Annotated in this window: 54 protein-coding genes and 2 pseudogenes; 30 read left to right on the top strand and 26 right to left on the bottom strand. The window is 65.6% G+C overall.

Annotation, left to right across the window (positions count from 1 at the left end):
* Window positions 1-259 precede the first annotated feature (259 nt).
* From ABZ293_RS24805 to ABZ293_RS24790, 4 genes are all read right to left on the bottom strand, one after another.
* A complete protein-coding gene (locus ABZ293_RS24805) occupies window positions 260-1,135 on the bottom strand; it encodes an MHYT domain-containing protein (RefSeq protein WP_355184264.1) in 876 nt (291 codons plus the stop codon).
* 588 nt (window positions 1,136-1,723) lie between these two features.
* Complete coding sequence (locus ABZ293_RS24800; RefSeq protein WP_355184262.1) at window positions 1,724-3,100, bottom strand: MFS transporter; 1,377 nt, start codon at window positions 3,098-3,100, stop codon at window positions 1,724-1,726.
* Entirely contained in the window at window positions 3,097-4,221 is a 1,125-nt protein-coding gene (locus ABZ293_RS24795; protein WP_355184260.1) for a PLP-dependent cysteine synthase family protein, read from the bottom strand. The genes ABZ293_RS24800 and ABZ293_RS24795 overlap by 4 nt, the downstream gene beginning before the upstream one ends.
* 101 nt (window positions 4,222-4,322) lie before the next feature.
* Window positions 4,323-4,745 carry a hypothetical protein gene (locus ABZ293_RS24790; protein WP_355184258.1) on the bottom strand — a complete coding sequence of 141 codons (423 nt, stop codon included), beginning with the start codon at window positions 4,743-4,745 and terminating at the stop codon, window positions 4,323-4,325.
* 405 nt (window positions 4,746-5,150) lie between these two features.
* Here ABZ293_RS24790 and ABZ293_RS24785 point away from each other — a divergent pair, with 405 nt between their 5' ends.
* Window positions 5,151-6,029, top strand: a complete 879-nt coding sequence (locus tag ABZ293_RS24785; protein ID WP_355184256.1) for a hypothetical protein — start codon at window positions 5,151-5,153, stop codon at window positions 6,027-6,029.
* A 132-nt stretch (window positions 6,030-6,161) separates the two neighbouring features.
* The gene (locus ABZ293_RS24780; protein WP_355184254.1) at window positions 6,162-7,559 is read left to right on the top strand and encodes an MFS transporter; all 1,398 of its coding nucleotides are present in this window, start codon (window positions 6,162-6,164) and stop codon (window positions 7,557-7,559) included.
* Window positions 7,560-7,658: 99 nt separating this feature from the next.
* Here ABZ293_RS24780 and ABZ293_RS24775 read toward each other — a convergent pair whose 3' ends face one another.
* The 3 genes from ABZ293_RS24775 to ABZ293_RS24765 are packed head-to-tail and all read right to left on the bottom strand — an operon-like array spanning window position 7,659 to window position 9,649.
* A complete protein-coding gene (locus ABZ293_RS24775; RefSeq protein WP_355184252.1) occupies window positions 7,659-8,354 on the bottom strand; it encodes an NAD(P)H-binding protein in 696 nt (231 codons plus the stop codon).
* A 19-nt stretch (window positions 8,355-8,373) separates the two neighbouring features.
* On the bottom strand, window positions 8,374-8,529 hold the full coding sequence (locus tag ABZ293_RS24770; protein ID WP_355184251.1) for a hypothetical protein: 156 nt from the start codon (window positions 8,527-8,529) through the stop codon (window positions 8,374-8,376).
* Window positions 8,530-8,569: 40 nt separating this feature from the next.
* Window positions 8,570-9,649, bottom strand: a complete 1,080-nt coding sequence (locus ABZ293_RS24765; RefSeq protein ID WP_355184249.1) for an FAD-dependent oxidoreductase — start codon at window positions 9,647-9,649, stop codon at window positions 8,570-8,572.
* A 171-nt stretch (window positions 9,650-9,820) separates the two neighbouring features.
* Between ABZ293_RS24765 and ABZ293_RS24760 the strand changes: the two genes are divergently transcribed.
* From ABZ293_RS24760 to ABZ293_RS24745, 4 genes are all read left to right on the top strand, one after another.
* Window positions 9,821-10,756: an RNA polymerase sigma-70 factor gene (locus tag ABZ293_RS24760; RefSeq protein WP_355184247.1), complete on the top strand. Its 936-nt coding sequence runs from the start codon at window positions 9,821-9,823 to the stop codon at window positions 10,754-10,756.
* Between the two features lie 158 nt (window positions 10,757-10,914).
* On the top strand, window positions 10,915-12,741 hold the full coding sequence (locus tag ABZ293_RS24755) for a S8 family peptidase (RefSeq protein ID WP_355184245.1): 1,827 nt from the start codon (window positions 10,915-10,917) through the stop codon (window positions 12,739-12,741).
* A 25-nt stretch (window positions 12,742-12,766) separates the two neighbouring features.
* Window positions 12,767-14,125, top strand: a complete 1,359-nt coding sequence (locus ABZ293_RS24750; RefSeq protein WP_355184243.1) for a serine-threonine protein kinase — start codon at window positions 12,767-12,769, stop codon at window positions 14,123-14,125.
* A 357-nt stretch (window positions 14,126-14,482) separates the two neighbouring features.
* The gene (locus ABZ293_RS24745; RefSeq protein ID WP_355184241.1) at window positions 14,483-14,845 is read left to right on the top strand and encodes an MmcQ/YjbR family DNA-binding protein; all 363 of its coding nucleotides are present in this window, start codon (window positions 14,483-14,485) and stop codon (window positions 14,843-14,845) included.
* Between the two features lie 34 nt (window positions 14,846-14,879).
* Here the strand turns inward: ABZ293_RS24745 and ABZ293_RS24740 are convergent, their stop codons facing one another.
* The 3 genes from ABZ293_RS24740 to ABZ293_RS24730 form a co-directional block, all read right to left on the bottom strand.
* Complete coding sequence (locus tag ABZ293_RS24740; RefSeq protein ID WP_355184239.1) at window positions 14,880-16,589, bottom strand: ABC transporter ATP-binding protein; 1,710 nt, start codon at window positions 16,587-16,589, stop codon at window positions 14,880-14,882.
* The gene (locus ABZ293_RS24735) at window positions 16,586-18,469 is read right to left on the bottom strand and encodes an ABC transporter ATP-binding protein (RefSeq protein ID WP_355184237.1); all 1,884 of its coding nucleotides are present in this window, start codon (window positions 18,467-18,469) and stop codon (window positions 16,586-16,588) included. Before ABZ293_RS24735 ends, ABZ293_RS24740 begins: the two co-directional genes overlap by 4 nt.
* 71 nt (window positions 18,470-18,540) lie before the next feature.
* Complete coding sequence (locus ABZ293_RS24730; protein ID WP_355184235.1) at window positions 18,541-19,521, bottom strand: alpha/beta hydrolase; 981 nt, start codon at window positions 19,519-19,521, stop codon at window positions 18,541-18,543.
* A gap of 81 nt (window positions 19,522-19,602) precedes the next feature.
* Here ABZ293_RS24730 and ABZ293_RS24725 point away from each other — a divergent pair, with 81 nt between their 5' ends.
* The 3 genes from ABZ293_RS24725 to ABZ293_RS24715 all read left to right on the top strand — a co-directional run bounded on the left by ABZ293_RS24725 (window position 19,603) and on the right by ABZ293_RS24715 (window position 22,866).
* Window positions 19,603-20,373 (top strand): AraC family transcriptional regulator, encoded by a 771-nt coding sequence (locus tag ABZ293_RS24725; RefSeq protein ID WP_355184233.1) that lies wholly within the window; start codon window positions 19,603-19,605, stop codon window positions 20,371-20,373.
* Between the two features lie 274 nt (window positions 20,374-20,647).
* Entirely contained in the window at window positions 20,648-22,288 is a 1,641-nt protein-coding gene (locus ABZ293_RS24720) for a GMC oxidoreductase (protein WP_355184231.1), read from the top strand.
* Between the two features lie 188 nt (window positions 22,289-22,476).
* A complete protein-coding gene (locus ABZ293_RS24715) occupies window positions 22,477-22,866 on the top strand; it encodes a hypothetical protein (RefSeq protein ID WP_355184230.1) in 390 nt (129 codons plus the stop codon).
* Between the two features lie 31 nt (window positions 22,867-22,897).
* On the opposite strand, the gene ABZ293_RS24710 is transcribed toward ABZ293_RS24715, so the two are convergent.
* Window positions 22,898-23,887 (bottom strand): sigma-70 family RNA polymerase sigma factor, encoded by a 990-nt coding sequence (locus ABZ293_RS24710; RefSeq protein WP_355184430.1) that lies wholly within the window; start codon window positions 23,885-23,887, stop codon window positions 22,898-22,900.
* A 214-nt stretch (window positions 23,888-24,101) separates the two neighbouring features.
* Here ABZ293_RS24710 and ABZ293_RS24705 point away from each other — a divergent pair, with 214 nt between their 5' ends.
* From ABZ293_RS24705 to ABZ293_RS24695, 3 genes are read left to right on the top strand one after another with little or no spacing between them, the layout of a single operon-like run.
* Window positions 24,102-24,407: a hypothetical protein gene (locus ABZ293_RS24705; RefSeq protein ID WP_355184228.1), complete on the top strand. Its 306-nt coding sequence runs from the start codon at window positions 24,102-24,104 to the stop codon at window positions 24,405-24,407.
* Between the two features lie 4 nt (window positions 24,408-24,411).
* Window positions 24,412-24,957: a dihydrofolate reductase family protein gene (locus ABZ293_RS24700; RefSeq protein WP_355184226.1), complete on the top strand. Its 546-nt coding sequence runs from the start codon at window positions 24,412-24,414 to the stop codon at window positions 24,955-24,957.
* A gap of 23 nt (window positions 24,958-24,980) precedes the next feature.
* On the top strand, window positions 24,981-25,718 hold the full coding sequence (locus ABZ293_RS24695; RefSeq protein WP_355184224.1) for an alpha/beta hydrolase: 738 nt from the start codon (window positions 24,981-24,983) through the stop codon (window positions 25,716-25,718).
* A 259-nt stretch (window positions 25,719-25,977) separates the two neighbouring features.
* Here the strand turns inward: ABZ293_RS24695 and ABZ293_RS24690 are convergent.
* Window positions 25,978-26,252: pseudogene (locus ABZ293_RS24690) on the bottom strand (hypothetical protein); the annotation flags it as partial.
* Window positions 26,253-26,356: 104 nt separating this feature from the next.
* Between ABZ293_RS24690 and ABZ293_RS24685 the strand changes: the two are divergent.
* Window positions 26,357-26,686 (top strand): metalloregulator ArsR/SmtB family transcription factor, encoded by a 330-nt coding sequence (locus tag ABZ293_RS24685; protein ID WP_355184222.1) that lies wholly within the window; start codon window positions 26,357-26,359, stop codon window positions 26,684-26,686.
* Window positions 26,686-27,399 (top strand): cation transporter, encoded by a 714-nt coding sequence (locus tag ABZ293_RS24680; protein ID WP_355184220.1) that lies wholly within the window; start codon window positions 26,686-26,688, stop codon window positions 27,397-27,399. Before ABZ293_RS24685 ends, ABZ293_RS24680 begins: the two co-directional genes overlap by 1 nt.
* Before the next feature lie 247 nt (window positions 27,400-27,646).
* Here ABZ293_RS24680 and ABZ293_RS24675 read toward each other — a convergent pair whose 3' ends face one another.
* A complete protein-coding gene (locus tag ABZ293_RS24675; protein ID WP_355184218.1) occupies window positions 27,647-28,384 on the bottom strand; it encodes a GntR family transcriptional regulator in 738 nt (245 codons plus the stop codon).
* Window positions 28,385-28,575: 191 nt separating this feature from the next.
* Here ABZ293_RS24675 and iolC point away from each other — a divergent pair, with 191 nt between their 5' ends.
* The 3 genes from iolC to iolB are packed head-to-tail and all read left to right on the top strand — an operon-like array spanning window position 28,576 to window position 31,300.
* The gene (gene iolC / locus ABZ293_RS24670; RefSeq protein ID WP_355184216.1) at window positions 28,576-29,541 is read left to right on the top strand and encodes a 5-dehydro-2-deoxygluconokinase; all 966 of its coding nucleotides are present in this window, start codon (window positions 28,576-28,578) and stop codon (window positions 29,539-29,541) included.
* Window positions 29,538-30,413, top strand: a complete 876-nt coding sequence (locus ABZ293_RS24665; protein ID WP_355184214.1) for an aldolase — start codon at window positions 29,538-29,540, stop codon at window positions 30,411-30,413. Before iolC ends, ABZ293_RS24665 begins: the two co-directional genes overlap by 4 nt.
* Window positions 30,414-30,418: 5 nt before the next feature.
* Complete coding sequence (gene iolB, locus ABZ293_RS24660; protein ID WP_355184213.1) at window positions 30,419-31,300, top strand: 5-deoxy-glucuronate isomerase; 882 nt, start codon at window positions 30,419-30,421, stop codon at window positions 31,298-31,300.
* 16 nt (window positions 31,301-31,316) lie between these two features.
* Here the strand turns inward: iolB and ABZ293_RS24655 are convergent, their stop codons facing one another.
* From ABZ293_RS24655 to ABZ293_RS24630, 6 genes are all read right to left on the bottom strand, one after another.
* Complete coding sequence (locus ABZ293_RS24655) at window positions 31,317-33,698, bottom strand: excinuclease ABC subunit UvrA (protein ID WP_355184211.1); 2,382 nt, start codon at window positions 33,696-33,698, stop codon at window positions 31,317-31,319.
* Window positions 33,699-33,962: 264 nt separating this feature from the next.
* Window positions 33,963-34,373, bottom strand: coding sequence for a VOC family protein (locus tag ABZ293_RS24650; protein ID WP_355184209.1), 411 nt, complete (start codon window positions 34,371-34,373; stop codon window positions 33,963-33,965).
* Window positions 34,374-34,378: 5 nt separating this feature from the next.
* The gene (locus ABZ293_RS24645; protein WP_355184208.1) at window positions 34,379-34,828 is read right to left on the bottom strand and encodes a helix-turn-helix transcriptional regulator; all 450 of its coding nucleotides are present in this window, start codon (window positions 34,826-34,828) and stop codon (window positions 34,379-34,381) included.
* 188 nt (window positions 34,829-35,016) lie between these two features.
* Window positions 35,017-35,847: a mycofactocin-coupled SDR family oxidoreductase gene (locus tag ABZ293_RS24640; protein WP_355184206.1), complete on the bottom strand. Its 831-nt coding sequence runs from the start codon at window positions 35,845-35,847 to the stop codon at window positions 35,017-35,019.
* Between the two features lie 87 nt (window positions 35,848-35,934).
* Window positions 35,935-36,312: a TIGR03668 family PPOX class F420-dependent oxidoreductase gene (locus ABZ293_RS24635; RefSeq protein ID WP_355184204.1), complete on the bottom strand. Its 378-nt coding sequence runs from the start codon at window positions 36,310-36,312 to the stop codon at window positions 35,935-35,937.
* A gap of 26 nt (window positions 36,313-36,338) precedes the next feature.
* Window positions 36,339-36,944, bottom strand: coding sequence for a TetR/AcrR family transcriptional regulator (locus tag ABZ293_RS24630; RefSeq protein ID WP_355184202.1), 606 nt, complete (start codon window positions 36,942-36,944; stop codon window positions 36,339-36,341).
* A gap of 206 nt (window positions 36,945-37,150) precedes the next feature.
* Between ABZ293_RS24630 and ABZ293_RS24625 the strand changes: the two genes are divergently transcribed.
* Window positions 37,151-37,810, top strand: coding sequence for an RraA family protein (locus ABZ293_RS24625; protein WP_355184200.1), 660 nt, complete (start codon window positions 37,151-37,153; stop codon window positions 37,808-37,810).
* Between the two features lie 21 nt (window positions 37,811-37,831).
* Window positions 37,832-38,125, top strand: a complete 294-nt coding sequence (locus ABZ293_RS24620) for a chorismate mutase (protein ID WP_355184199.1) — start codon at window positions 37,832-37,834, stop codon at window positions 38,123-38,125.
* 52 nt (window positions 38,126-38,177) lie between these two features.
* Here the strand turns inward: ABZ293_RS24620 and ABZ293_RS24615 are convergent, their stop codons facing one another.
* Entirely contained in the window at window positions 38,178-38,693 is a 516-nt protein-coding gene (locus tag ABZ293_RS24615) for a DUF1992 domain-containing protein (RefSeq protein WP_355184197.1), read from the bottom strand.
* A gap of 124 nt (window positions 38,694-38,817) precedes the next feature.
* Between ABZ293_RS24615 and ABZ293_RS24610 the strand changes: the two genes are divergently transcribed.
* The 5 genes from ABZ293_RS24610 to murQ all read left to right on the top strand — a co-directional run bounded on the left by ABZ293_RS24610 (window position 38,818) and on the right by murQ (window position 44,270).
* A complete protein-coding gene (locus ABZ293_RS24610; protein WP_355184195.1) occupies window positions 38,818-39,732 on the top strand; it encodes a BadF/BadG/BcrA/BcrD ATPase family protein in 915 nt (304 codons plus the stop codon).
* A gap of 73 nt (window positions 39,733-39,805) precedes the next feature.
* Complete coding sequence (locus ABZ293_RS24605; RefSeq protein ID WP_355184193.1) at window positions 39,806-41,335, top strand: sodium:solute symporter; 1,530 nt, start codon at window positions 39,806-39,808, stop codon at window positions 41,333-41,335.
* Window positions 41,335-42,504, top strand: a complete 1,170-nt coding sequence (locus ABZ293_RS24600; RefSeq protein ID WP_355184191.1) for an anhydro-N-acetylmuramic acid kinase — start codon at window positions 41,335-41,337, stop codon at window positions 42,502-42,504. Before ABZ293_RS24605 ends, ABZ293_RS24600 begins: the two co-directional genes overlap by 1 nt.
* The gene (locus ABZ293_RS24595; RefSeq protein ID WP_355184189.1) at window positions 42,491-43,354 is read left to right on the top strand and encodes a MurR/RpiR family transcriptional regulator; all 864 of its coding nucleotides are present in this window, start codon (window positions 42,491-42,493) and stop codon (window positions 43,352-43,354) included. Before ABZ293_RS24600 ends, ABZ293_RS24595 begins: the two co-directional genes overlap by 14 nt.
* Window positions 43,355-43,376: 22 nt before the next feature.
* Window positions 43,377-44,270, top strand: coding sequence for an N-acetylmuramic acid 6-phosphate etherase (gene murQ, locus ABZ293_RS24590; protein WP_355184187.1), 894 nt, complete (start codon window positions 43,377-43,379; stop codon window positions 44,268-44,270).
* A gap of 26 nt (window positions 44,271-44,296) precedes the next feature.
* On the opposite strand, the gene ABZ293_RS24585 is transcribed toward murQ, so the two are convergent.
* Window positions 44,297-44,956, bottom strand: a complete 660-nt coding sequence (locus ABZ293_RS24585) for an NAD(P)-binding domain-containing protein (RefSeq protein WP_355184185.1) — start codon at window positions 44,954-44,956, stop codon at window positions 44,297-44,299.
* A 129-nt stretch (window positions 44,957-45,085) separates the two neighbouring features.
* Between ABZ293_RS24585 and ABZ293_RS24580 the strand changes: the two genes are divergently transcribed.
* Window positions 45,086-45,523, top strand: coding sequence for a nuclear transport factor 2 family protein (locus ABZ293_RS24580; RefSeq protein ID WP_355184183.1), 438 nt, complete (start codon window positions 45,086-45,088; stop codon window positions 45,521-45,523).
* Window positions 45,524-45,835: 312 nt separating this feature from the next.
* Here the strand turns inward: ABZ293_RS24580 and ABZ293_RS24575 are convergent.
* Window positions 45,836-46,118: pseudogene (locus ABZ293_RS24575) on the bottom strand (hypothetical protein).
* A 140-nt stretch (window positions 46,119-46,258) separates the two neighbouring features.
* Here ABZ293_RS24575 and ABZ293_RS24570 point away from each other — a divergent pair.
* Window positions 46,259-46,669, top strand: coding sequence for a nitroreductase family deazaflavin-dependent oxidoreductase (locus ABZ293_RS24570; RefSeq protein ID WP_355184181.1), 411 nt, complete (start codon window positions 46,259-46,261; stop codon window positions 46,667-46,669).
* Window positions 46,670-46,744: 75 nt separating this feature from the next.
* On the opposite strand, the gene ABZ293_RS24565 is transcribed toward ABZ293_RS24570, so the two are convergent.
* Window positions 46,745-48,268 (bottom strand): FAD-dependent monooxygenase, encoded by a 1,524-nt coding sequence (locus ABZ293_RS24565; protein WP_355184179.1) that lies wholly within the window; start codon window positions 48,266-48,268, stop codon window positions 46,745-46,747.
* Window positions 48,269-48,470: 202 nt separating this feature from the next.
* On the opposite strand from ABZ293_RS24565, the gene ABZ293_RS24560 reads away from it, so the two are divergent.
* On the top strand, window positions 48,471-49,961 hold the full coding sequence (locus ABZ293_RS24560; protein ID WP_355184177.1) for a carboxylesterase family protein: 1,491 nt from the start codon (window positions 48,471-48,473) through the stop codon (window positions 49,959-49,961).
* Window positions 49,962-49,996: 35 nt separating this feature from the next.
* Here the strand turns inward: ABZ293_RS24560 and ABZ293_RS24555 are convergent, their stop codons facing one another.
* Window positions 49,997-51,334 carry a HEAT repeat domain-containing protein gene (locus ABZ293_RS24555; RefSeq protein ID WP_355184175.1) on the bottom strand — a complete coding sequence of 446 codons (1,338 nt, stop codon included), beginning with the start codon at window positions 51,332-51,334 and terminating at the stop codon, window positions 49,997-49,999.
* A gap of 62 nt (window positions 51,335-51,396) precedes the next feature.
* Window positions 51,397-51,699: a Tn3 family transposase gene (locus tag ABZ293_RS24550; protein ID WP_355184173.1), complete on the bottom strand. Its 303-nt coding sequence runs from the start codon at window positions 51,697-51,699 to the stop codon at window positions 51,397-51,399.
* A gap of 129 nt (window positions 51,700-51,828) precedes the next feature.
* Here ABZ293_RS24550 and ABZ293_RS24545 point away from each other — a divergent pair, with 129 nt between their 5' ends.
* Window positions 51,829-53,007: an FAD-dependent monooxygenase gene (locus ABZ293_RS24545; protein WP_355184171.1), complete on the top strand. Its 1,179-nt coding sequence runs from the start codon at window positions 51,829-51,831 to the stop codon at window positions 53,005-53,007.
* A gap of 97 nt (window positions 53,008-53,104) precedes the next feature.
* Here ABZ293_RS24545 and ABZ293_RS24540 read toward each other — a convergent pair whose 3' ends face one another.
* Entirely contained in the window at window positions 53,105-54,010 is a 906-nt protein-coding gene (locus ABZ293_RS24540) for a LysR substrate-binding domain-containing protein (protein WP_355184169.1), read from the bottom strand.
* A gap of 72 nt (window positions 54,011-54,082) precedes the next feature.
* Between ABZ293_RS24540 and dapA the strand changes: the two genes are divergently transcribed.
* Both dapA and ABZ293_RS24530 read left to right on the top strand, forming a co-directional pair.
* Window positions 54,083-54,976, top strand: coding sequence for a 4-hydroxy-tetrahydrodipicolinate synthase (gene dapA / locus ABZ293_RS24535; protein WP_355184167.1), 894 nt, complete (start codon window positions 54,083-54,085; stop codon window positions 54,974-54,976).
* Window positions 54,977-55,602: 626 nt separating this feature from the next.
* Window positions 55,603-56,454, top strand: coding sequence for an alpha/beta hydrolase (locus ABZ293_RS24530; RefSeq protein WP_355184165.1), 852 nt, complete (start codon window positions 55,603-55,605; stop codon window positions 56,452-56,454).
* The last annotated feature ends 101 nt before the right edge of the window (window positions 56,455-56,555 follow it).

Below are 56,555 nucleotides of genomic sequence, written 5' to 3'. Positions count from 1 at the left end.
TCGCCATGTCGGCCCTTTGTGGGACAGTTCGCCCATGGGCCGCTTCTCTGGAGTTAACAACTCCGACGAATTGCCGATCAAAGCACTGTCGTTCGGGTCCGTGCGCAGTCTGGCCAGGTGCGGCCGTAGCTGTCCGATTGCAGCAGCGCTGGCCGATCCTTGCGGACAGCCGGTCCCGCGGTGTCAGAAGAGGGTGCCGCGGCCCCAAACGTCACCGCCGCTATGCCGCCGACGGCACGTGGGATTCGCCAGACACAACCTAGTCGAGTATTTCTCGGCGCGGCCACTCTCGGCCGCTCTTGGGTAGGTCGGCGGGGCTGGTAGCCAGGGTGCCGGACTTGAAGCGCGCGGACCTGAGCCGAGCGGCTTCGGGTCGAGCGGGCTGCTCGGCCGCAGGCTGCACGTCGGACAAGTTGCGTTCGTCGAGTTCGGCCAGCCCGACCACGATGATCAGCACCATGACGACCGCGACGACGGTCATGATCAGTGGGGTCAGCAGTTGCGGCGGCTCGGCACCGTCCGGCATCGCATGGCCGCCAGCATGCTCGGCATGCATTGCCGCCATTCCGGTGTAATGCATGCCGCATACCGCGACCCCCATGATCAACGCCGCGCCCGCGGTCGCACGAAATCCGTGCACGTGCTGCATGAACCACAGCGCGGCGGTTGCCGCGACCACCGCGATCGCCAGCGACAGCGCGACGAGCTCGGGGCGGTACCCAATGGTCACGTTGGTGTGCATCGCATACATGCCCAGGTAGTGCATGGCGGCTACGCCGAGTCCGGTGACGGTGCCGCCGACCGGCAAAGCCAGCACTTCCCGCCGCCAGCGCACGACCACCGACAGTCCGATCCACACCACCACAATGGCCACGACGGCACTCAGCAGCGTCATCGGCACATCGAACCGAATGGTTCCCCCATCGATGGAGAAACCGAGCATCGCGGTGAAATGCATAACCCAGATGCCCGCACCGCCAAGGGATACGGCCGCGGCGAGGAGCCAGCCTCCTGGCCAGCGCGCCGTTCGGGCATGCACCGCACATCGCAGGCCGAGCAGCGATCCGATGACAGACATGACATAGGCCAGGACAGGGGTCACCCATCCGTAGGTGAAGTGGTCGAGTTCCAGCACGCACACGCTCCGTAGCTATCAACTGGCTTCTTACCGGCAAACCGTAACGCAAACGTAATGCACGGAGCGTGTGTTGCAAAGCTCATATTTCAGATCGGGTGTTGCGCAGGCGTATCCCCGCGATATCGACACTTCGAGCTCGTAGTGGTCACAACGGTGCACCTGGACGAGGCTCGGGTCCACGATGCCTCGCCAACCCTTACAGTCCCTTAGGTTGAAGCAGCAATCTGTGAGAAACCTGCAAGCAGCACAACAGCAGCCCGTGCGATACATCCCATCGAATCGGTCCTGGCTGAGGTTCGTCGCGGGAACCATGACCGCCGATGCGGCGAAGAGTTGCTCCGCGTCGAGCGATGCGGTGATGTCGCTGCGTTCGGTCTGCATGTCGGACTGCCGTTGGGCAGCGCGATCGGAAGTTCACGCAGCGGAATCCAGAGCCGGGTGCGGGATCTTCCTCGCCGCCGCGGCGCGGACGTGATTCCGGTGGCCCGAGCCGAGATTCCACTGCTGGGCAGCCGCGGCCTCGGCTCGGGCACGCTCGGTGTCACGACTTGGCCGACAGCATCCTCCGGCCATGGGCGGAGTCGATCAGCGACGGCCCGTTGGTGTCGGTCCGGGTGATGCTTGGCGTCCGGTGTCTTTCGATGCTCGGCCGGTCGGCGCTCGGCCCGCATTCTCCGGCTGCTCGGGCAGATGACGCCCGCCGGATTGCCGCGAGTACGCGGCGCTCGGCGCAACCGGGTGTGTGGGCTGGGCTCGGTCGAGCCGCTGCAATGCGAATGCGGCGATCAGGCCGATCATGATGAGCCCCAACCACACTGCCCAGTCGACTCCGGCGGCGCGGGCGGCGCCGACTACGGCGCCGGTTGCCAAGTTGCCCGCCAGAATGCCGACGCCGACCACCGTGTTGTAGAACCCGTAGTGGGTTGCCACGAGTTTCCCGTTGGCCAGGGATACGACGGTGTCCATCTCGAATGGGAATACCGCGGCGTTGCCGACCGCCAGCAATGCCGCCGACATGAGCAATGCCGCCACGGCCGCACCGACGCCGAAGCGCCAGGGCCCCGGGATGATCACCAAGGGTAGGAATGACACGGCGAGTATGCCCATCCCGACGACCAGGCTGCGTCCTGTCCCCCATCTTTCGCGGAACCAGGCGGTGACGCGTAGCTGACCGGCGACCGCTACTGCCCCGGACACCACGAACAGTGCCGATACCAGAATCTGTGCTCGCGCGCCCGCGATGAACTCCGCCTGTAGCGGCAGCGCCAGATAGACCTGGAACGACAGCACATACGAGCCGATCATCGCGACCGCGAAGGCGAGGAACCGACGGTTCGCGACCACGGTCCGCCAGTCGTCGAGAACCGATGACTTCTCGTCGGCGAGTTCCGCCCGTCGGGTCGGCAGCGCGCACAACTGCGCCACCGTCAGCGCCGCGAATACGAGCGCGGCGGTACCCGCGGTGACCCGGAAATCGACCGCCATCAGTGCGAGCCCGACCAGTGGTCCGGCCAGGATGCCCGCTTGATAGAAGATGTTGAACACGGCGAACGCCTCTACCCGCCGCTCCGCGGTATCGGCCGCGAGGTAGGCGCGCACCGCCGGGTTGAACAGGGCGCCCGCGAAACCTGTTGCCGCCGAAGCGATCAGCAGACCCGGCAGGGACGTCGCGAAGACCAGCAGCGCGAAACCGCCGGTGCGCAGCAGACATCCGGCCACGATCAGCGGTTTGTAGCCGAGCCGGTCGGCCAGCGTGCCACCGATCAGGAACATGCCCTGCTGCGAGAAGTTGCGCACACCCAGCACCAGGCCGACGGCCCACGCCGCCAAGCCGAGCGGACCCGCCAGATATCCGGCCAAGTACGGCATCAACATGTAGAAGCCGAGGTTGATACCGAACTGGTTGACCATCAACAAACGTGCCGGGAGGTCGAAGCTGCGAAAGTTTCTGAATACCGTCACTGGGTTGCCCCTTGATCCGAAGCCCGTTCGCGCGGGTCGACAACTGTGCTGCAACGGGTCCAAGCGGTCACGACTCGTTCGGCCGGATGCGTGATGGTGTCGGGGTAGGTCGGCGGCTCGGCATCGAGAAGTCCGTGCTCGGCGCAGTAGGTGTCGCTGTAGACGGTGTCGAAATAGCGTTGCGGGCCATCGGGAAATACGGCGGCGATCCGCGCATCGGCGTCGTGGGTGCGCGCCGCCCAGCCCGCAGCCAGCGCCACCGCGCCGACACTCCAGCCGCCGGTGGCATAGTGTGTCACGGCCAACGTGCGGCATGCCCACACCGCCTCCGACGGTGCGACCCAATGGATTTCGTCGAATGCGCGGTAGTCGACGTTGGTCGGGTAGATGCTCGACCCGAGACCTCGCATCAGCCGTGGTCCCCCCGGCTGGCCGAAGATTGTGGAGGCCACGGTATCCACGCCGATGAGCTTCAGGTCGGGGTTGAACCGCCGCAGCACCCGCGCGACCCCGGCCGAATGTCCGCCGGTGCCCACCGCGCACACCAGAACATCCACTGTCCCGAGCTGTTCCACCAGTTCGAGCGCCAACGATTCGTAGCCGTCGACGTTGTCGGGGTTGTTGTACTGATCCGGGCACCATGCTCCGGATTCCTCGGCCAGCAACTCGGCGACCCGATCCCGACGTGCCTGTTGCCAACCGCCGTTCGGGTGCGGCTGCGCGACGAGATCTACGCGCGCACCATAGGCGGCCAGCATCTGGGCGACGATGGGCTCCAAGCCCGGATCGGTCACCACGGTGACCGGATGGCGGTACACCATGCCGGCCAGTGCCAAACCCAAACCCAATGTGCCGCTAGATGATTCAATGATTCGAGCGCCAGCTGCCAGCGCACCGCGCGCTTCGGCCCGGCGCACCATGTGCAGCGCAGGGCGGTCCTTCATGCCGCCGGGATTGAATCCTTCGAGTTTGGCCCAGAACCCCCGACCGGCGGGTGCGAGCGGGGCGCCGACCCACAGCACCGGAGTGTTGCCGACCAGCGCGGGAGCCTGTCGGGCGGCGCCCGGCGCCGGGATCAGCGCCGGGGGTACCTCGGGCCGGTCGAGCGCGATCTTGTTCATGACTGTCGCTTCCTGTATCGAGACCGCCACGCGGCGGTGTGGACGTTGAACGGCAGCGAACACCGGCCGACGGCACACAACGTCGGCCTGGCGCTGACCGATCAGCGTCGGGCGATACAGATCCGTTCGAGAATGTCCCGACCAGTAGCGGAGGGTGGGGATACCGGCGGACCGCGGACGCCTCCAGCGAGCGTCGAGTAACTGGCTGCGGCAACGATGGCGACGACCCCGATCAAGGCGAGCAGGCGCAGTGCCGCGAAGTTCTCGGCCGCACCCGTCCGCACCGATTTCACGATGCAGTGGGCGAGATGCAGGCCGCAGGATTCGTGCGCGGCATTGATGACCGCGTGAGCGGAATCGTCGAGGGCGGCGGTGCGAAAGTTCCCAGGCGCCATCTGGCTATGCGCGCCGGAGTGCTCATGGTCGTCCGTCTGGGCGCAGTGGACCATCGGCGCCACGAGCAGCAGTGCGATGAGCACCGCCACTACGGTGCCACCGTGCCGCAACCGCCCGATGAGGTTCACAGTGAGCCGACTATAGCGCCGGTCGGGTAGCAAACGGCGGCGGCGCGGGTAGCGGCGGTGGGTGTGTGGGATCGGCGACCCGATAGCGGGCACCCGATGCCGCGAATCATCGACACCCGGGTGCCCGCCATCGAGATTCTTCCGATGGCGCGCGAGTCCGCGTACCGCGGTACTCCCCGGCGCGACTCGTCGACAACCTCTTTCAACTTCCAATCCCCTTGGCCGCGACAAACTTTCGGCTCACACGTTCGGCGAAGACAAACCTTTGACGCCCACTGCAAATAACCTACTACCTCCGTACGTACTTAGTCGCAGTGCGGCGCATCACATCTATCAGCCTTGCAGTATACCCCCAGGGGGTATAAATTTCTCGTGTCGAATGAACAAGATCGAGAGGCCGAGGCAATGACCACCCAGACTCACGCGGATCACTCTGGCGCGCACGGCGATCACACCGCTCATGCCGGGCACCACAACCACAGCGCCCACGCCGGGCACGCGGCGCCGGCCGCCCACGCCGGGCAGCACGACCGTGCCGGGCAGCACGACCATGCCGGACATGGCGGCGGACTCCCGGGCGGACTTCAGATCACCCAGGACGGCTACCAGTTACAACTCGCGGCCCCGATCATCGGGACGGGTGAAATCGACTTCCGGTTCCGGATCCTCGGACCAGATGGCAAGCCGGTCACCGACTACACCGCTATCCACGACCGCGACCTCCATCTGATCGTGGCTCGGCGCGAACTGACCGGGTTCTGGCACGTGCATCCCCAGCTCACCGCAGACGGGACCTGGGCCGTGCGCTTGAATCTCCCGGAGGCGGGCGCCTACCGCGTCTTCACCGATATCGCTCCGCGGGCCCTCGGCAAGACCATCACTCTTGGCGCGGACCTCGCCGTTGCGGGCGCATACGAACCGCGTCCCACCCCCGAGGCAACGCGCACCGCGCTCGTGGACGGATACGAGGTGACCCTCGACGGCGAACTGGTCCCGGGTGCGGGCCGACTGCTCACCCTCACCGTCCGCAAGGATGGCGAACCGGTCACCGACCTGCAGCCCTACCTGGCCGCCTTCGGTCACTTGGTGATCCTGCGCGCGGGCGATCTGGCCTACGTCCACGTGCATCCGAATGGTGAACCCGGTGACGGGGTGACCGCGCCCGGTCCGGACATCACGTTCCATACCGCCGTGCCCGGCCCCGGAACCTACCGGCTTTTCCTGGATTTCAAGCACGGTGATGTGGTCCGGACCGCCGCCTTCACGCTGCCCACCACTGCCTGATCGCCGAAGTCTGTTGAGTGGGTGGATCTTCCATCTGATCACCGCCTATTCCGGAGAGGAGTCCGACGTGTGCAAGTGCTGCTGTCGCAATATCCGCGATCCACCCAACTCATTTGCCAGGAAGGGTTTCCGATGCGTTCCATGCCCATGCTCACCGCCACACTGTTCGGCCACCGTGACTATCTGAAACTGTTCACCGCTCAGGTGTCGGCCCTGTTCGGCACCGGGCTGACCACCGTCGCACTCGGGCTGCTCGCCTACGAACTCGCCGGGGCGGACGCGGCGGCTGTCCTCGGCACCGCGCTGACCATCAAGATGCTCGTCTATGTGACAGTCGCGCCGATCGTGGCCGCCTACGCGGACCGATTCCCCCGCAGGATTTTCCTGGTGGCGCTCAACGTCATCCGAGCCGCCGTTGTGCTGGCTCTGCCGTTCATCGACCAGGTGTGGCAGATCTACGTGCTGATCGCGGTGCTGCAAACCGCCTCGGCCGCATTCACCCCCACATACCAGGCGGTCATCCCGGATATCCTGCCCGACGAACGCGAATACACCAGGGCGCTGTCGGCGGCGCAACTGGCCGCCACCATGGAAACCCTGCTGAGCCCGATGCTGGCCGCGGCCGCACTGGCCGTGATCAGCTTCCACTGGTTGTTCGTCGGCACCGCAATCGGATTCGTCATCTCGGCTGCCCTGGTGATCACCACCCGCATTCCGGACGCGACCGCCGCCGCGCAGGGCTCATTCCGGGAACGGATCACGGTGGGCATGCGCATCTTCGCCGCGACGCCACGGCTGCGCGGCCTGCTCGGATTGAACCTCGTTGTCGCCGCTGCCGGATCGGTGATCATGGTCAATACGGTCAACTACGTACGCGACACCCTCGGCGGCACCCAGTCCGGAGTAGCAATGCTATTGGCCGCCAATGGGTTCGGCACCATGATCGTCGCGCTCTCGCTGCCCCGCGTCCTCGATCGGATCGGCGCCCGGCCGGTGATGCTGGCGGGTGCGGCCACGCTGATCACCGGACTCGGCTCGGCCATCGCACTGTCGACCGCCGACGGCGGCGACTGGCGATGGGGCGCCGCGATCGGAGTGTGGGCGCTCATCGGTGCGGGCACCGCGGCGGTGCTGACGCCGACCGGGCAGGTCCTGCGGCGCTCCTCGCAACCCGGCGATCGCCCAGCGCTCTTCGCGGCACAGTTCTCGCTGTCGCATCTGGCCTGGTTGATCACCTATCCGATTGCGGGATGGTTGACCACCGCCGCCGGTTTCACTACCACCTGGACAACGCTGGCGGTATTCGCCGCCGCGGGAATCACTGTGGCGCTGCGGATGTGGCCACGCCACGACCCGCAGGAGCTGACTCACCTACATGAAGTCGGCACCATCGACCCGGCCCGGCTGGCCGATGCCGACCGCGTCGACGACCGCCACTACCGGCACACCCACGTGTTCGTCATCGACGCCGAACATCGCCGCTGGCCGACACGGGCGGAATGGGCGCTGGAAACTGCCGCTGCAACGTAGCGATCGACACTGCTCGAAGCGAGATGCCAAGCGGGCACCCGAAAACCGGGTGCCCGCTTCAGCATTGCGCACACTCGAAAGCAGTGCGTACCCGAACGCTCAGTTCGTGGCGAGCGCTTCGCCGCGGATCCACTGGAGCAAGGTGGGGTTGTCGACGGTGGTGATGACGCCGACGGTGGCGCGGACGTAGCGGTCATCGTCCAGCATGGCCAACATGCTCGCGGCCAGGTCCACACGAGCGGTGAACCTGCCGTCGGCGTGGCCCTCGACGACGGTGTAGTCGGTGACCGACGGCAGATGGTAGAGCCCGCTCGGGCGCACGATCGTCCAGTCGAGATCGCTGGCGCGGATCAGCGTTTCCATCCGCCGCATGTCGTCGTACAGCGTCTTACCCACCACGCCTGTCACGTATGGCAGCAAAACGCGATTGAACAGGAACCCGCTATCGGAATACGGCTGCGGGTCGACGCCGCTCGAGCTGACGACGGCGAGCCGACGCACCCGATGGCGTTCCATCGCGGCGACAATATTTGCCACGCCACGCGAATAGGTGCTGATCGGTTCCTTTCCGGCAGGCACCCCGAGCGTCGACAGCACCGCATCCCGCTCCGCGACCGCGGCGTCGACGGCCACCGGGTCGAATACGTCGGCGCCGACTACCTCCAGCCGATCATGGTGCAGCGGAAACGATTCCGGCTGCCGGGTGACCGCGCTGACCTGGTGTCCGGCGGCGAGCGCCTGGCCGGTGAGCAAGCGGCCGGTGGGACCATTGGCTCCGAAAACTGTGATACGCATGACGATTGTCCTTCTCTGATTACGACGTCTGCTGGGACACGGCCGGGGAAGCCACACGCAGCGCGCCGAACGCCCGCGCCCACACGAGCAGCTCGTCGACCAATCCGTGCACCTGCGCCACGTGCAGCTTCCGCGGTCGGAAATCGGTGAAATTCGCGAATTCCTTGCGCAGCATCAGCGCAACCTGCGGCCGGATCCTCCTTTGGTGCTGTTCATCAGAAGCTGGAAATGCCCGTGCGGGCGGTGGAGAACGCGCTGTGGGTGACCATTTTCTTGAGTGCGACCGCGGTCCGTCCGGCGACGTAGATGCGCCGGACCGTGTCGTCGGCGTGGGTGAACTGGGCTACCGCGTCCTTCCTGCCCAGCGAGAGGCCGCGGCTGAAATACGGTAGGGAGTGCGGCTTGGGCTTGCGGCCTTTGCGCAGGCGAGCGAAATTGTCGGCCGCGTGAATGGCCTGTGGCAGCGCGGTATAACAGGCGAAACGCGCTCCGGGCACCGCTGCGCAGTCGCCGACGGCGAAGATCCGCTCATCGCTGGTGCTGCGCAGGAACTCATCGACAACGGCACGACCGCGCGCATCGACCGCGAGACCACTGCGCGCCGCGAGGTCGGGGACGCCTGACACGATCGCCCACAGGGTCAGATCGGAGGCCAGATCCGAACCCGACCGCAGCCGCACAACACCGTCGAACTGCCCTGCGCCCGAACCGATTTCGGCGACTTCATCGTCGACGATCTCGACCGTGAGCCGTTCCAAGCCGGAACGTACCCGCCGATACGCACCGTCGGAAAGGCCGCCGCCCACTGAGGAACCGACGAGCCGCACCCGCACATCCGGTCTGGCCTCGGCGATTTCGGCCGCCGTCTCGATGCCCGTCGGACCACCCCCGATAACGGTGACCTGGCCGCCCGCGGGCAGGGCGGCCAGCGCCGCGCGAGCTTGTTGCGCGCCTTCCCATGTGCCCACCGGGACCGTTCCCGGCATCGGCACAACGGTGCTGCCGACGGCCAGGAAGGCGTAGTCGAAGTCGATTCGCTCACCGTTGGTGAGGACGACGGCGCCGTCGCCGATCTTGTCGACCGCGCCGACCCGTGCCCTGATGCCTTCCCGCAGTACCTCTGCCAGGGGCGTGGCCGCCGAGTATGTTCCCGCGATCTGCTGGTGCAGCCGTACCCGCTCCACGAAGTCCGGGCGCGGGTTGATCACCGTGATCTCGGCGTCCTTCACCTTCTTGGCTACCCGGTTCGCCACGAGCGTGCCCGAGTAGCCGCTGCCCACTATCAACACCTGCATGTCGGCCTCCTGTCTGCGTAACTGGACGAACATAAAGATGCCGACGACCGCGCCTATGTGACGTCGCTGCACCGTGACATCTGTCACCGATCAGAGGTGTCACAAAGCGGTCGGAACCGGCGTCTGGTGTGTGTGGCACAGTCGAGAACGGACAACAGGCGGGAGTCGGCAATGAGCGACGGCGGCGAGCGAACGGTTGAGCCGGCCGAGCCGTTGCCGCGCGGTCGACCGGACCCCGCCACCGATGCGTTCCTCGCGCACCGCAGACTGCTGTTCACCGTCGCCTACGAGATGCTCGGCTCGGCCGCCGACGCCGAAGACGTGCTGCAGGAAACCTGGCTCCGGTGGGCCGGAGTCGACCTCACCACCGTGCAGGATCAGCGCGCCTATCTGGTCCGCATCACCACCCGCCAGGCCCTGACCCGACTGCGCACGCTCGACCGGCGCAAGGAGTCCTATGTCGGCCCCTGGCTGCCCGAGCCGCTGCTCACCGCCCCCGATGTAGCCGAGGACATCGAGCTGGCCGACAGCGTTTCGATGGCGATGCTGCTCGTACTCGAGACACTCACCCCGACCGAGCGCGCGGTGTTCGTGCTGCGTGAAGTATTCGACCTGGCCTACGACGAGATCGCCGAAGCCATCGACAAGTCCCCGGTCACGGTCCGCCAGATCGCCCACCGCGCACGGGCACATGTCGCCGCCCGCCGACCGCGCGGAGTCGTTTCCTCCGCCGAGACCCGAGACGCACTCGCGGCATTCCAGCGAGCGGTCGAAACCGGCGACATCCAGAGCCTGCTGACGATCCTCGCGCCCGACGTGGTCGCGCTCAACGATGGTGGCGGCATCAAACAGGCCCTCCCACGCCCCATCGTCGGGGCCGACCAGGTGGCTCGACTGTTCGCCATCTACTGGAACACGATCGGCGCCACCGCGACGCTGCAACCGACCCAGGTCAATGGCTACCCGGCACTCATCATCCGACTGAACGGGGAACTCGACAGCGTGATGGCGGTGCGCATCGACGATGGACTCATCAGCGGCATCTACTCTGTGCGCAACCCGGAGAAGCTGTCGCATATGGAACGCGAAACCTCACTGCACCGTTGAGCCCGAAACGCTGACCCGCCTTCGCGCGATGAACACACATCCACAGCGCGGGCCGCATCGTGAAATCGAGTAGTGAACTACCCGTGACCAGCAGCGATAGCGGCTGGAAACTGATGATGCGGATCGCAATCCGAGCATGATGTGCGGGAGCCGGAGCCATGGGTGACATCGACGTCTGGAAAGACAGGGTGCTGTCGGTCCTCGACACCGTGCCCCCGGGCAAGACGGTGAACCAGAAGAAGTTGCTGACGATGGTCGCCGCGCGGTTCGCCGCCAAATTCGAGGCGGGCGAACGTGAGTCGATGGCCGGCGAGCCGATGTGGTGGGTGGCGGTTTCCGACGCTCTCAGCAAGCTGCGTGACGACGAGCTCGTCGTACCGGGGGCGATCGAACTCACTTCGCTCGGGCGGAGCGAGGCGCCCGACGCGGTCATCCGCGCAGCGTCCTATGTTCCAGCACAGGCGCCAGCAACCGGCACGCCGGGCAGGCTGCCGGTCGCGGGCGTGATCGCTCCACCGTTGCGCGCCCATCTCGAGACACGCCGATCCGAGCACGCCCGATCGGCCGCGATGGGTATCGCGATGCCAGCCGGGGCGGACGATCCGATATCCGTCATGGTCGAGCTCAACTCGCGCTACGGCCGCGGCCTCAATGCCGCGTTCAACCGGCTCAAGGAGCTCTGGAAGCTTGTCGCGGCTGCCGGTGCGCCGTATCGCCTCACCGACGAGTATGCAACCGGACGGTTGACCCCGGACCAGATCGAGGGGCTGGTATCCGCGGATGCCGTGGTGTCGGACATGCTGGCCCGGGCAATGCAACGCATCTGGCCGGACTTCGAGATCCACGGTCAGATCGACCAGTCCTTCGTGACGATCAAAGCCGAAGCCGCTCAACGATCCTTCAATGCCTACGGCGAGGGAATCGTCTGGGCCGTCGTGGATTCGGGCATCGACCAGAGCCATCCGCACTTCCTCGCCAATGCGACCCTCACCGATCGATCCGTGCGCGATCTGCATCGCACGTGCCCAGGGGACGGACCTCCTGTTCGTGACGGTGCTCTCGTCGACGAGGAGGGGCACGGTACCCATGTCGCCGGAATCATCGCGGGCGGACTCAGTGGATGGGCGAAAAAGGTTGTCGTCACTGAGAATCGGTACAACACCGCGGACGGCGCCGAGCTGCGCAGGCGCGCGGTGGCCGAGCCTGCGCGCCTTTCCGGTATTGCGCCGCGGGCGAGGCTGGTGAGTCTCAAGGTGCTCGGCGCGAAGGGCAACGAAACGGCACGCGTCGGGCGGGTGATCCAGGCGCTGACCTATGTGCGCAAGGTCAACGCGGCCAGCGACAACGCGCCCCGTATCCACGGCGTAAACCTCAGCCTCGGTTACGGATTCGATCCGGCCTGGTACGCGTGTGGGAGCAGCCCGCTGTGCATCGCGGTCGACAACCTCGTTCGCAGCGGCGTCATCGTCGTGGTCGCGGCCGGTAACTCGGCCTACGTCAGCCTCTTCGTCGAAGACCGGAACGCGCCCACCCGGTTCAGTACCGGAATGACGATCAACGATCCGGGAAATGCCAAGCGTGCGGTCACGGTCGGTTCGACGCACCGCGACGCGCCACATACCTATGGCATCTCCTACTTCTCCTCACGCGGGCCGACCGGCGACGGGCGGCTGAAGCCGGACCTGGTGGCTCCGGGCGAACGCATCACCTCCGCTGCCGCGGGCAAGCTCGGTGCGGACGCCTTTCGATCATTGGGCAGACGTGAGGAAGGCGCGGCCGTGTATATCGAGCAGAGCGGCACCAGCATGGCCGCTCCACATGTCTCAGGTGCCATCGCGGCGTTCCTGTCGGTCCGGCGCGAATTCATCGGCGACCCCGAATCGGTCAAGCGGATCTTCGTCGAGTCGGCGACGCCGCTGGGTCGCGATCGCTATCTCGAAGGCGGCGGACTCGTCGACCTGATGCGAGCCCTGCAATCCGTCTGAACCCGGCGACCAAGGAGTGATAGAAATGCCGGAATTTATTGGCGATAAGCCACTGTGGATCGTTTCGTTCGATAAGGACGGCGATGTCGATCGGGTCGGCGCGGACGAACTCGTCGCGGGCGTGCGCGAGCGGGCGGTCACCGACCTGATGGTGTTCTCGCACGGCTGGAACAACGACCGCAGTAAGGCGATCGATCTGTACCAGCGGTGGTTCGCAAAGCTGGACGCATTGCCGATCGTCGCGACGCGCCGGATCGGCTACGCGGGCGTGGTGTGGCCGTCGGAGCGCTGGACCGACGAACCGATCGGGGATTTCGCGCCCGCCGCGGCGCCCACCGGAGCCGCGGCGGCGGGCCGCCGGGAATCCGTTCCCGCTGGATCACCTGCGCTCGATGCCGACACCTTGCAGATGTTGAAGGCGACCTTTCCGGATGGTGCGCAACAGCTCGATCGGATTGCGGAACTGTTGGGATCCGAAGAGCCGGACAGTGGCACCATCGACGAGCTGTTCGGACAGATGCGCGAGTTCAGCGCCGCCACGTTCCCGGGAAATGCCGACAGCGAAGGCCCGGATGGCAACGCGGACAACGGATTTCCCCCGATGCTCAGTCCGGACAACGATGCGTCGACGGTGTTCCGGGACTTCGCGATGGAGCTGATGAGATCGGGCGTCGACCTCGATTCGGCACAGGGTGGCGCTGCCGGAATCGGTGACTTCTTCGGGAAGGTGTTACACGGTGCCAAAGAGGCGCTACGGACGCTGACGTACTGGCAGATGAAGAACCGCGCCGGTGTCGTCGGCGAGAAGGGCCTGGGACCGCTTCTGGGACAGTTGAATCGGGAATTCCCGAGTCTGCGCATCAATCTGATCGGCCACAGCTTCGGCGCGCGGGTCGTGTCGTATGCCCTGACCGGACTGCCCGACGGGCTGGTCCCGTCGCCGGTGAAATCTGTCACCCTGCTGCAGGGTGCGTTCTCGAGCTTCGCGTTCGCGGATCCGCTACCGTTCGATCGGAACCGCCGTGGCGGTCTGGCCGGACGATCCAGCCGGGTGGACGGGCCCGTTTCCGTCTGCTTCTCCAGCCACGACGGAGCATTGGGCAATTTCTACCCCCTTGCGTCGAAGGTCGCGGGAGACAACACCGCGGGCGCGCACGGTGACAATCCGTGGACGGCGCTGGGAGCGGTCGGAGCATTCGATGTGGCCCAGGTCGAGCTACACGGCGTGGGCGACGACTATCCGTTCGCCGCGGGTGAGCTGATCAATATCGATGCCTCCGACACCGTAATGAACGGCAAACCGCCGTTCGGCGCGCACAGTGACATCGTGCACGAAAACCTGGCCTGGGTTGCCGTGAAGGCAGGCAGGCTGGACGCGCCATAACCCCCCCTCATCCGGGGGCGACGTGATGGATACCAACCTTGCCGCTGTGATCGCGACACAGGACGCGGTCATTCTCGGCCGCCGTAGCTACACCGAGTGGGCGCAGTGCTGGCCGAGCAGCCAGATCCAGCCATTCGCGACGTTGGCGAGCATCGCCAAGCATGTGGCGTCTGTCCACACGATCGTGTGGACCTCGACGGTGACGTTGGTGAACCCTTACCAACACACCACCGGTAACGCCCGCCCCGCCGACCGTTGGATGTCGTGCGCGGCTGGGATCGAGGTCAGTACCAGACGCTATTTCGGTCAGCCCGCTCGGCGGGCATCGATGTCGGAGCCAGGTGGCATCATCGGCGTATGGTCACCGTCGACGATGTGCGCGAACTGGCGCTCACCTTGCCTCGCTCCTACGAGGCGGTCGTCGCGGACCGCATCAAGTTCCGCGTCGGGCGGATCGTCTACATCGCCTTCTCCCGCGACGAATCAGTCATGGGCTTCGCCTTTCCCAAGGCCGAGCGCGCGACGCTCATCGCCGCCGAACCGGACAAGTTCCGGCTGCCACGGCCATCGGATCAGCGCTACAACTGGGTCGACTGCTGGATGGCCGCGATCGACGAATACGAGATGCGCGAATTGATCGTCGACGCCTGGCGAATGGTCGTACCAAAATTCTTGCACGACCATCCCAGCACATCCATCGCGCTACGTCGCCAGGGCTGAGACAGCGGCGCCCGCGAACTTCGGGAGCGAACATTCACACCGCTGGTGTCAGGGAAAGATTCCAGAAGGCGGCGTAGCGGCCATTGTGCCGCAGCAGCTCGTCGTGACTGCCTTCTTCCACGATTCGGCCGTTGTCCAGAAAGATGATGCGATCGGCACGTTGGATGGTCCGCAGCCGATGCGCGACCAGCACCACCGTTCGGCCCGCCATGAGGCGTTCGATGCCGTCGTGGACGGCGGCTTCGTTCACCGGGTCCAGTGCCGAGGTCACCTCGTCCAGCAATACGATGGGCGCGTTCTTCAGCAGTGCGCGCGCGATCGAAATGCGTTGGCGCTCACCACCGGACAGTAGTGCGCCGCCCTCGCCGACATTGGTCGCCCATCCTCCGGGCAATCGCTCGATCACCTCGTCCAACCGCGCCGCGGTCGCCGCCGACCGCACCTCGGCAACGCTTGCGTCGGGCCGGCCGAGACGTACGTTCTCCTCGATCGTGCCGTCGAAGAGATAGACATCCTGGAAGACAATGGCGATCTGCGCCATCAATACCTTCGTCTCGATCGCGCGCACGTCGACTCCCCCTATGCGCACCGCGCCCGCGTTCACATCGTGGAACCGCGCGAGCAACTGCAGCACTGTGCTCTTACCCGCACCCGACGGTCCGACAACGGCGAGCCGCTGTCCCGCTGGCACGGATAGCGACAGATCGTCGATCACCGTGCGGCCGCCATGCTCGAATGCGACGGACTCGAACTCCAGGTCATTGCCGACCGGCTGGATCGGATCAGGAGCCTCCGGCAGCGGATCGGTGCGCAAGACCGTGTCGAGTCCGGCGAGCACGGAACGTGCGCCGCGCAGTTTGCCGCCGATAGCCGACAGTGACAGCAGCGGATCCGCACAGCGTGCCGCCAGCACCAGGATCGTCAAAATCTCTGCCGCGCCGATACTTCCGCTGAGTGCGAGGTAGGCGCCCAGGATCAGCAATACGGTGAACACCGTCTGCACCGTGAGCGTCAAACCCACTACGCCGGGCAGCGCCGACAGGGTGGAACGGCGGGACGCGCGCTGGAGGTCCCGCAGCGAGTCGTCGAGTAACCGGAAGCGTTCCACGGTCCGCCCGCCCGCCCGCAGCACCGGCTGGGCCTGGAGATATTCGACGACTCGCCCGGTGGCCTCATGGTCACGTTCGGCATGCTCCGCATCGGTGGTGGCTGTCGAGCGTCCCGTCCAGATCTGGATCACCGCCACGATCGGTGCGGCGAACAAGGCGGCCAGCCCCAGCTGCCAATTGAAGGCGAGCATCACGACAACGATCGTCAGCGGCGTAACACAGGCGGAGATGAACGGTGCGAGCAGATGCGCGATGACGCTCATCGCCTGCAGGACGCCGCGGCTGGCCAGCACGGATACCTCCCCTACGCGGCCCGCGCTGTACCAGCCGATGGGCAATCGAGCCAGATGATCGCCGAGACGGTGGTACATACCGCGCAACAGTGTTGTCCCGACGCGGAAACCGGACAGATCGCTGCGGTAGCGGAGTACCGCGTAGACCGCGACAGCGGCACCGAACGCGATCAGCCAGGGCCGCGCATCTCCGGGACTGCTCCCGAACAGTTCCCGCAGCACCGGAACCAGCAGTGCGTAGGACAAACCTTCGGCTATCGCGGTCGTGGTCATCAGGGCTACGGTGCGACGCACCGGCCTGGCGTACTCGTGTCCCAGCACGCGCAGCAACATTCGAATCATCGGGGCTCGTCTCCTTGCGCTGCGCCAACGTGGGTTTCGATCTCGTCGGCGACAGCCGATCGATGGGATTGCCAGAACGCGGCGAATCTTCCGTTCTGTGCGAGCAATTCGGCGGGCCCGCCGCGCTCGACAATCGACCCGTTCTCCAGCATCACGACGGTGTCGGCGTCGGCGACGGTCTCCAAGCGATGGGCGATGACCAGAATCGTCCGGTCCCGCGCCAGTGTCGAAAGGGTTTGGCGCACAGCCAGTTCGGTCTGCGGGTCGGCGAAGGCGGTCGCCTCGTCGAGTACCAGAATGGGCGTGTCGGCGAGCAGTGCGCGTGCGATGGAGATCCGCTGTGCCTCGCCACCCGAGAGTCCGGCCTCTTCACTGATCACCGTTTCGTACCCGCGCGGCAGCTCGAGAATTCGGTCATGAATATTCGCCAGCCGGGCGGCGCGAACCACGTCGTCGAGGTCGGCATGCGGTACCGCCAGCGCGATATTGTCCGCGACCGATGCGCGCAGCAAGCGAACGTCTTGGAAGACGAAGGAGACCATCCGGTACAGCTCGCGGCTGCCGAGCTCGCGCAGATCGACACCACCGAGCGCGACCGAACCGTGAGTCGGGTCGAAGAACCGCGGCAACAGCTGAACCAGCGTGGATTTTCCGCTTCCCGACGGTCCGACGATGGCGGTGACCGTCCCCGGTTCGAGGATCAGATCGATCCCGCGCAGCACTTCGTGATCGGCGCCGTAGCCGAATCGAACGTCACGCAGTTCCACTCGGTGACCGTGTGGCGCAACCGGTTTCGCAGGTTCGGGAAGCGACGGCACCTCGAGTACGTCCCGGATCCGGCCGACCGCGCGCCCGGCGGCCTGCATATCGTCGAGGCCGTGGCCCAGAGCCGCGACCGGAGCGGTCAGGCCCAGGCCGAGCAGTAGGAAGGGCAGCAGGTCGGCCGGAGCCAGCGAACCGTTCGTGATCAGCACCGCACCGCCGATCAGCAGCACCAGCAGTACGAACGGCGGTGACAGCGCCAGCTGCATTCCCGCGGCGATCCCGGAGACACCGTGCACCCACTGGTAAAAGCTGCTGACGAAATCATCTGCGGCCGTGCGGAATTTGCGATGGGCGCGCCCGGATCCGCCGAATGCCTTGACCACCGAGATACCCTGCACGAACTCGATGGCCGAATCCGAAATCCGCCCCATGGCCGCATCGAATTCCGTCTGCTCGCGCTGCCGAAGCGGGGTCATCATCAGGGGGACCAGCGCCACTGCCAGCACCACCGGTATCAGCGTGATCACCGTGAGTCGCCAGTCGACGGTGAACAAGTAGATCAGCGATACCAGCGGCACCACGAATGCGGAGACGAGTTCGCCGGGAGTGTGGGCGATGAACGGGTGCACGGCACCCACGTCCTCCCCCACCACCTTTGCCAGTTCGCCGGTCCGACGCTGGGAGAACCACCCGATCGGCACCCGCCCCAGCCGCTCGGCCAGTTTTCGGCGAAACGAGAGTTGGACTCTGCCGTCGAGAATGTGCCCGATTCCCGATGACGCGGCTGTGCAGACCAGTCGGACGAACAAGCCGACCGCGCCCGCGATCACAACGACGCGGACATGATCATGATTGATCTGGTTGGGCGACAACAGGGTTCGCCCCAATTCGACCACGGCCAGCAATGGCGCCAGACCCGCGATAGCGCCGATCACCTGCAGGATTACTACGGCCGCGAAACTCCGTACGTAGGGTCGCAGCAGCCCCGCCAGGCTCTGTCCCGCTGCGGAATCGGCATCCGGCGGTGATGTGGAATGGCCCCTCGCCTGGGCAAGGTGGGTGCTGGTCATCGCTATCCCGTCTTCGTAGGTGTCGTCGCGAACCGGAACGGTCACCGATCCGGATCGGGTTGTCGTAGGGGCGGGCATTCGACCCGCACCGCTGTGCTCAGCCGTACCGCCGAGCCCTATCGCGCCGCTGCGCCCGAGCGCTCCAGTAAGTGGCTTCGCAGGTGGGCAAGAATCTCGGCGCGTGCGGGCCGGGCCGCGGGCACCAGGCCCGGCATGCTCAGGAAGGCGTGCACCGCTTCCGGGTAGCGGGTCAACATCACCTCGACGACCGCCTGTCGCAGCCGCTCGGCGTAGGCCGGAGCCTGGTCCTCCAGCGTGTCGAGACCCGCGGACTGGATGAGGGCCGGAGCGAGTCCTGCGAGGTCGTCGCTTTCGATCGGTGAAATCACCCGGGCGTCGAACGATGCGGGCAGCGCGATACGTTGCACGGCACGGCAATTGGCCGGGGTGGCGGTCGGGCTGTCGGCGTTCTCGGTAAACGAGGGGTACTCGAAGACGCGGGCGGTCCAGTCGAGCTGCGGGTTGATCAGCACCTGGGCGCACACCGGCAGCCCGAGTTCCTTCGCCTTGATGGCGGTGAGCGCCGCGAGTGTGGCGCCCGCACTGGCACCCAGCAGGGCGAGCCGAGTGGGATCGGCTCCCCACACGGGAGCCAGCTCGAGGAGGTGGGACACGGACTCGTAGGCATCCTCGATGGGCGCGGGCACCGGATGCTCGGGCGCCAACCGGTAGTCGACCGAGATGACCACGGCCGGGCAGTTGACCGCCAGGTGACCGAGCAGCCAATCGTCCTGATCCGGTGCGCCACCGATGAATCCGCCGCCGTGGAACGCGACGATCAGCGGCAGGTCTGTGCCCGCACGCTCGGGCCGGTACACGCGAATGCCCAGCCGCCGCTCCGGCAGATCGAGGACGGGTGTGGTGATGGTCGCGCCCCGATCGGGCTTGCCGGTGGCGAGCCTGCCGATCGCGGAGCGGCGCTTGCGGAACTGCGCTTCGCGCAATTCGATGACCTCATCCGGAGTGATCGAATCCCAGTCCGGTTCGGTCGATAGCGCGGTGAGAATTCGAACTCGCAGTGGAACTTTGCCTCGCATGATGTGCCCTCCGGCTGGTGCTGGTGCTGGTGCTCTGGTCGACCGCCGTCTTGCGGGCGGCATGGCGATACCCTGGCAGTTGTGACCGTGGGTGCGCTTTCGGAAATATGCGGTACGACAAAGTCGCCGCTGGTGTGGGTGCGGCCGGGTCATGTCGGCTATATCGGGCCGGAACTCGGCGTGGACCTGCATTCACCCTCGGTCGCGGTGCTCAGCGTCGGCCTCGACGAGCCGTTCGTTCTGGAGACCTCCGCACACGGGGATATCCGCGCCGGCAGCTCGTTCGCCCCCGCTCGCGCGGTGCACCGCGTCGTCGCCCCCGAGAAGTGGATCCTGCTGCTGTTCGTCGACCCCGCGGGTGTGCCCGCCACCGGCATCGCGGAGGAGATGACGGCGACCGCCGGGCCGTACGGTCTGGGCCACCGACGGGAGCAGGAGCTCATCGAGCTGTGCCGTGGCGAGGATGTGGATCCGGACCGAATCTTCGCTCGGGCCGTCTCCGGCCGGGCACCGGCTGCCGATCAGCGGATCGAGTCGGTCGCCGCCGCGATCCGCCGGGACCCGAATCGCACATTCCGGGCCGAAAGCATCGCTGCAAATCTGGGACTGTCCACGACGCATTTCCTGCGGTTGTTCACTCAGCAGTCCGGCACCACGTTCCGCGGCTATCAGCGATGGACCCGCGTCATGCACGCGATCCGGGACGCCGCGACCGGCCGCGATCTCACGCGATGCGCCACCGACGCCGGTTTCGCCACCCCGTCACACTTCAGCGAAACCTTCCACCACATGTTCGGACTGTCCGCCACCGCTGCGCTGCGCTCCGGTATTCGCTTCGATCTCGGAACCTAGCCTGCGCCTGGTTGTTTCGATAATTGCGGACTGTTCGGGGCGGCAATCTCAGCGCGGTAGCTGTTGTTCTTGCGGCACGCACCTCTGCACGGACGGCGTTCTCTGCGAAATAGGTTGTGGGCCAGCGCTATTACGCCTTTCGGTGCGGGGCGGGACAACTCGCTCGGCATCGTGACACATCAACGATGCGATTCGCCTCGAGGCTTAACTAGAACCTGTTACATTCTGCCGACTCGAGGTGCTCTCCCGCGCCTCATATCGGAAGGTTTCGCTCATGTACGACCGACGCCCCTCGGCCAACACCGGCGTTCGCCAAGGGATTCCCCGCCGGAAATTCTTGGCGGGCACTGCAATTGCGGCCGGAGCAATGGCACTCGGTCCGGCCGCGTGGACCGCGAAAGCGTCGGCGGCACCCATCGGCAACGGGGATCATGTGCCGAATCTGATTATCGGAAGCGGCTATGGCGGAGCGGTCGCCGCACTGCGCTTGTGTCAGGCGGGCAAACAGGTCGCGATGATCGAGATGGGGCAGAACTGGACCGCGCCCGGGTCGGACGGAAAAGTCTTCTGCACCATGATCGATCCGGACGAGCGGTCGTATTGGTTCCGGACCAGGACCGATCAGCCGATCAACCATTTCGTCGGGGCGGATATCAACCGAGACATCAGCCCGAGCGACGCCGGTGTACTCGACTCGGAGCAGTTTGCGGCGACGCGGGTGTATCAGGGCCGTGGCGTGGGCGGTGGCTCGCTGGTCAACGGCGGTATGGCTCCGCTGCCGAAACAGGATTACTTCCAACAGATTCTGCCATCGGTCGACGCGTCGGCGATGTACTCCACCTACTTTCCCCGGGCTCAGGCCGCACTCGGGGTCAACAATGTCGACCCGGCGTGGTTCGAGTCCGCCGAATGCTACAAATACGCGAGGGTCAGTCGAAAGACCGCCAACAATGCAGGCTACGCAACGACCTTCGTGCCGAACGTCTACGACTTCAGTTACATGCAGAAGGAGCAGGCGAATACCGTCACTCGCTCGGCGCTGGGCGGTGAGGTGATCTATGGCAACAACTTCGGAAAGCGCTCACTGGACAAGACTTATCTGGCGGTGGCCGCCGCGACCGGCAAACTGAGCATCTCCCCACTGCACAAGGTCACCAGTGTGGCACCGGCCGCGAGTGGCTACACGGTGGTCATCACGCAGATGGACGTGCTCGGCAATACGGTGGCGACCAAGACCGTCACCGCAGATAAGGTCTTCTTCGCGGCGGGCAGCGTCGGTACCAGCAAGCTGCTGGTGACCATGAAAGCACTGGGCAAGCTGCCGAATCTGGCCGATTCGGTCGGCGCGGGCTGGGGCAACAATGGCAATGTGATGGTGGGCCGGGCCGGGCTGGATTTGACCGGGGCGCTCCAATCCGCGATTCCGTGTATGGGCGTCGACAACTGGGCCGATGCCAACGGTCCGGTGTTCGCCGAAATCGCCCCATTCCCAACGAATACCGAGAACGGCGTGAATCTCTATCTGGCGATCACCAAGAACCCCAACCGCGCTCGGTTCACCTACAATTCGTCCACCGGCGGAGTGGACCTATCCTGGCAGGCGTCCCACACCCAGCCCTCGATCGATGCGGCCAAGCGAGTATTCGATGCCATCAATTCCAAGGCGGGCACGATCTATCGGACCGATCTGTTCGGCCTCTACAAGATCTGGGGCGACGACTTCGTGTACCACCCCCTCGGCGGCTGCCTGCTCGGTCAGGCCACCGATAACTACGGCAGGCTCAACGGATACTCCGGCCTGTACGTCATCGACGGTTCGCTGATTCCCGGCAGCACCGGCGTCAACCCCTTCCTGACCATTACCGGTCTCGCGGAACGAAATATCGAGAAGATCATCGCCTCCGACCTGGCATGACCCTGTCGTCTCAGCGCCAGCGGGAGATGATTTCCTTCATGATTTCGCTGGTGCCGCCGTAGCTGTGGGTTCGCGCGGGAGCCGGTGTACATATTGGCGATCGCTGGACCGGCTCCACTCCCATCACGGTGAGGTCACCGTCGTAGTGGTCGGCGAAGGCGTTCAGGTCGCCGCGGTAGGCCCGGATCGTGTTCGCTGGTGAGCTGGCTGGGCACGTCGAGCAGGCTGGCGGATGTCTGTCGGTGCAGATGTACGACCTGCGTGACCGTGTGCAGGCGGGACGGCTCGACGGTGGTCCGATCGGGATGATCAAGCACAACCTGGACCAGGCGGGACTGGCTGCCACCTTCCTGACCCGCCAGCAGTACGACTGGACCATGGTCTTCACCAGAAGCTCGGCGATCGGCCAGGTCGTCCTCGCCGCCGCCGGCGGGGAGGAACACTCTGCCGAATCCCTGCGCACGGCGATCGAGAAGCTCGTCACCTCCGACACGGCAATGCGGTCGAGCGAACGTGAGGAGCTCGAAGCGCTGCGCGCCACCGTCGATCAGGTCAAGGCGCTGGTGTCGGCTGTTTGACCGATCGCCCGCTCCCGTCCACAGCACTAGATCAACTCGGGAGTGAACGTGGCAGTCCGAACCACGGCAGGACGCTGCTGTCAAAGCGCGTCATGGCGCGGATTCGATCGCCGCGGAGGGTGAGGACGACGAGGCCGGTGCCATGACGGATGCCGTTCGGCGCGTGCAGGTAGGTGCCGAACGCCGGTTGACTGTTGGCGCGTGTCGGAACCAGATGGATCCGGCGGCCGGTGTCGAAGAGCGTGGACCAGAAACCGGCCACGGCGTCGCGGCCCTCGTACTCGAACGGCAACGGCGGCATCGATGTGAAGACGTCATCGGTGAGCAGCGCCACCAAAGCGTCGATATCGTTGTTCTGGAACGCATGGACAAATTGGGCGGTGACGGCCTCTTCTGCCGCAGAACCGGCCCGCGGCGCCGGCTCCCGATCCTCGCCAAGCAGGCGGTGATGTCGCAAACCCGCGCGCGCCCGTTTCAGTGCGCCGTTGACCGCATCGACGGACGTCTCCATCATCTCCGCGACCTCGTTTGCGCGGAACCCGAGAACATCACGCAGGACGAGCACGGCGACCTGACGCGGCGGCAGCTCCTGAAGCGCGGTCACGAACGCGAGCGAGATCGCCTCGCTCTGCTCGACCCGGGCCTGCGGCCCGAGCGGAATGTCGGTCGATAGACCCGGCACCACATCGGGAAACGGTTGCAGCCACACCACCTCGCCGAGTCGGCTCGGTTTCGGTGGTTCGACATTCGGCACATCCCACTCCGTGACCGGGCGTCGGCTCGCCGAGCGACGCGCGTTAAGACACCGAGTGGTGGCGATCCGGTACAGCCACGTACGGATCGAGGCACGTTCGGTGTATCCGGCCAAACCCTGCCAGGCGGCAAGCAGAGTGTCCTGCAACGCATCCTCGGCATCCTGGAACGATCCGAGCATCCGATAGCAATGCACCTGCAATTCCCACCGATACGGCTCGGTCAACTCTCGGAAGGCTTCACTGTCACCGGCCCGCGCCCGCGCCATCACCTCACCGTTCGCCACGTTCCCTCCTAGGTCATCGGCACTCGGTCGGTGTATAGACACCGACCTCACCGCGAACTGGTCGCCGTCCCAGCGACCATTCTCGGCGCAAATCGGTGTCTATACACCCGCTCGCCGAGCGGTGAGCCACCGGAACCGGGCACCGAGCGGTCAACTCGCTTCGGGCCGAAACATCCCACACCAAGGAGCACGCATCATGGCCACATTCGTTTTCACCTATCGGACGCCGGCCACCTTCGTACCTGGTCAGCCCGAATCGCTGGCTGTCTGGGGCGCTTGGTTCGCCAACCTGGAAGGCCGGTTTACCAATCAGGGCCTGCCCACCCCTGGATCGACCACTGTCGGTGTCTGCGGGACCGGCACCAAGCTCGCAGGCTACTCGCTGATCGAGGCGAGCGACCTCGACGCCGCCGCGACGATCGCCAAGACCTGTCCCGCCCTGGCCGGCGGCGGTGGAGTCGAGATCGCGGCGGCGATCGAGTTCCCCGCCGGGACGGAGTGAAGCCATGCGAAAGATCATCGAATACGTTCTGACCTCCGCGGACGGCGTCACCTCCGACCCTGTGGGTATGGGAGTGGGCAAACACCAGGACGACGCCTACCTCCGTGACGGCCTGGGCCTGCTGGAGGCGTGCGACGCGTTGCTGTTCGGCCGGCACATCTACGAGGATTTCGCCGCGCTCTACGGCGGCAGCACGCACAAACCGATGTGGAGCGAACGGCTCACCGAGATGCCGAAATACGTGTTCAGCTCCACCCTGGACAACGCCGACTGGGGCAACCCGACCATCGTCCGAGGCGACGTGATCCCCGAGGTGACACGGTTGAAGGAGCAAGACGGCGGACCTCTGCTGATCCTTGGACACGGTCGGCTCGGGGAGACGCTCCTGCGGGAAGGGCTGGTCGATGCTATCGACCTCACCATGTACCCGCTTCTCATGGGTAGCGGAGACCAATTCTATTTCCGCGCCGGCCAGGTCGCCAACTTGAGACTCGCCGCCGTCAAGACCTTCTCGAAGGTCGTGAAGCTCACCTACGAGGTGGAGAAATGATCGAAGAAAGGAACAATCCGACAATGACTAACCCATCGACTTTCGTGCTGGTGCATGGAGCCTTCCAGACCGGAGCCACCTGGGAGCACGTCGCGGCCGAGCTGCGCAGCCACGGACACTCGGTGCACACACCTACCCTCGCCGGGCACGGTCCAGGAGCACCGTTGAATCTCACCCACGCCGACGCGGTCGCCTCACTCGTGGAGTACCTCCGCGAACACGACCTGTCCGACATCGTGCTTGTCGGGCATTCGATCGCGGGCAGCTTCATCGCCAAAGCCGCCGAACATGTCCCCGAATCGATCACCCGGCTGGTGTTCCTCAGTGCCCTCGCGGTCGCGGACGGTCACGCACTGGCTGACGAGTTCCCACCCGAGCAAACCGCGATCTTCGGCATGCTGGACCCCACCCAAGGGGTCCTGCTGCCATTCGACCTGATCCGGGAACGCGCCTGCAACGACATGGCCCGGGCCGACGCCGAAACAATCTTCGGCGCGATGACTCCCGTACCGGTCGCCTACTTCACAGACAAACTCGACCTTCGAGTCTTCTACGAGCTGATCGGCTCGGGAAGGATCAAGACCAGCTATATCAACCCCGTCAACGACATCTCCTTTCCCCCAGGAGAATACGGCTGGGAGAAAAGGGCTCAACGGCTCGGCCCACTATGCCGGATACTCCAGACGCCGGGCGCTCACTACGCCATGACCACCCACCCCGCAGAACTCGCCGAAACTCTCATTCACGCCGGGCGAGATTAACGTCCGGGTTGGGGCCGTTCACCTGTTCATCACGGCGGCCCCAACCAGGTCGTCGCACTGCATTGAAATCCCGACTCGCCAGGGCGATTCGGATGTTGATCGAGGCGGGGCATCTCGCTCCCAATCACGTCGTCTGGCTGAGTGGGCGTGTCGTCCGTGTGAACTGAGTCGTGGTGCTGTGGCCGTTCACAGTCGCCATCCAGCATTACGGCGGACGGAAACATCGTCTACGCCATGGGCCTGCGCTGTCGGTGGTGCTGAATTTCGCCGAGATCGCCTGGTCGAACAGCTGCACCACCTCATCGAGCACATCGGTCGCGCACTGCGCCAGCACCGTCAGCAGGATCGGGTACCGGCGCTGCGGATCTCGCCGCTCCAGAGCCTGCAGGCTTAGGCGGCACCCCATCGTGGCCAGGAACCCGCCGCCGCTCCGCCGGCAACACCGACACATCCAGGCGATCCGCGCCCAGGCCACGCAGGAATCCCAGCTTGTCCACTTCGGCACTTCACCGCGGACGCCGAGGGCTCCACCGGTTGTTTTTCGCGCGATTACTACCGGGACCCCCGGTGAGCGGCCGAGGTTCAGCTCCAATTGTTCACTATTTTCTGAATACAGATTCTTATGTACTGTCTTGGGTATGGAAGCCGTGCTGCACCGTGATGCGTTGGCCCGTTTCGGGCATGCCCTGTCGGACCCGACGCGCACCGAGATCTTGCTGAGCCTGCGGACTGCCCCGAGCTACCCCTCGGATCTGGCCGACCGGATCGGGGTCTCGCGCCAGATTCTGTCGAATCACCTTGCGTGCCTGCGAGGTTGTGGGTTGGTGGTGGCGATTCCGGAGGGTCGCCGGTCGCGCTATGAGCTCGCCGATCCCCGCATTGCTCGTGCGCTCGACGACCTCACCGGATTGGTGCTGGCAGTGGATCCGGCGTGCTGCCCGGACTCCGATGCGCAGGGGTGCTGCTGATGTCGCAGTCGCTGGGAATTCCGTCACCGCCCTCGGCGGTGACGGGTCCGTCTCCGGAGCGACGGGCGGTACTGGCTCGGCGTATCCGATGGTTCGTCGCCGCGACTATCTCCTACAACATGATCGAGGCGATCATCGCGTTGACCGAGGGTGCCCGGGTGTCGTCGGCGGCATTACTCGGGTTCGGTCTGGACTCGGTGATCGAGGTTTCATCGGCGGTCGCCGTGGCGTGGCAGTTCGCGGGGCGTAACCCAGCGGAGCGGGAGAAGGTCGCGCTGCGGGTCATCGCGTTCTCATTCTTCGCGCTGGCCGCCTACGTGAGCGTCGATTCGATCCTGTCTCTGCTGCGGGTCGGTGGCGAGGCTCGACATTCGCCGGTCGGCATCGGGCTGGCGGCGGTGAGCCTGGCGATCATGCCGGTGCTGTCGTGGGCGCAGCGTCGTGCCGGGCGCGAACTCGGTTCCGCCTCAGCGGTTGCGGACTCCAAGCAGACTCTGCTCTGCACCTACCTGTCGGCGGTGCTGCTGATCGGATTGGCGATCAACAGCCTGCTCGGCTGGTCGTGGGCCGATGCGATCGCGGCACTGATGATCGCCGCTATCGCGGGCAAGGAAGGTATCAATGCCTGGCGCGGCGATACCTGCTGCCCATCCCCCATGGCCCTGGGGGTGGACGACCCCGCTGCTGGGCACGAATGCGAGTGCTGCGCCTGAATCATCGAGGTGGCCTGAGCCCATCGAGTCGGGACCGCATTTGATCGTCAGTACGCTGCAAGAATGTCGACGACACGCGGTGCACCTGATCCGGGGGTGTCGGTGAGGCCGCGAATATGATCGCGGCGGCCCAGGATCGATGATCGGGACGCGTTTGCGATGCGGATGGTTCGATCGCAGGGCTGACAATATATATCAATATGTTCGGACAAACTATCCGTTTGGCCAGATTTCGAGTCTCACCGTTTCAGCGGCTCAGCACGGTCGTATCGAAGAAGTGCCGCGAGGCCCGGTACACGTGCCGACCCATTTCGACCGGGCGTCCGGAACTGTCGAAAGCGACGCGCTGCATGGTCAGCACCGGCGCGTTCGTCCGCTCCTCCAGTAGCTGGGCCTCGGCCCGGGTGGCGCTGCGCGCACCGATTCGCTGACGCGCGAGTGCGATGTGAATCCCTTTGGCCCGCAGGCATTCATAGAATCCGTGTAGCTCGAGCTGGTCGGGCGCGGGCGCGAATTCGGCAGGTACATAATTGGTCATGACGGCCAGCGGTTCACTTCCGGCCCGGCGCAGCCTGCGGAAGGTCACGAAGCGGGCATCCTCGGGCACGCCGAGTTCCTTGGCGATATCGATATCGGGAGCGCCGAGTTGGTAGTCGAGCAATTCGGTGGTCGGCTCCTGCCCCGCGGTGAGCAGGTCGTCGTAGAGGCTGGTCAATTCGACCGGGCGATGCACCTGATTCTGCACCACCTGGGTTCCCACCCCGCGCCTGCGCATCAACAGCCCTTTATCGACCAGCGCCTGGATCGCTTGCCGAGCGGTCGGCCGCGACAGGTTGAGCCGTTTGGCCAGGTCCAGTTCGTTCTCGATGCGGTCACCGGGTGCGAGTCGACCGCTGAGTATCGCGTTCTCGATGCCTTGTGCCAGTTGGAAATACAGCGGGACCGGGCTCGTGCGGTCGATCGCGACATCCAGTGGCGCTGGCATCGTGACTCCTCGGGGCGGGCGGGTGCTGGTGACCGCCGTTTCATCCACTGTAAGGCACTTCGAGCCGCACCGATTCAATATGTCCGTAAGTCAGTATGTCCTGACAAAGTCTTGACAAGGCGGCGCGGCGTGGCGCACAGTCTGGACAGGCGGCAATGCCCGTCGAGTTGGACCAACCCTGGAGTCAGCCTGTGAACGCTCAATTCGAGGTCGTGTCGACCGGTCGGGTCGGCGTCGATATCTATCCGCTCCAGTCCGGAGTCGGTCTGGAAGATGTCGACACCTTCGGCAAGTTCCTCGGTGGCAGTGCCGCCAATGTCGCGGTGGCGGCGGCGCGGCTGGGGCGGCGCACCGCGCTGTGGTCCGGTGTCGGCGCCGATCCCTTCGGCCGGTACGTGCGGCGCGAGCTGGTCCGCCTCGGCGTCTCGGATGCACTCGTGCAGACCACCGGCCGCTTCGCGACACCGGTGACCTTCTGCGAGATCTTCCCGCCCGACGATTTCCCGCTGTACTTCTACCGCGAGCCCAGCGCGCCGGACCTGCAGATCACCGCTGGACAGGTGGATCCCGAACTCATCCGCGGTGCCGGTGTGTACTGGTCCACCGTCACTGGACTGTGCCAGGAGCCCTCTCGCGCAGCACATTTCGAGGCCTGGTCGATCCGGGAACGCCGACCGCTGACCGTACTGGACCTGGACTACCGGCCGATGTTCTGGGCCGCGGAGAGCCAGGCCCGCGAACAGGTGCGCCGAGCCCTGACACAGGTCACGGTGGCGGTCGGCAACCGCGAGGAGTGCCGCATCGCCGTCGACGAGACCGACCCGCAGCGGGCCGCCGACGCGCTGTTGGATCTGGGGGTCGAACTGGCCATCGTCAAACAGGGCCCGGATGGTGTGCTCGGCAAGACCCGCCACGAATCGGTGGTGGTGCCGCCCGCAACCGTCGAGGTGGTCAATGGCCTCGGTGCCGGAGATGCCTTCGGCGGCAGTCTGTGTCACGGCCTGCTCGCCGGGTGGGATCTGGAGACCATCTTGCGTCGCGCCAATGCCGCCGGGGCCATTGTCGCCGCCCGGCTCGAATGTTCCACTGCCATGCCGACCAGCGCGGAAATCGACGCACTTGTCGAGCTGTCACCGACCGGAAGGGCCAAGCCATGAAGGTAGCCGAGCTGACCGAGGTGCGCGCGGCCGATCCCGGCGCCGTCGCCAGGGCATTCGATGTCAGGACCCGCCGCGGCCTGGTGCGCGATGACGGCCGGTTGATGATCATCGCCGCCGATCATCCCGCCCGCGGCGCACTGGCGGCCGCGGGCAACCCCTATGCCATGAACAGCCGCATGGAGCTGCTGGACCGGTTGGTCACGGCATTGGCCCGGCCGGGTGTCGACGGTGTGCTCGGCACCGCGGACATCATCGAGGACCTGCTGCTGCTCGGTGCGCTCGAAGACAAGGTCGTATTCAGCTCGATGAACCGAGGTGGTATCGCGGGCGCGGATTTCGAGCTCGACGACCGGATGACCGGGTATACCGCGCGGGCGACCGCCGCGGCCGGGCTCAATGGCGCCAAGATGCTCAATCGGTTCGATCTATCCGATCCGGGCACCCTGTCCATGATGACCGCGAGCGCCGCCGCCATCGATGAGCTCGCCGCGCTCGGCCTGGCCGCGCTGCTCGAGCCGTTCATATCGCACCGGCCCGATGGGCCGGGGACAAAGGTGGTCAACGACCTGTCGCCGGATGCGGTCATCAAAAGCGTTCACCTGGCTCAGGGACTGGGCTCCACATCGGCATACACCTGGCTGAAGCTGCCCGTCGTCGCGGAGATGGAGCGGGTCATGGAGGCCACCACCCTGCCCACCCTGCTGCTCGGCGGCGACCCGCAGACAGATCCAGACGATACCTACGCCCATTGGGCGAAAGCCCTTGCGCTGCCGGGGGTTCGGGGCCTGATCGTGGGCCGCGCCCTGTTGTATCCACGGGACGGCGATGTCGCGGGCGCCGTCGATACTGCCGTATCGCTGGTGCGGTGATCGGCATGCACAGTAAGCACTACATACCCGCCGCCCGCAGCTGCCGTGCGCCGTACACGGTGGAGCTCACCCAGGAGTCGGCGGGCTGGGAGCACTGCAGCCTGCATGTCATCGAACTCGAGCCGGGGCAGTCCCATCGCACGCACAGCCGCACCGATGAGATCGTCATTGTGCCGCTGTCCGGTTCGTGCACCGTGGTCAGTGCTGGTCAGTCGTGCGAATTGGCCGGGCGCGACAGTGTTTTCGACGGCCCGACCGACTTCGCCTACATCGGCCGGGACAACTCCTACACCGTGACCACTGCCAACGGCGGGCGATTCGCGCTCGGCGGCGCTCACGCGCAACGGCAGCTCCCGTTCCGATATGTCCCCGCCGTCGATGTGCCGGTGGAGTTGCGCGGTGCAGGCAACTGCAGCCGTCAGGTGCACAACTTCGCGACCGCGGACACCTTCGAAGCTGACTCGATCATCGCCTGCGAGGTGATCACCCCGGGCGGCAACTGGTCGTCGTATCCGGCGCACAAACACGATGAGCTCACCGATACCGAGACCCCGCTCGAGGAGATCTATTACTTCGAATTCGCCCGCGGCGCCGATGATTCGCCGGGCTTCGGCTACCACCGCGTGTACGGAACTCCGGAGCGGCCGATCGATGTGCTCGAGGAGGTCCGCGACGGCGATGTGGTGCTGGTACCGCACGGCTACCATGGCCCGTCCATCGCGGCGCCCGGCTACCACATGTACTACCTGAACATCATGGCCGGTCCCGGACCGGAACGGGCCTGGCGGATCAGTGACGATCCGGCACAGGCGTGGCTGCGCGGCACCTGGACCGATATGGCGATCGATCCGCGGCTTCCCATGGGCGCGAAGCGGAATCGACAGTGAGGCCGATTTCGGACGCCTACGCGCCGACGTAGGCCGCGAGGTGTTCGCCGGTGAGGGTGGAGCGTTCGGTGACGAGGTCCGCGGGTGTGCCCTCGAAGACGATCTTGCCGCCGTCATGGCCCGCACCGGGGCCGAGATCGATGATCCAGTCGGCATGCGCCATGACCGCCTGGTGATGTTCGATGACGATGACCGACTTGCCGGAGTCGACGAGCCGGTCGAGCAGGGCCAGCAGGTGTTCGACGTCGGCGAGGTGCAGGCCGGTTGTCGGCTCGTCGAGGACGTAGACGCCGCCCTTGTCGGTCATATGAGTGGCCAGCTTGAGCCGCTGCCGCTCGCCGCCGGACAGTGTGGTGAGCGGCTGGCCGAGGCTGAGATAGCCGAGGCCGACATCGGCGAGTGCCTGAATGATCTTGTGCGCCGCCGGAATCCGCGCCTCGCCGGTACCGAAGAACTCCTCGGCCTCGGTCACCGGCATGGCCAGCACCTCGCTGATATCGCGGCCGCCGAGGTGGTAGTCCAGCACCGCTGCCTGATACCGCTTCCCCTCGCACTCCTCGCAGGTGGTGGCGACGCCAGCCATCATCGCCAGGTCGGTGTAGATGACACCGGCGCCATTGCAATTGGGACATGCGCCCTCGGAGTTGGCGCTGAACAGCGCTGGCTTCACGCCATTGGCCTTCGCGAACGCCTTGCGGATCGGTTCGAGCAGTCCGGTGTAGGTCGCCGGGTTGCTCCGCCGCGAGCCGCGGATCGCGCCCTGGTCGACCGACACCACACCCTCTGCGGGGATCGAACCGTGCACGAGTGAACTCTTGCCGGAGCCCGCGACGCCGGTGATGACGGTGAGCACTCCGAGCGGGATGTCGACATCGACATTGCACAGGTTGTTCGTCGTTGCACCGCGAATCTGCAACGTGCCGTTGGGCTTTCGCACCGTCTCCTTGAGTGCGGCCCGGTCGTCGAAATGGCGGCCGGTGATGGTGCCGCTGGTCCGCAAACCTTCGACGGTGCCCTCGAAACAGACTGTGCCGCCGCCCGCACCGGCCCCGGGCCCGAGGTCGACAACGTGGTCGGCGATGGCGATCGTCTCCGGTTTGTGCTCCACGACGAGCACCGTGTTGCCCTTGTCCCGCAGCCGCAGCAGTAGGTCGTTCATGCGCTGGATGTCATGGGGGTGCAGGCCGACGGTCGGCTCGTCGAAGACATAGGTGACGTCGGTGAGCGCGGAGCCGAGATGGCGAATCATCTTGACGCGCTGTGCCTCACCGCCCGAAAGCGTGCCCGACGGCCGGTTGAGCGAGAGGTAGCCCAGCCCGATCTCCACGAATGAGTCGAGGGTGTGCCGCAGCGCGGCGAGCAGCGGCGCCACCGACGGCTCCTTCAGGCCGCTGACCCATTCGGCGAGATCGCTGATCTGCATCGCGCAGGCATCAGCGATGCTCTTGCCCTTGATCTTCGATGACCGAGCTTGGTCGCTGAGCCGGGTGCCGTCGCACTCCGGACAGATGGTGAAGGTGATCGCCCGCTCCACGAAGGCGCGGATATGCGGCTGCAGCGCGTCGACATCCTTGGACAGCATCGACTTGCGGATCCGCGGGATCAGGCCCTCATAGGTCAGGTTGATGCCCTCGACCTTGATCTTGGTCGGCTCCTTGTAGAGCAGGTCGTTGAGCTCTCGCTTGGTGAACTTCTTGATCGGCTTATCCGGGTCGAAGAAGCCGCAGCCGGTGAAAATCCGGCCGAACCAGCCGTCCATGCTGTAGCCGGGGATCGTCAGCGCACCCTCGTTGAGCGACTTGGAGTCGTCGTAGAGCTGGGTCAGATCGATGTCGTTGACCGAACCCCTGCCCTCGCAGCGCGGGCACATGCCACCGGTAATGCTGAAGCTGCGGCGCTCGCGCACCGTCTGCCCGGAGCGCTCCACCGTGACCGCACCCGCGCCGCTGATCGAGGCGACGTTGAACGAGAACGCCTGCGGGGAGCCGATGTGCGGCTTCCCGAGTCGGCTGAACAGGATGCGCAACATCGCATTGGCGTCGGTGGCGGTGCCGACGGTGGAACGCGGATCGGCACCCATTCGCTGCTGGTCGACGATGATTGCGGTCGTCAGCCCTTCGAGTACGTCGACGTCCGGCCGCGCCAGCGTCGGCATGAAACCCTGCACAAAGCTGCTGTAGGTCTCGTTGATCAGCCGCTGGGACTCCGCGGCGACCGTATCGAATACCAGCGAACTCTTGCCCGAACCGGAGATGCCGGTGAATACCGTCAACCGGCGCTTGGGGATCTCGATGCTGATGTCCTTAAGGTTGTTCACGCGAGCGCCGACCACGCGGATGAGATCGTGGCTGTCGGCAACCCGGGGTGCGGGCGATTGCGTGTCCGTCTTCTTGGCCATGCTGATCGTGTCTCCATCTGCTACGCGGGCCGCCTGCGCGGGCTCCTACGGAGGCGCCTGGCTCGATCTAACCAGCTTCGAGCAGGGCGTTCGGTTGTTCTTCGTCGGCGCGGGGCGTGGCAGCTGTTTGCTGTGCCGGTGGCGGGCGGTGCCCGCCACCGGCATCGTCCCGGTCCATTCGCCCAGCCGTCCGCGCAGGTCAGGGCGGTGATTGCCGGGCTGCTCGGCGGGTTGCCGACAGGCCCCATGCAGCTGCCGGATAGCTCAGCGCAGTTGCTTGATGCGGACCATATTGCCCGCGGGGTCGCGGAAGGCGCAGTCGCGGATGCCGTACGGCTGCTCGGTCGGCTCCTGAACGACCTCCGCGCTATCGCTGGCCTGCAGCTTCTCGAAAACGCCGTCGAGGTCATCGGTGGCCAGGTTGATGCTGGCGTAGGTGCCCTTGGCCATCATCTCGGCAATGGTGCGGCGCTCGTCGTCGGTGATACCGGGGTCGGCGGCGGGCGGATGCAGGACGATGGACGTGGGCTGGCCGACGGGGCCGACCGTGATCCAGCGCATCCCGTTGTATCCGACGTCGTTGCGGACCTCGAAGCCGAGAGTGTCGCGATAGAAGGCCAGGGCGGCGTCCGGGTCGTCCTGCGGGAGGTAGGCCTGGTGAATGGTGATGTTCATGGCGATCACGCTAGTTGCGACGCGTCAACCTGCGCTTCTCGATTCCTGATCGGTCTGGTCACCTGCTTCGCCACGCAGGACGGCATCCCCTCCGTCGCGCGGGCCTGCTGCTCCCTATAGACGCTCGGCGGCACGCCGACCAATTCGGTGAAGCGAGTGCTGAAGGTTCCCAGCGACGAGCAGCCGACCGCGAAACAGACCTCGGTGACACTCAGGTCGCCACGACGCAACAGCGCCATCGCCCGCTCGATGCGCCGTGTCATCAGATAGGCGTACGGCGGCTCGCCATAGGCGAGCCGGAACTGGCGGCTGAGGTGCCCGGCCGACATATGCGCGTCGCGCGCGAGCGCCTCGACGTCCAGCGGCTGCGCGTACTCCCGGTCGATTCGGTCGCGGACGCGACGCAGCCGCGCGAGATCGCGTAGGTGATCCTCCGTTGCGGGTCTGCTGGTCACCTACCAGATCGTGCCATATCGAAAGTCCGACAGTCGAGCGCTGGCCAGCACGCAGTCAACTGCCGGAGGCACGGAAATCGCTAGAAACCGCAAGCGGTGTCGACGGCGGACATGGCGCCCATGAACGCCGGATCGTTGATCACGCTCTGCCGATCCGAGTCCGCGGATTCGGCGGCGGTGGTGCGGCCTCAGGTGGTGCCCGCACTCATACCGCCGGAGATGGTGATGGCTTCGCCGTTGAAGTGACGGCCGTGTGCGCCGACCAGTAGCAGGATCATTTCGGAAACCTCCTGCGGCACAATCAGATCGCCGTTGGGAGGTGCGGCGGCGAACATGGCCTCCACGTCCTCGCGGGTCGGATTCTCGATATCCGGCACCATGGCGGAGTACATCGCCGGGTTCATGATCATGTCGGTGCGCACACCGGCCGGTAGCACCGCGTTGACGGTAATGCCGTGCGGAACCAGTTCGTGCGCAAGCGATTTCACCAAACCGATCACGCCCCATTTCGCGGCCGCATAGTGCCCGGAATTCGCCGCACCCATGCGGCCGACAATGGACGAGGTGGCAACGATTCGGCCGGAGCGGCGTTCGATCATATGCGGCACCACGGCACGAAAGCTGTGGAAGACGCCGGTCAGGTTGACGTCGATCATGTCCTGCCACATCTGCTCGTCCATCTCGGCGATGGGCGCACCCGAGGCGATACCCGCATTGGCGAGCAGGATATCGATCCGGCCGAATTCGGCGATGGCGCGTTCGGCGACCGCGTCCATCTCGGATCGGCTGCGCACATCGGCTTTGACGGCCACACAACGCCGTCCGGTCTCCTCGACCAGCTTGACGGTCTCGGCGAGATCGTCCTCGGAGCCCAGCGGATATGGCACGCTGCCGATCGGCTCGGCGATATCGCAGAGCACGATATCGGCGCCCTCGGCGGCCAAAGTGACCGCATGCGAACGCCCTTGACCGCGTGCGCCGCCGGTGATCAGCGCGACTTTGTCGTCCAGCTTTCCCATCTGCGTCCCCTCTCGACTCGGCAGTCCCATGGTTACACGATCGCCCAACGCTATTGCCGTGATCGGCCATTAACCCAGCACTTCGGGTCAGCTTGCGGCCCATCCCGACCAGCGGATGACATTGATGGCGACGACCGGTCCGGGCGGCGGCTGGGTCAGGTACACCGGATAGCGTGCGGTGAGCAACTGTTGGGCCAGTAGGGCTTCGGAGTCGTCGGCGATGCGCGCGATGCCGTCCGCGCGGGTCCACCACAGTTGCGTCCAATCGTCGCTGTAGTGATCGGCGAGAACGGCAACCGACGGGTTCGCGGCGATATTCGCCAAGCGACGTAGCGCGGTGGTCGTCTTGGGCTTCGCATCGACCGCGGTGTAGATGATGTCGTCGGCGACCGCGAAGACGATCGGCACGAGGTGCGGGCGCAGGTCCGCTGACACGGTGGCAAGCCGGGCTACCGGTTCTGCCATGAACCGCTCCCGCGCTACCTTCGCGGTCAGTCGCACCGCACCCGTCCTGCCTGCCGGGCGGCCAGAAAGTCATCGACGATGCGGGTGCAATCGGCGCGATCGTCGCGTTCCAGGCCCGCGAGTTTCGCGAGGAGTATCGGGCCGACGAGCTGCAGCAGCGCGAGTTCGGTGTCGTAGTCGACGAATTGTGCTGCGGTTTCCGAAGTTCCGAGTACCTCTTCGAATGGGGCGCGGTGCTGCTCGATGAATCGATGACGCAGAACGGCCAGTGCGGAGCCCTGATCCGCCACCTCGGGGCTCAGCGCGAGCCAGGCCAAGGTGGTGAGTTGCAGCGGTGCCTCATTGATGAGTCTGGCCTGGTGGTAAAGCAATTCGACGAGCCGGGTACGCAGCGGTCCGATAGTCGGCGCCTCGGCTGGTGGCGGCAGCAGTCGGTCGAAGGTCGCGGCGAGCAACTGGGTGCTGCTATCGAAGTGGCGATAGAGGGTGGTGCGGGCAACCTTCGAGGTGCGGACCACCGCATCGATGGTGACCGCTTCGATACCGCCGGACAGCAGCAGTTCGGCCGCCGCGTCCAGTAATCGGTTGCGGGACCTTATCTTTCGCGGATCTTCGGATTCCTGCTCGGCCATCTCCAACGAAGTCTATCGCAATCGTGGAGCGATATGCTACTGATAGTAGCGTAGCGATACTAATAGTATCGTTTTGCATGGTTCTGGTCGGCCCGGTTCCGATTGCGATCTGGTCGCCCGGTCGTAAGCGTCGCTGACCTCGATCGGCGGGCGGACCGTACGATGCCAGCTGATCCCGCCATCCGAGTCTCGAAGGGGCGTCACCGATGCCGACCGACCAGCTCGTCACCAAATTCCGCGCCGTCGATACCACGGCCATCTGCGACGCCGATAAATCGACGCGGGTGCTGGACAGCGCGATTCGACCGCGATCCGCCGAGCCGCGCATCTTCGGCCCCGCCTTCACCGTCCGTTGTCGCGGTGACTTCCTCGCTGTCCTGCGGGCCGTCGAGACGGCCGCACCCGGCGATGTCCTGGTGGTCGATGGCGGCGGGGCCGATATTGCCTTCGCCGGAGAGTTGTTCGCCCGCGGCGCGCTCGTGCGCGGCCTCGGCGGCATCATCGTCGACGGCGGGTACCGCGATATCGCCTATGTGCGCGACTGCGCGCTGCCGGTGTACAGCCGATTCGTTACGCCGATGGCGGGCAGCACTTCTCAACTCGGCCAGCTGCAGATCCCGGTGCGCTGCGGAGGTGTCGAGGTGGCTCCCGGTGATCTGATTCTGGCCGATGCGGAAGGAGTCATTGTTGTCGATCCCGAACGGATCGAGGCATTGCTCGACACGGCGGCTGCGGTCAAGGGAGCCGAGGCCGAACTTGTCGCGCTGCTCGACGCCGGGTCGACGCTCAGCGACGGCCTGAACGTCGCCGAGCACACCGCCGCACTCGAACGCGGCGAACCCTCGGCACTGCGGTTTCTGGTCTGACGGCCCGTAGGATGGGCGGCTGTGTCCGCACCCGAATCGCTCGCCGAGGTCCGTGCCCGCATCGATGCCGTTGACGCGGAGCTGATCCGTTTCCTGGCTCAGCGCCAGAGCCTGGTGCGTACGGCGGCGGCGTTCAAGACCGATGAACATGCCGTCCGCGCGCCGGATCGGGTGGCGCAGGTGGTGGAGCTGGCCCGCGAGCGTGCGACGGAGGCGGGTTTGGCCCCCGCCGTCGCGGAGTCGGTCTGGCGGGCCATGATCGATGCCTTCATCGAACTCGAACTCACCGAGCAGGCCGCGCTGCGACAGAGCTGATCTCGACATTCGGTCGTCGCGGTAGATCGCTGTACAAACGTTGGCCCGGGTATCAGGCCTGTCGGGTCGAGCGGCGACGCGTAATCCGTTGCCACCAACTGGGTTCGGCTGCTGAAGACGCGGAATGAGGGCTCGGCGTAGTCATTTTCGGCTGCTTGCTTCGGCGCGCGGCAGTTCGGTCACTGCGCCACTGCGCGACAACCTCTTCGGTATTCACCGGTCCGACCCGGACATATGGTCCATGCGGCATCCGAAGCCAGTCCACGATGCGCTGGTTCAGCTCCGATATCGTTTCGCGAACCTCGCGCTCGGAAGCCATATCCCGCACCAATTCCGGGAGATCCTCGATATCGCGCCGCAGTATCAGGGATGGTGGCAGCAGGCCGTCCGCACGCACTCCTTCGCCACGCAGGTAGCTCTTCAGCCACCAGTTCTCGTCATCGACGGAGTTCGGAATCGGTTTGCCCGCGCCGCGGAGGTTCTCGAATTCGCCGCGTTCGGTGGCCTCGCGGATCTGTTTGTCGATCCACGATTCAAAGGTGACACCGAGGGGTTTGCGCTCGGTCATGGCGATAGCTTCGACGGAACGTCCATATCTCCAGTCTACGGACGTCCGGCCGCGCCAAGGATCGCTGGTTGGGCAGCGACTAGGCCAATCGGCCGTCGTGGGTCTGCTGGTAAGCATGTTTCTCATGACCAGCCGTATCCTCGCGATCGATCTCGGCAAGACCGGCTGTCGCGGTTCGCTGCGTGTCGATGGTAGCCAGACGGGTTATGCCGAAGCGCCGGGCGCGCCGGGACTCGCCCACGCCGCGGGCATCGCCGAGGCGGAACGAGCGATTCGCGCGGTCATCGACCAGATATCGCCGAAACCGGCCACTTTCACGCTTTCGGTCGGCGCTGCCGGTGCCGCATCGGCCCCGGATGCGGCCGCCCTCCTGGCCCGGCGACTTGCCGAGTTCGCAGGAGCGGTGGCGATCACCTCCGATGCCGTTACCGCGCACGCCGGGGCGCTCGGCGGATCGCCCGGTGTGGTGCTGGCGATCGGAACCGGAGCCGTCGCGACGGCGGTCGACGCGATGGGCCGGTTCACCAGGGTCGACGGCTGGGGGCCGCAACTCGGTGATGAGGGCAGCGGCGGCTGGATCGGCATGGAAGGTCTGCGCGCCGCATTGCGCGCCCACGATGGCAGGGGGCCGCAGACCGTCCTGGCCGAGAAGGTCGGCGAACATTACGGCATCGACCTGGACGCGTTGCCGAAATACCTTGGTGAACACCATAATCCGGCCTTGGCTGCCGCCAGCTTCGCGCCCGTCGTCGCAGCCGCCATGGACGACACCGCGGCGGCGATCATGGCGACTGCCGCCCGCGCACTCGGCCGCACTGTGCGCGCCGCCATCGAACGATCCGGCATGCGCCCGCCGGTCCCCTACGCGATCACCGGCGGACTCACCAAACTCGGTGCACCACTGCTGGACCCGCTCGACCAGCAGATAGCCGACGCGATCGAGCGCCGCGACCCGCTCGGTGATCCGATTGACGGCGCGGCGCTGCTCGCCCTCGACCGGACCACTGCGCTCGAAGCCCTGGTCACACGAATTCTCTGACAATCATTGACAGACTCCATGCGACCGCTGACACTTATTTTCATTCCGTCCGCCGCGTCACCGGGGAGCTGCGTTGAACGCACTCAATCTCGCAGTCATCGTCATCTATCTCGTCGCTGTCGCGTGGATCGGCCTGCGGCTGTCCGGCAAACAGAAGTCCAGCAGCGACTATTTCGTCGGCGAGGGCCGAATGCCGTGGTGGACAGTGTGCCTCTCGGTGGTGGCCACCGAAACCAGTGTGCTCACAGTCATCTCGATTCCCGGCGGCGCGTACACCGATCAGGCTTTCGGAAATGTCGAGCTCGCCATCGGTTACATCATCGGGCGCACAATCGTGGCGATCGTGCTGATCCCGCTGTACAAGCGCGGCGGTTTCGTCAGCGCCTATCAATACCTCGAGCTGCGCTTCGGCCGCTATCTGCAGGGTGTGGCATCGGTGACCTTCGTGTTCACCCGGCTGCTCGCCGAGGGCGTGCGACTGTTCGCCTCCGCCATACCGATCAAGTTGCTGCTCAGCGAGTTCGGGCTCGACTTCGGCTACGACGCGATCATTATCGCGCTGACGCTGCTCACCGTCATATACACCTACCTGGGCGGCATCAAGGCGGTGATCTGGACCGATGCGCTGCAGATGGGCCTGTACCTCACCGGTGCGCTGATCGCGATCGGCGTGCTCACCGGTCACGTCGGGGCCTCGGGCTGGTCGGATGCACTGCACGCGGGCAAGTTCCGCGTCTTCGATACCGATTTCGGTGTCGCACACATACTGACCAGCACCTTCGCGCTCCCGACGGCGATAGTCGGCGGGGCGATCTTCGCGATGGCCTCACACGGTTCCGATCAGTTGATCGTGCAACGCATCCTGGCGACGCGGTCGCTGCGCGACAGTCAGAAGGCGATGATCGGTTCGGGCATCTTCGTTGCCATCCAGTTCGCCGCATTCTCCCTGGTCGGTGTGCTGCTGTGGTCCTACAACGGCGGAAAGACGGCCAAGGAACTCGGGCTGGCCAGCGCGGACAGTCTGTACCCCAATTTCATTCTGCACGGTCTGCCGGTGGTGATCTCCGGGTTGCTCGTCGCCGGAATCCTCGGCGCGGCAATGGGTTCGCTGTCCTCGGCACTGAATTCGATGGCGAATTCGACGGTCGCCGATATTGTTCGCAGCTTTTCACGCCGGACGCTCGCCGATGACACGCTGCTGCGACTCGCTCGGGTGATGACGCTGGTGTGGGCGGTGCTGATGGCGTTGTTCGCGATGGGTTTCAGCGCGACGACCGGCAATGTGTATCTGACGGCACTCACCATCGCCGGATACACCTACGGTGCGCTGCTCGGCGCATTCCTGCTCGGGCGGCTGGTGGCGCGCGCCAATCAGTTCGATGCGATCGTGGCGTTCATCGCCACGGTGATCGTGATGACGTTCGTGGTGCGGGTCGTCAAGATCGATGTCACTGTTGCGGGGAAGGTGGTCGAAAAGGGTATCGCGGCGCAGTGGTTGGTGCCGATCGGTGTGCTCGTGACCCTGGTAGTCGGGGCGATCGCGAGTCTGTTCCATCCCGCATCCACGCCGCAAGAGCCGGAACCTGTTGCGGCGGTGGCATAGTGCGCGTCATCGGTTTGATGTCGGGGACATCGCACGATGCGATCGATGCCGTGGGCGCAGATATCGTCCTGCGGGACGAGACCGTGCACGTCGAACTCATCGGACAGCTCAGCCGGCCGTATCCCGGCTCGTTGCGATCGGAACTCATCGCCGCCTTGCCGCCGGGTTCGGTCGATATGGCGACCGTGTGCCGATTGGATACCGCGATCGGTCGGGCCTTCGCCGATGCGGCCGCCGCCGGGATGGACGAATTCTTCGGCGGCAGTGCCGATCTCATCGCATCGCACGGTCAGACCGTTTACCACTGGGTGTCCGACGGCGCGACCCGTGGCACCCTGCAGCTCGGTCAGCCCGCTTGGATCGCCGAACGCACCGGTGTACCGGTTGTCAGCGACTTTCGTTCGCGCGATATCGCCGCGGGCGGGCAGGGCGCGCCGCTCGTCGGGCACTTCGATGTGCTGTGGCTGGCCGGGCGCCCGGGGCGTGCGGCGGTACTGAATATCGGCGGGATCGCCAATGTCACCGTCACCGGTGATCAGCCGGTCGCCTTCGACGCCGGACCCGGGAACGCGTTGATCGATGCCGCGGTCGAACGCGGCACCGGCGGTGCCGCGCATTTCGATCGCGATGGAGTGCGCGCCGCGCGTGGGAAGGTCGACGCGCGGTTGCTGGAAACCCTTCTCGCGGAACCCTATTACCGCGCAGTGGCACCGAAGACAACCGGGAAGGAGCTGTTCAACCATGCCTATCTGGAGCGCGTGTTGGACGGCCGTACCTTATCCACCGACGATATTGTCGCGAGTGTGACCGAGCTGACCGCACGCACCATCGCCGACGCCCTCGCGCCGCTGCGCCCGACCGAAGTCATCGTCTCGGGCGGCGGAACGCGCAATCCCACCTTGATGGCGCTGCTCGGCGCGCACTTGGACGACGCGAAACTGTGCACCTCCGATGAACTCGGACTCCCCTCGGCCGCGAAGGAGGCCACCGCATTCGCCGTGCTCGGCTTCCTTACCGCACACGGCCTCGCGGGCAGCCATCCCGCCTGTACCGGAGCCAGACGCGCCGCCATACTCGGGTCGATCACCCCGGGAGCGGCCGGGTTCACGCTGCCCGCCGCTCCCACCACTGTGCCCCGACGACTCAGGGTGAACCATGTCCGAGGGTGATGACGTACGAACTCGCCTGCTGGCGGCGCTGCCGCGGCTCACACCGACCGCGCTGCGCGTCGCGCAGGTGATCCGGCACGATCCGGGCGCTGCCGCACAGCTGACGGTGAGCCAACTCGCCGAGCGGTCGGGGACCAGCACGTCGGCGGTGGTGCGGCTGGCCAAAACGCTGGGCTACGAGGGTTATCCGCAGCTGCGACTCGCCTTGGCCGCGGTCGGTGGCGATGAGGGATCGCCGGTCTTCGCCACCGATATCGATGCCGATGACGAACTGTCGAAGGTGCTGCACAAACTCACCGCCTTCGAAACCGAGGGCATGGTGGCGACCGCGGAGCTCGCCGATCCGGCGACGATGGAGTCCGTCGTCGATGCACTGGTGGGTGCGCGCCGCGTGCTGCTCGTCGGCATCGGCGCCTCCGGACTCGTCGCGATGGATATGGCACAGAAGCTGACACGCATCGGAATGTGGTGCGCCGCATGCACATCCGAAGACGATGCGCTGGTACAGGCCAGCCTGCTGGAGGCGGGCGATGTGAGCGTCGCATTCTCGCATTCGGGTGAAACCGCCGCGGTCGTCGAAGCGGTGCGCCGAGCCGCCGAAGCGGGGGTGACCACGGTCGCAGTGACGGCCGGAACGCATTCCGGACTCGCGAATTCCGCCAGGCACACGGTGCTGGTTGCCGGGCGCGAAGACGGATTCCGTTCCGCGGCAATGGCCAGCCGCATGAGCCAGCTGCTGATCGTCGACGCACTGTACGTCGGAGTCCTGCAACGCACACCGTCCGCCGCCAAAGCCCTGCGTCGCACCTACGAGGCGGTGGCCGATCGCCGAACCAAGGAGGCCGAATGAATTTCGTGACATCGGTGGCACGGTGAGCGAAATCGGTTCGCTGACAACGGAAGCGGTCAATCCGCGCACCACCACACTCGACTCGATGCCGATCGACGAGTTGTTGCGCACCATGAACGCCGAGGACGCCGGTGTGGCTTCGGCGGTGGCGCAGGCGCTTGCGGAGATCGCACGGGCGGTCGAGTTGATCGTCGAAGCGCGGCAGCGCGGCGGCCGACTGATCTATGTCGGCGCGGGCACCAGTGGCCGTCTCGGCGTACTCGATGCGGTGGAATGCCCACCGACCTTCGGCACTAATCCCGGGGAGGTGCTGGGGATCATCGCGGGCGGACCGCAGGCATTCCTGCGCGCGGTCGAGGGCGCCGAGGACGATCCGACCCGTGCCGCTGCCGACCTGTCCGCCATCGAGCTCACCCGCGACGATGTGGTCGTGGCACTGGCCGCGAGCGGACGAACTCCCTACGCCATCGGCGCGTTGCGACAGGCCCGCTCGATCGGCGCCGCGACGGTCGCCATCTCGTGCAACCGCAATGCCGAGGCCAGCGCACACGCCGACGTCGGCATCGAAATCGACACGGGCCCTGAGGTTTTGACCGGTTCCACCCGCCTGAAAGCGGGCACCGCACAGAAGATGGTGTGCAATATGCTCTCCACCGCCGCCATGGTCCAAGCGGGCAAGGTCTACGGCAATCTGATGGTGGACGTAAAGCCGACCAACGCCAAACTCATCGACCGTGCCCGCCGCATCATCGCCGAAGCAACCGAAGCCGATCCCGCCACCGCCGCAGCACTTTTGGACGCAGCCGGCGGCCAAGTCAAAACCGCCATCGTCATGCGTCTGGCCGGAGTAGACGCACCAGCGGCACGGCGCCTTCTGCACGACGCGGACGGTCGGGTGCGCGACGCCATCGGCTAGATACTGCTCCTACGCCACCGGCAGGCTCACTGATACTCGGGCGTCGGCGGAATCGGCTTGCCGTCCGCCACCGCCGTCACCACAGCATCGGCCTCGTCGGCGCGGTACTCCTCGCCGTATACCGCACCGTCGCGGCGCGGGGCCTCCATAACCGCGGCGGCCGCGGTCGCACCGAGATCCACCGGCACGAACCCGGCGTCGGCTATGAGCCCGGCTACGATCAGCTTGGCTTCCGCGTCGTCACCGCAGAGCCACTGCACCACCCGGTCAGCGCCGACTCGGTGGGCGGCCTCGGCCTGGAAGCTCGAGGTCAGCGTGTTGAACGACTTGGTGTAGCGCGCGCCGGCCATCCGCTCGGCATTGAACTGCGCGGCCGTCACACCTTCCGGTGGCTGCGGTGCACCGAACTGATTCGTGGTGTCGATGACGATCTTGCCCGCGAGGGATCCCACCTGCGCCAACGCCTCCGGCAGCACCGGCCACGGCATCGAGATCACCACGACATCGGAGATCGCGACCGTCGCGGCGGGTGCACCGACCGTGACGTCGCGCCCGATGTCGGCGGCCAAGGCCGTGAGCGTGTCCGGATTCCGGCTGAAGGCCAGTTGAATCTGGTGCCCCGCCATGGCCAGTTGGCGGGCGATACCGCCGCCGATCCGGCCCGCACCGATGACGCCTATTCTCATACCACTCCTCGGTAACCGAAATTCTCCCGACGCATTGCTGGAACTGCGCGGGGCCAATCGTTTTCGACGCTACCCTGACTCACAGTTCCGCGGCCCGGCGGAACGCTGTGTCGGCAATTCGGAGGCACCATGTTGTCCCTGCAGGAGATTTCGGACCGTTTGGAGATCGAGGACCTCATGGTCCGGTACTCGCATGCGGTCGACACCCAACAGTGGGATCTGCTCGATGATGTCTTCACTCCGGATGCGCATATCGACTATTCGGCTATGGGCGGCGCGGTGGGGGATCTCGAATCGACGAAGAAATTTCTCGCGACCATCATGCCGAACTTCCTTGCGTTCCAGCATCTGATCAGCAATACGTCGATCACCGTTGATGGTGACATCGCCACCGGGCGCACGATGTGCCACAACCCGATGCTGGTCTCGACCGGTGAAGGTCAGCAGAGCCTGATGCTGTGTGGGCTCTGGTATCTCGACACCTTCGAGCGTATCGATGGCCGGTGGTGGATCAAGCGGCGTGTCGAGGAGAAGAGCTTCATGTTCGTCGCGCCGGGTACTGCCTGAATACGAACCGAGGCTCCCGGATTCGGGAGCCTCGATTTTATTTGGTCAGTCCTGTTGGCATTTGTCGCCGCCGCATGAGCACGTACCGCCCTCCTGGCAACCGCACCGGCAATCGGGACCGCAGGCACAGGGCGCAACGCTGGGAACCATCGCAGAACCTTTCCGAAGTAGGGATTGCTGCCCGAGAACACCACCGAGATATAGCTGGAAAGCATAGTTGCGCGTTATCGGGATACCTTTGCGCGGACCATAACGATCGCGATGGCCTCAGCCGGTCTTGTGCGCAACGGCAAAGACCCGCCGGAACGGCAGTCAGGTGGTGCCGTCGGGTTGGCGCGGGTAGGCCGCACGCAATAGTGGCGCCAGCTGTGCGATGAACTCCTGCCAGCCCGCGTCGTCGAGTGCATCGCGCACCGGGCGCAAAGCGGTTCCGGTGACCCACTCCACGTTCGGCCAGCGATGCGGTGAGATGTCCCGGACCACAGCCGAGATCGACGACACGGCGTGGATCCTCGGCCCCTATTCGACCCAGCAGATCGAAGAACGGGCGCGAGCGGTGGTCACCGAAGGCCAGATACTTCTTGGGATCCCACATCGGCAGCTCCAGTCGTCGACTCAACCAAGCCGTACGTACGTACTGTATTCCCGCGAAGGTCCATCCGGCAAGGAGCGTGTTGGAATTTCGAACCCGTCCTCGGAGTTGGTGCGGGTGACACCGTGAACGATGGGAGTGCAGTGAACGATTTCAACGCGCAGGTGATCGACGAGTTCCGCGCGAACGAGGGCAAGGTCGGTGGCATGTTCGAAGGTGCCCGGATGGTGCTGATCACGACGACGGGCGCCAAGTCCGGCCGCCAGGTCACCAGCCCGCTGGTCTACCTCCCGGACGGCGAGCGCATCGTGCTCATCGCCTCGAACGGCGGCGCGGACAAGCATCCGGCCTGGTACCACAATCTGCGTGCGAATCCGGAGTTCACCGTGGAGATCGGCACCGAGAGTTACCCGGCGAAGGCCGAGGTGGTGACCGGTACCGAACGCGACGAACTGTATGCGCGAATGGTCGAGATCATGCCGGGTTTCGGCGAATACCAGGCCAACACGTCCCGGGTGATTCCGGTCGTCGCGGTGCATCGCCAGCAGGCCTGACTCGGTTGAGCCGCGGTCACGTGGGGCCGCGGCTCAACCGTGCCGATCTCGATGTGGCACCACATATCCGGCTGATCAGGATTTGTCGCCGAACCACCGGCGCAGCGCCTCGAGCAGCCCGGCATGCACGCCGGAGTCCGCGGCCCAGGCCACATAGCCATCCGGGCGGATCAATAGCGCGGAAAGCTCCCGTGGTGCAACGGGTTTCGCCGTGACGATGCGTACCGCATCGGACCACGGTGCGGCGATCGCCCGAAGGTCCTGGGAATCGGTGAGGTCCAACAGGATTGCGCGCCCGTCGGTGCAGTGCGCGCCGAGCCGACTACCGTCGGAGAGTTCGATATCCGGCGTGACCGCGCCGATCAGGTCGTGTCCGGTGCCGAGGTCGTAGCGGTGCAGTACACCGGAGATCTTCTTGAAGATGGCGGTCGCGCCGTCGCGGGTCGCGAGCAGATCGGTCATCACACCGCGTAATGCCCTGCTGCGCTGGTCGAGTCGCATCAGGGGGATCTGGGCGCGGGTCCACTCCAGCACCCACGCGCCGACCGGATGCCGTTCGGTGGTGTAGGTATCGAGCAGGGTCTCGTTCGCATCGCCGCGCACCACGGCGGCCAGTTTCCAGCCCAGGTTGACCGCGTCGCCGATGCCGAGATTGAGGCCCTGTCCGCCGAACGGCGAATGCACATGGGCCGCATCGCCCGCCAACAGGATACGGCCGTTGCGGTAGTCGGTGACCTGGCGGGTGTTATCGGTGAACCGGGTCGCGGAGTGCACGGCAGTGATCTCGACCGGCACTCCCGAGACCGCGCGCAGGCTGGCCTGCAATTCGGCCGCGGTCACCGGCGCGGTGCGATCGGCGGGCGGGCCGTCGAGTTCCACCGTGGCGATACGACCCGGCATCGGGCCGTTGACATAGATTCCATTGTCGGTGGAGTTCCAGCCGGGTCGCAGCTGTTCCGCGCCGGTCATCTCGACCAGCGCCTGATGTCCGGTGATCTCCGGATCCAGCCCCGGAAAATCGAATCCGGCCTGTTTGCGGACCGTGCTGCGGCCGCCGTCGCACCCGACCAACCAGTCCGCGCGGACGGTATCGTCGCCGACGCGAATGGTGACACCGGTTCCGTCGTCATCGAATTCGGTCAGCTCGACGCCGCGACGGATCTGGACGCCGAGCTCGGCGGCGCGCCGGGCCAGGATCGCCTCGATCCCCTGCTGGGCCACCATGACCGCCTCGGCGCCCGGGCCCAGGTCGGCGAAGGCCGGATCGTCGAAGTCGACATGGGATGTACTGAGCATGATGCCCGCGAAATGACCGACGAACGGCGGGCGCTTGGCGGTCGCCTCGGGGCTCAGGTACGTACCGGCGGCGCGAAAGCGCTCCAGTGCGGCGTTCTGCTGTTCGAGCAGATCGGGCAGCAGTCCGCGCCGGTAGAAGGCTTGTGCGGTGGGCACATTGATGCCACCGGCCTTGATGGTCATATCGGGTTCCATCAGCCGTTCGACCACCAGCACATCCACGCCGCCGAGGCGCAGTTCGCCCGCCAGCATCAGCCCGACCGGTCCGGCTCCCACGATGACCACATCGAATGTCTCGTTCATGAATCCGACTCTGCCGTTCGATAGTTGCGGAGGTCTTGCGTCGGCTTGCGTATGCCTTGCGTCGGTCCCTGCCGTGCTGGTGGCCGGTGCCGGCCTGCACCACCGCCGCGCATCCTCGGCCATTCCGAAGTTGTGCGAGCTGATGGATTCTGTGGTCTTGGGGCGGCGCGGCGTAGAGAATCGAGTCGGACGAAGGAGACCCATGGAACCGATCGTTTCCGTCACCGGCGGCAAGATTCGTGGCCGGACGACCGCCGGAGTGAGCGCATTTCTCGGAGTGCCGTATGCGGCGGCGCCGGTGGGGCCCGCGCGGTTCCGGCTGCCGTCGCGGGTGCCGGACTGGCAGGGCGTTCGGGATGCGCTCACCCATGGCGCCACCTGTGTGCAATCGCCGTATGCCCCGCCGATTCACGCGCTGATCGGCAGTGACGGGATACCGGGCGACGAATATCTGAATGTCAATGTGTGGACGCCGGATCCGGGCGGTTCGGGACTGCCGGTCATGGTGTGGATTCACGGCGGTGCCTATGTCCGGGGGTCCAATGCGAGGGCGATCTACGACGGTGCGGGGTTCGCGCGCGATGGGGTCGTGCTGGTTTCGATCAACTATCGGCTCGGCATTTCCGGATTCGCGGCGGTGGCGGACGCTCCGCTCAACCGCGGACTGCACGATCAACTGTTCGCCCTGCGGTGGGTGCAGGAGAACATCGAATCGTTCGGCGGGGATCCGAACCGGGTCACGATATTCGGTGAGTCGGCGGGCGGGATGAGTGTGGCACTGCTGATGGCTTCGCCGCTGTCGCGCGGATTGTTCCGGCAGGCGATTATGCAGAGCGGCAATGGCTCCGCGGCAGTCGCCGCCGAAGATGCGCGCAAACTGGCCGGTGAATTGGCCACGATGCTCGGGATCAATACCGTAGCGGACGATTTCGGGCGCCTCGGCCCGGATGAACTGCGTGCCGCGCAGGATGCGCTCGCACTCGAGTTGATGAGCGATCCGGATCCGGAGCGCTGGGGTTCGTCGATCATCGCGAACGGGCTCGGCATCATGAGTTTGCTTCCTGTGATCGATGGTGAGGTGGTCGAGGGTAGGCCGCTCAATGTGCTCGCCGAGCAGACTGAGCGGGCCGTGCCGTTCATCGCGGGATGCACTGCGGAGGAGTTCCGCTTCTTTACGGTCCCGACCGGTATTGCCGCCGGAATCACCACGGAGACATTGCCTTTCGTACTGGCTCGCTATGGAATGGATCCCGCGCTAGCGGATATCTATGGAGCGAACCGCCCGGCGGCCGCACCCGCGGATATCTTTGCCGCGATCATCACTGATCGGGCCTTCCGTTCCGACACCTTGCACCTCGCGCAATCGATCGCCGCGGCGGGCGCGCCGACCTACGCCTACGAGTTCGCCTGGCCGTCGGGCATCGACGGGCTCGGTGCGTGCCACGTACTGGAGGTGCCCTTCGTCTTCGATGCGCTCAACGGTGCGCACGCACTGACCGGTCCCAACCCACCCCAGGCACTGGCCGACGAAATCCATTCGGCGTGGGTGGCTTTCGCCGAGCACGGCAATCCCGGATGGCCACAGTTCGAACCCGATACACGGCTGGTGCGGATCTTCAACAGCCCGGAATCGGTCGACGTCAGTGATCCGCGTGCGGATGAGTTGGCGGCGTTGCGGAAGTCCGTCGCCTAGGCCGGGTGCTCGCCGCTGGAAGAGAGGTTCATGTGTCAGATGGGCAGCGCGCCTGGCGTGACACCGTCGCGTCGCCCGTCAGCGGTCACGGCCAGCACCGGGTGACCTTTGACCCGGGTGTGCGGCCCAATCGTTGTCGGATCGACCGAGATACGTGCTGCAATGTCGGTGGCATAGCACCGGTCGACGTCGTTCGACCCGTCGGGATCGTCCTCATGGGGAAGGAGATAGCCGTGCTCGGCCAGGATCGGAGGACCGGTCTCGTAGGCCTCATCCTGATGGATGTAGGAACGGATGATCGTGCCGTGCTCGGCGATGCACCATCCGGTGGCGAAGCCGGATCCGTGATAGTCGTCCCAATTGAGATAGCCGTGGGCGGTGCCGAATCGGTGGCTGAGGGCCGCTGTGGTGTCCTCGAGATCGAGAGACCACACGAACGCGAGCGTCCATCCGTCGAGGACGGGGGTAACGTAGCCAACCTTCCCGTCCAAGATGAACCCATTCGAGGCCGCCGCCTGGCCGAGCCGCATCGTGACCGGCATCGGGTCTGACAGGTCGAGCGCGCCGAGCACGGCCGCCTGGTCGTGGGTGGGAATGGCGTACCACTGGCCGTCCGGGTCGAACGGCTCCGGTACTTCGTGGGGAATCCTGATCCTGATCAGGCGTTGAACCAGTGCCTGATCGGCGAGGTCGAGCCCGTCCCAGCCAACGATCTCCGCAAGTCCGGTGAGTGCGTGCCAGCGGTACGGGCTGGGTGAACGCCGCATCGCACGCAGCACGGGCACCACGCGCGGGCCGATCCCGCCGATCACATGGCTGGCCTCGCGACGCACGAAGTCGACGGGATCGGCGAGCAGTGGAAGCAGCGCGGGCAGGTGCGACAGTGATTCGTCGGGCAGTCGCCGAAACACCTGGCAGGCCGAGTAGCGCACATCCGGGTCCTCGTCGGCCAGCAATGGAAGCACCGCGGGAACGCATTCCGCGGCCCCGGTGCCCATGGCCGCGAACGCCGAACACGTCCATGACCGCACATTGCGACTTTCGTGGTGTAGCAACGGAACGAACATGTTCCGGTCTGATACCCGAAGCCCCTCGAGTGCTTGGCCGATGGGGTTCATCCGTGATGGTGCCCCGTTGTGGGCCCGAGGCGATGTGCCGTTCGCGAGCGCGTCCACCAGTGGCTGCAATGCCGGGTCGCCGATCTGTTGCAGCACCTCGACGTAATTATGGGCATACCAGCGATCGGAGTCGCGCAACGCCGCCACCAGCGGTCCTACCGCCAGCGCACTCGCCGCCACTAGCGCGTTGGCGGCGGCCTGCCGATGGCCCGGGTCGAGCGCCCTGAGTTGCTCGACCAACGAAGAAATGCGCATGGGCCACACCATAGGTAGAAACAATCGGTCCGTCGAATGTCTGCTGCCGGCCCTGGCGGTTCTCAGCCTGCAACCCGGTCGCGGGTGAGGTCCAGGCGGATGTTCATGTCGACCCGGAACCGGCCGTAGGGGTTGATATTGGACCAGAACAGCGGCGACATCGCGCGGCGCTCGTTCTCGCCGATCAGGTCGTGGAATTGTGGATCCTCCAAAACGGCCTGTAGCAGAAGGGTATTGATGTGCACCAACGCCGATTGCAACAGGTGCGGCGCCAGCATCGACACCTCGGCGTGCTCGCGGTCGGCGCCGGTGAGCGATGCCGACCGCGCGTAGCGTATCTGCTTGATGATCGGTGCTCTGGTCACTATCGTCATGGCTACGGACGCGCGAAGACCATGGGCCGGTATGGGTTAGTCCGGTCAGCTTCCGCTTCACACCGCACCATCGAGTGCGACCTGTGCGTCCCTTCCGTTGTTGTGCGCGAAGGGAGCGTCATGAGTTTTCGAGTGATCGTCATCGGGGCTGGTCTCGGTGGCCTCGGCCTCGCTCAGGGGTTACGCCGGGCCGGAATCGAAGTTGCTGTCTACGAACGCGATTCGGCGTTGACTTCCCGTCGACAGGGCTATCGGCTACACATCGACAGCCACGGCAGGGACGCCCTGGAACGATTGCTGCCGCCGCACCTGCTGCGGGTGTTCGGAGCCACTGCCGGACTGCCTGATCCGCGATTCACCGTGCTGAACCATCGACTCGAGCGGGTATTCATCCAGGCGGACGCGGATCCGGCGGCGGTGTCGCTGGCCGTCGACCGGCTCGTGCTGCGACAGTTGCTGCTCGCGGGTATCGAGGACGCGGTCGAATTCGGAAAGGAGTTGCGGCGCTATGAGATTCAGTGCGATGGTCGAGTTGTCGCACACTTCACCGACGGTAGCCGCGCCGAGGGTGATGTCCTCGTCGCCGCCGACGGCGTGAATTCCGCGGTGCGACACCAATATCTGTCGCATGCGCGGATCGTCGACACCGGGGTGCGCCAGCTCTACGGCGCGGTTCCGCTTACCGACCGCACGCGGAATCTGTTCGACGAAGATATGTTCGGCGTCTTCACCGTGATCACCGGACCGGAGGGCACCTACCTCGGTGTCGCGCCGGTACAGTTTCCCGTGCCGCCGCAGCGGGCCGGAGCGATGGCGGGCCTCGGGCTGCTGCCGGTATCCGATTACATGACATGCTCTTTCGGCGCGCGGCGGGAATGGTTCGCGGATTCGGCGGATACGTTGCGCGCGATGAACGGCACGCAACTGCACGCCATCATGACCGCGGCGACCGGGGACTGGCATCCGCGCGTGCGCGAGATCGTGGCGAACTGTGTGCCGGATTCACTGTTCGCACTCCCACTGCGCACCTGCGTTCCGATCGATCCGTGGCCGACCACCTCCGTGACCCTGCTCGGCGATGCGATCCATGCGATGAGTCCGGCGGCGGGTTCCGGTGCTTGCACGGCGCTGCGCGATGCGGCGCGGTTGACCGCCGCCCTGACCGACGCCGCCGCGGACGACGATCCGATCACCGCATTGCGTGCGTACGAAACCGCGATGATCGACTACGGATTCGCGGCGGTACGGGCCGGTGCGATCAACGGGCAACGTCACCTCGGACAGGATCCGCTACCGTGATCTTCAGCCGGACCTAGAACGAATGGGGGCCGCACCGATCTCGGGTGCGTCTCCCATCCCGTTTCGGCTCTACCGGGCGATCTGCACCTGGGTGGACTCAGCGTGATTCGAGCAGGCGGGGTGACGGACCGCTGGAAATCGTTGCGGCGGAGGCGCGCAATGCGGCGCGGGCCGCGACCACAGCCGGGTGCGCGCCAGTACCGCGCCGGTAGGCCAAGTGGGTTGTGCGGCGGGTCGGCAGGGCTGTCAGCACCACGCTGGGTGGTGGGGTGAGTGCGCCGAGTTCCGGGACGAGGGCGACGCCCTGTCCGGCCGCGACCAGTGCGAGGACGGTGCTGAAGTCGTCAACGTGGTGGCGAACCTGTGGCGTGAATCCGGCTGCCTGGCAAGCCCGGATCGTCATCGTGTGGCAGAGCGTGCCCGGAGTTCCGAGGATCCACGAGGCGGTGCGGTGTTGCGACAATGACGCGGCGGTGCGGGCGGCCAGGTAGATCGTCTCCTCCAGCAGCGGCTCGGTATCCAGAGCGGGACCGGGCTCGGCGGGCACATAGTCGTACTCCTGGACCAGCGCGATATCCAGCGTGTCGCTACGCAGCGCATCCGGGACGGTCGCCGGATCCAATTCCGTCACAAGCAGTTCCAGTTGCGGATGGTCTCGGCTGAGCGAGATCAGCGCCGGAGACAGGATTGTCGCGACTGCCGTCGGGAAGGCGCCGATGCGCAGCGTTCCGGTGAGCGCGGCGCGGGAGGCGGCGAGGTCGGCCGTCGCCTGCTCGAGCGCGGCGAGAATGGTTTCCGCGTGTTCTACCAGGGTGAGTGCGGCCGGTGTGAGGGTGACGCGCCGTCCGGTCCGCTCCAGCAGCGGCACACCGGCTTCCCGTTCCAGCGCGGTCAACTGCTGGGAGACCGCCGATGGCGTATAGCTCATCGCCTCGGCGACCGCCGCGATCGTCTTGCGGTGGGCCAATTCACGCAGCAGGCGCAGCTTACGGACATCGAGCATCAGTTCAGCTTATGCTTATCGGAACAAACGTGAACTGGACCTGAAGCAAGGGCGCGCGGCAGTCTGGGAATCATGACGCTCACCGGCCTCTTCGTTCCCCTGATCACGCCTTTCTCCGCCAACGGCGAATTGGCTGCCGATGCCCTTGCCGGTCTCGCCCACCAGGTACTCGACGACGGCGCGACAGGAATCGTCGCCCTCGGTACCACCGCCGAAACCGCCACCCTGACACCTGACGAGCGCCACCGCGTCCTCGACATCTGCGGCACCGTCTGCCGAGAACGCAACGCCCCATTGATCGCCGGTGCCGGCACGAACTCCACCGCCGCCTCGGCCGAAGCCCTCGCCGCCCTCGGCTCTACCGTCACCGCGGCGCTCACCGTCGTCCCCTACTACACCCGCCCCTCGGAAGCGGGCATCCTCGCTCACTTCCGCCATCTGGCCGCCACCAGTCCGGTCCCCCTTATCGTCTACAACGTTCCGCACCGTACCGGCCGCGCGCTGGGCCACGACACCCTGCGCCAACTGTCCAGCATCCCGAACATCATTGGCTTCAAACACGCTGTCGGCAGCATCGACGACACCACCATCACCCTGATGGGCACCCTCCCACCGGACGTCTCCGTCCTGGCGGGCGACGACCTACACGCCGCCCCACTCATCGCTCTCGGCGCATCGGGCGCCATCCTCGCCAGCGCCCACCTGGCCACCTCTGCCTTCGCCACCCTGATCCGCCTGTGGCACACCGGCCCCATCCCCGAAGCTCGCCGACTCACCCATCGCCTCACCCCCCTCTCCGCAGCCCTCTTCGCCGAACCCAACCCCGCTGTCATCAAATCCGCGCTGGCCGCCCAAGCCCGCATCCCCACCCCCGCCGTCCGCCTCCCCCTTCTCCCCGCATCCTCCGACACCACCGCCTCGGCCCTGGAAGCCCTGGCCCAAATCCCTACAACCGTCCCGGCCTGACTATCAGGACTTTGATCCCGGTGCTCTCGGAGTCCGATGACTCCGAGTCGCCCTGCATGACCTGCGGGGCTCGATCGCAACCTGTGGAACTTCATCGCAGCGCCCCGGTTTCCAATAACTGAGCACCACAACAGGATTCATCGCGCCCAACAACATCCCTGTAAATCCGCTACACATCGACTCCGGACCACCCGAGCGTCACGAGCTGCGTCGATGGGTTCCGACTGCCGCAACTGCATCACACGATGCCGCTCACGGTGCGGGAAGAAAGACGGTCTTTCGCGCCAGCCGCCCAGTGACCCACTGTTGCTGTCGCAGGATGCGTTGCGCCACAAAGGGTTCAGTGTCGGGCTGCATTCATGGTGCTGGTGCTCAGTCCTCGGCTGCGATAGCTGCCGGTGCGGCTTCGCTGACTCCGACTGGTCGCCTCTTGCGCCATCTGGCGTGGATCTCTACCTGATGTACGACAACTCCTGTGTTGCCCTGCTATTGCCGGTTGTTGAACAAACGTGGTCGGATGTAGCTGCCGATGACGGATTTACGTTGAGTTACTGGCAATTTCACATCGCTACATCTTGCTTGCTGTATGTTTGCAGTCGTCCGGCCACAACTTCGGGAGGTTTATCATGAAGGATGAGCGCGACCGATTCGCTGAGCTATCCGAGGTCAGGATGTGCTATCGCGACGAGGGTGATCCGGCGGGGGAACCGCTGCTGATGATCATGGGGCTGAGTTCGCAGCTGATCCACTGGCCCCAGGAAGTCGTCGACCACCTCGGCGAGCGGGGCTATCGGGTGATCCGTCCCGACAACCGCGACAGCGGTCTGACCGAGTGGAAGATCACGCCGAGCCAGTATTACCTGAGAGCGATCGCGCGCGACGCCGTCGAGTTGCTCGATCATCTCGGTATCGAGCAGGCACACGTCGTCGGTGCCTCGATGGGCGGGATGGTAGCCCAACTGCTCGCGATCGAGTACCCCGAGCGGGTGCGGTCGCTGTGTTCGATCATGAGCACGCCGCACATCAGCATCGGCATGGCCGATGGGGACGTGCTCCAAGAGCTGACCAAACCGCTCCCACCGGATCGTGACGAGGCGATCGAGCAGATCGTCCGTCTGTACGCGCTCATCGGCTCGAAGACCTACGCCGACAGCGAGCGTGAGCGCCGCTACGCGCTCGCGACCCACGCCTACGACCGCGCGCGCCACCCCGAGGGCCCGGGACGCCAGGTGACCGCGGCCATGATCGCCCCCGACCGCACGAGTAACCTGCAGCAACTGCGGCTGCCCGCGCTGGTCATTCACGGCGCCGAGGATTCACTCATCAAGATCGCAGGCGGCGAGGCCACCCACGCAGCGATCCCCGGATCGATCTACCTGCCATTCGACGCAATGGGCCACGACCTACCCGCGCCCCTGCTCGACGAAATTGTCGCGGCCATCGCCGAAAACGCGGCCAGGCGCCCCGCGGTCGTGTGAGGCCATCGCCGCACCCCTAGGTTGTCGCCGGCGCGAACAACCAATCGCCACGCGCCGCGGCGGCCACCGCATCGCGCGTCCTGCCCTCCGGCTGGGCGCCC

The sequence above is a fragment of the Nocardia sp. NPDC005998 genome (genome assembly GCF_040614395.1).
Taxonomy (GTDB): Bacteria; Actinomycetota; Actinomycetes; order Mycobacteriales; family Mycobacteriaceae; genus Nocardia.
This window is presented reverse-complemented; position numbering and strand designations above follow the sequence as displayed.

Bases quoted from the DNA above. Each gene is read 5' to 3' on its own strand.
- ABZ293_RS24540 (WP_355184169.1), bottom strand. From the start codon at position 54,010: ATGCTCGATGTCCGTAAGCTGCGCCTGCTGCGTGAATTGGCCCACCGC.
- ABZ293_RS24665 (WP_355184214.1), top strand. From the start codon at position 29,538: ATGAAGGTAGCCGAGCTGACCGAGGTGCGCGCGGCCGATCCCGGCGCC.
- ABZ293_RS24795 (WP_355184260.1), bottom strand. From the start codon at position 4,221: ATGAACAAGATCGCGCTCGACCGGCCCGAGGTACCCCCGGCGCTGATC.
- ABZ293_RS24630 (WP_355184202.1), bottom strand. From the start codon at position 36,944: ATGGCCGAGCAGGAATCCGAAGATCCGCGAAAGATAAGGTCCCGCAAC.
- ABZ293_RS24680 (WP_355184220.1), top strand. From the start codon at position 26,686: ATGTCGCAGTCGCTGGGAATTCCGTCACCGCCCTCGGCGGTGACGGGT.
- ABZ293_RS24585 (WP_355184185.1), bottom strand. From the start codon at position 44,956: ATGAGAATAGGCGTCATCGGTGCGGGCCGGATCGGCGGCGGTATCGCC.
- ABZ293_RS24775 (WP_355184252.1), bottom strand. From the start codon at position 8,354: ATGCGTATCACAGTTTTCGGAGCCAATGGTCCCACCGGCCGCTTGCTC.
- ABZ293_RS24555 (WP_355184175.1), bottom strand. From the start codon at position 51,334: ATGCGCATTTCTTCGTTGGTCGAGCAACTCAGGGCGCTCGACCCGGGC.
- ABZ293_RS24675 (WP_355184218.1), bottom strand. From the start codon at position 28,384: ATGCCAGCGCCACTGGATGTCGCGATCGACCGCACGAGCCCGGTCCCG.
- ABZ293_RS24625 (WP_355184200.1), top strand. From the start codon at position 37,151: ATGCCGACCGACCAGCTCGTCACCAAATTCCGCGCCGTCGATACCACG.
- ABZ293_RS24700 (WP_355184226.1), top strand. From the start codon at position 24,412: ATGCGAAAGATCATCGAATACGTTCTGACCTCCGCGGACGGCGTCACC.
- ABZ293_RS24705 (WP_355184228.1), top strand. From the start codon at position 24,102: ATGGCCACATTCGTTTTCACCTATCGGACGCCGGCCACCTTCGTACCT.
- iolB (WP_355184213.1), top strand. From the start codon at position 30,419: ATGCACAGTAAGCACTACATACCCGCCGCCCGCAGCTGCCGTGCGCCG.
- ABZ293_RS24745 (WP_355184241.1), top strand. From the start codon at position 14,483: ATGGTCACCGTCGACGATGTGCGCGAACTGGCGCTCACCTTGCCTCGC.
- ABZ293_RS24650 (WP_355184209.1), bottom strand. From the start codon at position 34,373: ATGAACATCACCATTCACCAGGCCTACCTCCCGCAGGACGACCCGGAC.
- ABZ293_RS24685 (WP_355184222.1), top strand. From the start codon at position 26,357: ATGGAAGCCGTGCTGCACCGTGATGCGTTGGCCCGTTTCGGGCATGCC.
- ABZ293_RS24695 (WP_355184224.1), top strand. From the start codon at position 24,981: ATGACTAACCCATCGACTTTCGTGCTGGTGCATGGAGCCTTCCAGACC.
- ABZ293_RS24730 (WP_355184235.1), bottom strand. From the start codon at position 19,521: ATGCGAGGCAAAGTTCCACTGCGAGTTCGAATTCTCACCGCGCTATCG.
- ABZ293_RS24530 (WP_355184165.1), top strand. From the start codon at position 55,603: ATGAAGGATGAGCGCGACCGATTCGCTGAGCTATCCGAGGTCAGGATG.
- ABZ293_RS24720 (WP_355184231.1), top strand. From the start codon at position 20,648: ATGTACGACCGACGCCCCTCGGCCAACACCGGCGTTCGCCAAGGGATT.
- ABZ293_RS24595 (WP_355184189.1), top strand. From the start codon at position 42,491: ATGTCCGAGGGTGATGACGTACGAACTCGCCTGCTGGCGGCGCTGCCG.
- ABZ293_RS24785 (WP_355184256.1), top strand. From the start codon at position 5,151: ATGACCACCCAGACTCACGCGGATCACTCTGGCGCGCACGGCGATCAC.
- ABZ293_RS24760 (WP_355184247.1), top strand. From the start codon at position 9,821: ATGAGCGACGGCGGCGAGCGAACGGTTGAGCCGGCCGAGCCGTTGCCG.
- ABZ293_RS24615 (WP_355184197.1), bottom strand. From the start codon at position 38,693: ATGACCGAGCGCAAACCCCTCGGTGTCACCTTTGAATCGTGGATCGAC.
- ABZ293_RS24640 (WP_355184206.1), bottom strand. From the start codon at position 35,847: ATGGGAAAGCTGGACGACAAAGTCGCGCTGATCACCGGCGGCGCACGC.
- ABZ293_RS24740 (WP_355184239.1), bottom strand. From the start codon at position 16,589: ATGATTCGAATGTTGCTGCGCGTGCTGGGACACGAGTACGCCAGGCCG.
- ABZ293_RS24780 (WP_355184254.1), top strand. From the start codon at position 6,162: ATGCGTTCCATGCCCATGCTCACCGCCACACTGTTCGGCCACCGTGAC.
- ABZ293_RS24565 (WP_355184179.1), bottom strand. From the start codon at position 48,268: ATGAACGAGACATTCGATGTGGTCATCGTGGGAGCCGGACCGGTCGGG.
- ABZ293_RS24710 (WP_355184430.1), bottom strand. From the start codon at position 23,887: ATGGCGCGGGCGCGGGCCGGTGACAGTGAAGCCTTCCGAGAGTTGACC.
- ABZ293_RS24750 (WP_355184243.1), top strand. From the start codon at position 12,767: ATGCCGGAATTTATTGGCGATAAGCCACTGTGGATCGTTTCGTTCGAT.
- dapA (WP_355184167.1), top strand. From the start codon at position 54,083: ATGACGCTCACCGGCCTCTTCGTTCCCCTGATCACGCCTTTCTCCGCC.
- ABZ293_RS24560 (WP_355184177.1), top strand. From the start codon at position 48,471: ATGGAACCGATCGTTTCCGTCACCGGCGGCAAGATTCGTGGCCGGACG.
- ABZ293_RS24655 (WP_355184211.1), bottom strand. From the start codon at position 33,698: ATGGCCAAGAAGACGGACACGCAATCGCCCGCACCCCGGGTTGCCGAC.
- ABZ293_RS24765 (WP_355184249.1), bottom strand. From the start codon at position 9,649: ATGCAGGTGTTGATAGTGGGCAGCGGCTACTCGGGCACGCTCGTGGCG.
- ABZ293_RS24635 (WP_355184204.1), bottom strand. From the start codon at position 36,312: ATGGCAGAACCGGTAGCCCGGCTTGCCACCGTGTCAGCGGACCTGCGC.
- ABZ293_RS24770 (WP_355184251.1), bottom strand. From the start codon at position 8,529: ATGCTGCGCAAGGAATTCGCGAATTTCACCGATTTCCGACCGCGGAAG.
- ABZ293_RS24545 (WP_355184171.1), top strand. From the start codon at position 51,829: ATGAGTTTTCGAGTGATCGTCATCGGGGCTGGTCTCGGTGGCCTCGGC.
- ABZ293_RS24610 (WP_355184195.1), top strand. From the start codon at position 38,818: ATGACCAGCCGTATCCTCGCGATCGATCTCGGCAAGACCGGCTGTCGC.
- ABZ293_RS24580 (WP_355184183.1), top strand. From the start codon at position 45,086: ATGTTGTCCCTGCAGGAGATTTCGGACCGTTTGGAGATCGAGGACCTC.
- ABZ293_RS24755 (WP_355184245.1), top strand. From the start codon at position 10,915: ATGGGTGACATCGACGTCTGGAAAGACAGGGTGCTGTCGGTCCTCGAC.